Below are 57,671 nucleotides of genomic sequence, written 5' to 3'. Positions count from 1 at the left end.
ATTAGAGCAGGAATGAGTGTCTCTGTAGAAATTGATACACGAACAAAGCCACAAGACAAAAATCTCTTATAAAAAGTAAATGATCTTACTATGACATCTCCCCTATCAGAGGCAAAACATTCTCAAGAGCACATCGAAATCCGTAAAATCGTGATTTTTATTGCTATGGCCTTTGGTATGTTTATGGCTATTTTGGACATTCAAATCGTTTCCTCCTCTTTAGCTGAAATTCAAGCGGGTCTTGCAGCAAGTTCTGAAGAGATTTCATGGGTTCAAACTTCCTACCTCATCGCTGAAGTCATTATGTTGCCTCTTTCTGGTTTCTTAGGAAGATTGCTTTCAACACGCGTCTTCTTTACTATATCGGCTATTGGATTTACGATTACCTCTATTCTTTGTGCAACAGCAACATCTATTGAAGAGATGATTATCTACCGTGCACTCCAAGGTTTTATCGGTGGAGGAATTATCCCAAGCGTTTTTGTTGCCTCTTATATTCTTTTTCCTCCTTCCAAACGTCCAATTGTCACCCCTATTGTTGGACTAGTAGCAACACTAGCTCCGACCATTGGCCCAACTGTGGGAGGCTATCTTTGTCATATCTCATCATGGCATTGGCTTTTTCTCATCAATGTACCCTGTGGCATTATCATCTCAATTCTTGCTTGGAAACTGATTGATTTTGATAAAGCAAACCCTTCTTTAATGGCCAAATTTGACTGGTTAGGCCTTATATCTATGGCTGTTTTTCTCGGAACTTTAGAATATGTTCTAGAAGAAGGAGCACGCCATGATTGGTTTAGCGATAAACTGATTCTCAATATGTTTATTATCATGATCTTGTCTGCAGTTTTTTTCTTCTGGCGCACTTTGACTGCAAAAGAACCGATCGTTGATCTTACGACTTTTGCCAATTTTAATTTTTCAACCGCAGCCATTTTTTCTTTTATGCTTGGCATAGGCCTTTATGGACTCACATATCTTTATCCTGTCTATTTGAGCCAAATTCGCCATTATGATGCCCTCATGATCGGAGAAACATTATTCATCTCAGGATTTGTCATGTTATTAACCGCGCCTATTGCTGGGTTTCTTTCAACACGCATCGATGAACGTTTAATGATGGCAATAGGACTTTTTGGTTTTGCTTTAGGAACCTGGTTGGCAAGCTCCATCACAGATAACTGGGATTTTTGGGAACTGTTTTGGCCTCAAGTTTTCCGTGGTGCTTCTATTATGTTATGCATGGTTCCTGTGAACAATATTGCTCTTGGAACACTCCCGCCAGAACGTATGCAAAATGCCTCTGGACTTTTTAATCTTACACGTAATCTTGGTGGTGCTGTAGGACTTGCTATTATTAGCACTCTTATGACAAAACGCACAGATCTCCACTATGAACGAATAGCCGAAACTCTCCAACAAGGAAATAGACAGGCAATGGAAATGCTTTCAAGCCTCACTGCATACTTCAAAACGGCAACCTTTGATTCTCATACACTTGCGCTCTTCCAACTTTTTAATATGGCGCGTATACAAGCAATGGTTATGGCTTTTAGCGACATTTTTTTGATCATGACTATTATTTTTTTCGTCTTGACATGCATGACTGTTTTTCTCAAAAAAATACCACAACTCATCGATAGCCCCTCAGGTCACTGAGTCCTGCCCTCGAAAGTTATAAAATATTCTTTTATCTTTCATCAATCGCTTCTCGCGCGCCCCTATGACGTTATCTCTTTCAAAAAAATAATATGGGTGACATAGCCTGAAATACTCAATGCCTATGCCTCATCAAAATCCTACTAAGTGCAAAAGTATCTGCAGACTTTTAAAAATTACCTGCTTATAAATAAAAAATTGTACAGTTTGAGATTATAAAACAACAAAGCTCTTACCTTATCTCAAATGCTTGTAAATTCTTCTCCCGTACAGATAAAATAGAAAAAAACATCTTTATGATGGCTTTTTCTCCCTGATTCTATGATAAAAAAATCATTGAAAGAGTATTCACGTCTTTATGAGAGACAACATTGTAATAATATGACTTTGTTTTTAAATACGTAAATTGATTGTTCTACTCAACTCTAAAAAAAGCTTACACTTTCATTATAATTGCACTATCAAGAACCTCTTCCCCACTATTTTATGGCTGTTTCTCTTTAAATACAGTGGTAAAATTGATGAGTTATCATGCAACATTTAACCCCTTTGTCTAACACAATGGCATGCAAAACTATCACATACAACAGTAGTATGTTTGTCATTGTCAATACATTCATCTATACACTTGATTCAAGCTATGAAAAGCGCATATTTGCATGACTGAGTATAGTAGAGAATCTGCCTTAGTAAAAAACCTTTTAAAAGGTAACTTCCCTTATCGAGAAGTCATCATTTTAATTCGCAAAATCTAAACCATATAAACTGAACTAAATATTTTCGTTACAACTGCATCTATAATCTCAAAAGAGATTAATCTGTTTAGATATCGTAAATTATTGAGATATATGACTCTTTCAAAACGAAGTTTTAAGACAATTTCTGCTGTTCTTCCCTCTATTTAAACTTCTAATGGAGAGCTTTTTGAAACAATGGAAAAACTCTACAAAAAGAGCAATAAAAGATAACATCAATATTTTTATCAAAAACTCCTTAAAAACAAGGCAAAATGCAAATGCAAGCAAAAACACGCGAGGTAACAAAGCTATCTTAAAATTCTATATTTCACGGCAAACCTTGCCATACATAAAACGGAGTGTTCTTTAATAACTGTATTGTTAAAAAATAAATAAGCCTTTTAAGCCACTTTATGACGCTGAAAGCGATTCAAAATTTCTCGTTCTCCACTAGGAATCAGAGTACCATGACACGCGGCAAGATATTCTGGTATCAATTCCAACGCTTGAAAACGATGTTTCTCATAAGGACCAGGCATTGCCAAATTTTTTGTGAGACTATTTGAAAAACCAAAACGCTGATAAAATGCACAATCACCCACCAAAAAAATGGCACCATAACCGAGCTCTTTTGCCGTTTTAATTGCATGTTGCATAAGAACGGATCCTATCCCCATACCAGAATATTCTTCTGCAACAGCCAGAGGTCCCAAAAGCAAAGCATGTTGCATTGCATTTTGTCCTTTTTTAAACTGAACATGCCAAAGACGTACACTGCCCACAAGCTCTCCAAGCGTATTTTTAACAACAAAAGACAGCCCACACGCAGCCAACCTGCCACGACGCAAAGCCTCTGATGACTTACGCTTGCGCCCCTTTCCCAGAACTAAATCAAGCAGTTGTTCCCGATACGGCGCGTCAGCCTCTTGCTCATATGCAAGGTTTAAAAGCATACCATCTTTTGTTTGAAAATGTATCATATCCATATTTGTCACACACCTACCCACTATACACTTTGTTATCAATAAAGAAAGACTTAAATTATATAGGATCGCAAAGGTTCAAACCCATTAAAGGCAACAGATGCGTAAGTTGCCGTGTAAGCACCCGTTCCATGAATCAACAACTCATCGCCCACTGTTAAAGATAAAGGGAGCAAATAAGGTGTTTTTTCATAGAGAACATCTGCCGAATCGCACGTTGGCCCCGCTAAAATGCAAGGCTCCATTGCCTTATCATCATGAGGCGTTTCAATAGGATAGCGAATTGCTTCATCCATAGTCTCAGTAAGACCGTTAAACTTTCCCACGTCAAGATAAACCCATCGGACATTATCATTGTCTGCTTTCTTGGAGATAAGAACAACTTCTGTACGAATAACACCGGCATTACCAACCATTCCACGCCCTGGTTCAATGATCGTTTCAGGAATACGATTGCCAAAATATTTCTTTAACGAATCAAAAACAGCCGTACCATAAGCTTGTTCGCTAGGAACATCTTTCAAATAACGTGTTGGAAAACCACCACCCATATTAACCAATTTCAAGGAAATTCCTTCGTTCTCCAAACGCTTAAAAACTGTAGCCGCATCCGATAAAGCACGATCCCACGCACCAAGATCTGTTTGCTGAGACCCGACATGAAAAGAAACACCATACGCCTCTAAGCCTAATTGATGTGCTCGACGTAATACATCAACCGCCATAGCAGGAACACAACCAAACTTACGAGACAAAGGCCACTCTGCACCTTTTCCATCAGTAAGAACACGGCAAAACACGCGAACCCCTGGAGCAACTCGTGCAATTTTCTCGACTTCTTCAATACAATCAACGGCATATAATGAAATACCAAGTGCATATGCACGGGCAATATCACGCTCTTTTTTAATCGTATTTCCAAAAGAAATACGATCACACGTTGCCCCTGCTTTTAAAGCCATTTCAATTTCTGCAACAGAAGCCGCATCAAAAGACGAGCCTAAAGAAGTAAGCAAACTCAAAATCTCAGGAGCTGGATTTGCCTTTATCGCATAGAAAATACGAGACTGCGGAAGAGCTTTTTCAAAATTTAAATAATTTTCACGGACAACATCAAGGTCAACAATTAAACATGGGCCTTCAGAATGATGTGTTGCAAGAAAATCGCGAATACGTTGCGTTACCATCACAAATTCTCCTAAGGGAATAAAATCCCTCCTCTATGCTTGGACAGCATAGAGCCGCCAATAGCCAAAAGACAAAACACATAGCTAATATCAGCACTCTGACTACCTTCATAATCAGAAAGAAACCAATATTGCATACAATGAAAAAACAGCGCAGAAACCGCGTTGTCCTATTTTATCTGCCTTTTTGATTGGAGTTAAGAAAACCATTTCCGCACTGAAGGCAATGAGGTGTGCCTCTATAGTTATCTCAGCATTTGGACAGCTGGAAGACACCAGAAAGGCCCGCACCGTCGTTGCTTCAAGATGTCCTCACTCTTTCGGTTGGCCGTAAGAATGACTGGAGAGGTTAGTTCCAGGTACCGTACCGGTTAATCTCACCATTTGAGAACCAGTGGACACCCACAGGCACGTGCGACTTTGGGCAAGGCTCCATATAAGATGAATTCCTATTCATTTCAATCATTTTTTTTATTTTAAACATTTTTTAATTTTTTAAGAGAATATGATGCAAAAAAATCACAAATTAAGTCACTTCATCTTTTTATAATGGCTTACAAACTTCATACCAAGCCCTTATCTTTGTGATACTTATTTACAATTTTGTTTTTAAAATTGCTTTGCTTAAGTTTTCGTGTCGGAGAATTACCTGTTACTCAATTTACAATGACAATTCCTATGGATCTCTGAACGTTCCATCATAACAATGCTTATAATAATGCGTTCGATAGCATCGCTGTCTTTATATTTATGAAATCATGAGCCAATCATCCTCATCTTCACCCCACACATAGACTGATCCCTTTACATAAATAATGCATTCATTGCATATTTTACCTAAACAAGCATCAACTCACACGCTCCTTTATGCTCTCTCCTTCATAAAAACTATCATTGAATAGTTTTTAGTAATTCAGAGTTAAAACAATTTGTAATCAACCAAATATAAGGAATTAAAGGAAACTGATTATAAAAATAACCAATGAGAATTTAATCCTTATAATCCAATAGCTTAAATTTTCACAGCAAACAAAAACCGAGCAATGCTGAACCTTCTAAAATATTTTTCAAAAATCATTGAAAATTTTTCTCTCTTAATAAAAAAGTGAAAAATTTAAGTTTGACAAAAAAATGCCTTTAAGACTCTTGATGAGAATCAATTGCCCGCAATTTAGCTAATTGAAACTGCCTATGACGTTCGCGAAAACGCTGCCTATCAGCTTCACTACGTGTTTCATAACAAGCATCACATGAAACACCTTCTTCATAATGAGGTGACAATTTACTTTCAGCATTAAGAGGAGAACGGCACGCACGACAAAGTTCACGTCCACATTCTTCAAGACCATGTTGAACAGAAACACGCTCATCAAAAACAAAGCACTCTCCCCACCACAAACTTTCTTCTTTTGGAATTGTTTCCAAATATTTCAGAATTCCGCCTTTTAAATGATACACCTGTTCATAGCCAAGCTCACGTACATAAGCTGTTGATTTTTCGCAGCGAATCCCGCCTGTACAAAACATGGCAATTTTCTTTTTCTTCTTTAAATCAGCTTCATGCTTGCGTACCCATTCAGGAAATTCACGAAATGTTTTAATAAGCGGATCAATTGCTCCTTGAAAACTTCCAATCGCATATTCATAATCATTACGCGTATCAATAAGGATTGTCTCTTCATCTTGAATAAGGGCATTCCAATCTTCAGGGTCAACATAAGTTCCAACAACCTTTAACGGATCAATACCTTCAACCCCCATTGTTACAATCTCTTTCTTCAACCGCACTTTCATGCGATGAAATGGCATTTTTGATGCCCATGAATATTTAATCTCCGGCATTTGAAACGCTGGCTCCGCCGTAATAAAACTCACTAATGTTTCAATTGCAGCACAAGACCCCGCAACAGTTCCATTAATGCCCTCTTTTGCCAAAAGCAGGGTCCCTTTGATATCATTTTCCCGACATAAATCCTGCAAAGGCTTTTGTAATTGACGATAATGCTTCAAATCTGCAAAGCAATAAAGTGCAGCAACTCTAAATTTTTTTTCCATGTTTTTTGCCATAACGCGCGTTTCATTCAATTTCAAGATTTATTCACCCACTCTTTAACATATTGTGATTAATCAAACTATAGTAAACAATATCACCTCTTAAGAGAAAAACATCATGTGCCAGAAAATAGATGCGCTTTTATCACTTATTCAACAACAAACTGTTATACCTATTTTGCAGATTGATAATCTGCAAAGTGCTATTCCCTTAGCACGCGCCCTTATTAAAGGCGGACTCAAAACAATTGAGATCACATTGCGAACTCCCAATGCATGCGATGCAATAAAAGCAATTACACAAGAAGTCCCGCAAGCAATTGTTGGAGCAGGAACGATTCTTAACACAAAGCATTATGAATAAGCCGAACGTGCAGGAGCAAAATTTATTGTAAGCCCTAGTTTCTCAAATCAATTAATCAATTGTGCACATAACAGTGAAATCCCTTTTCTACCTAGCGTGATGACACCAAGTGAATTAATGCAAGCGTGGAATAAAGGCTATTTATATTGCAAATTTTTTCCTGCCAACGCAGCAGGAGGGATCACCTTTATTCAAGCCTTGGCATCTCCCTTCTCTGAAATCCGGTTTTGCCCAACAGGCGGTATTACACAAGAAAATGCAAGGCAATGGCTCCAACTTTCTAACGTCTTTTGCGTTGGCGGTTCTTGGATAGCTCCAAAGCAGCTTATAGCAGCAGGAGATTGGGATGCAATAAGCACATTAGCACATGCAGAAACACAGCTCTCCTCTCACCCTATAAAAGCACGCTCCACAACATAAGACGCTGGCTCATTATAAACTCCTTCAACAAGACAAAAGGATCACACATCTTTTTACAATCCTTCAGCATTGCCATAAAATCACAAATCATCACTAGGTCTCCATCAGGAAAAATTTTATTAACGAATCGTTTCCAATGTTGCTATAGCCCTTGGCAACTAAAATGAGATTTATAACAAGCATTTTTGACCTCTTTATTATAAAAAACCTTCAGGCCATACTGATTCTGCTTGTAATGTGCAAGCGAATGATTTTGATTGATTCAATAGGAGAGGATATGAAATAAGAGAGTCCCACAATATTCAGGGTTCTCATTCAAAATGAACAATCATATATTATACAAAATAATCACTCTCCATATACTCAAGAGATTCATGAGGGACACAGGATAAAACTTTAACTGTTGTACATATACGCCAATCATTGCATCTTGTTGTAAAAAGATGCCAAGATCTTTGGTACAAGCAAATGCATCTCACTGATAAGTTGTTTGAATAAGTACTATTTCTGAAAATTTTTATAAACTTCAAGACCACCAATCAAGACTTGAAAAAGCCCCCACTCCTGTTGAAAGAAGAGAAAGACACCTTTTCTAGAAATAAAAATATCAAAGACTTGTGTCCTGTAGATTTTCACACATAAAAATGTAAAGCACTTACACCATCATCCGACAAAAGCACGCTCCACAACATACGTAGCAGGCGCATTATTAGCACCCTCAACAAGACCAAAGGATTCGCACATTCTTGCACAGTCCTTCAACATTGCCATAGATCCACAAATCATCACGCGATCTTCATCAGGAGAAATTTTTGGTAAACCAGTCGTTTCAAAAAACGCACCGCTCTCCATAACAGTTGTAATGCGCCCCATATGCTCAGAAGATTCGCGAGTAGTCATAGGATAAAACTTCAACTGTTGTGTATATTCTCCAATCAATGGATCTTGCTGCAAAGAGGCAACAAGATCTTTCGCATAAGCAAGCTCATCTCGCTCACGGGTTGTTTGAATAAGCACGACTTCTGAAAATTTCTCATAAGTTTCAGGATCACGAACAAGACTTGCAAAAGGAGCCACCCCCGTCCCTGTGGAGAGCAGATAAAGACGCTTGCCAGGAATAAGAGCGTCAAGAACCAATGTCCCTGTCGGCTTCTTACGCATAAGCACCGTATCGCCAACTTTAATTTTTTGCAGATGTTCGGTTAATGGTCCCCCTGGAACTTTGATTGAGAAAAACTCAAGCTGTTCATCCCAAAAAGGGCTTGCAATCGAATAAGCACGATAAATTGGTTTTTGTGCATTTGGCAAACCAATCATCACAAATTCACCAGAACGAAAACGAAAACTTTCTGGACGGTTCAAGCGAAATTTAAACAAACGATCTGTATAATGATAAACTTCCTGAACAGTAAGCGCGAACACATTTTCAGGAATAGGAAAGCTTGACGCAACGCCGCTAATGTTTGACTGAACATGAGTAGCCGACATATTCATAAAACTGTTCCCTTATTTTCATTCAATCTGGAATCTTTAAAGTGATATAATATCTGTATCACCACCTGCCAATATTTTTCTTAAAATACAAATCATAAGATTAACACTTTTGTATCAAAATTAGTTGCAAAGAAAAAACACACAAAACACTAGATTGCATTATCATGATCAATGACAAACAAAAAAATGTAACGCAGGTATTTTTAACTATTTAAACAAATAACTATCCTTTTTATAACAGTCTGCTTCAACACAATTAAATTCATCAAAAAGCAATAGCCATTTTATAACATTCAACACGAGACAGAATGGCCGTTATTACTCGTATCTTTGCCAAAGCAAACGAGAATATTTCAGAATAAATTTTCACTCATAAAACCGCTTATATGTATACCGCTACATTTATGCTTGTTCTCTTTTGATTTCTATTTCAATAAACGAGGTTATGGATCACAAAAATGCCGAATAACCATCTTGGGAACGAATAACGGAAAAATCCACTGCTTTAGAGCGCTATCAGAAATAGTTTGTGCATTTAAACCATACCCATTAACAAGAACCACTTCAGATGAACAAGATGAAGATAGACTTCTAAGATTATTTACAGTATTGATGCAAACATTACCATTACAGGCAGCTTAATCCCCATAAGGATCATTGCAATTTCATAAGTATAAATGCTCTGCTTTGGCTGTATTATCGCCCATAGGAGATCGAAATATTGCACTTTGCATGCCCATAACAAAACAAAATAATATGTTCATAAAATACAAAAAGAAAATAAAATATTTGCGTGATTATACTAAAAATCAACATGTTACCTTAAAAGATTGCTTTGATGCTACATAATCTAGTATGAACTGCTCATGATTTTGTAATTTTGACAATAACAAATAACACCTAGATCCTTTTTATATATTAGATACCGTAGAAAACTATATGAAATAATCAAAGGGAACATTGTTTCTTACTGATTTTAAGAGAAAATTTAAAAATGAATAAATTTATGAATGATGAGGAAAATACATTCTTTCCTGCTACAGCTGTAGCAACTATTAACGTGAATGCTATTGTTGCAAATTACAAAACTTTAGCCAAACGTGTTGCTCCAACACAATGTTCAGCAGTTGTAAAAGCCAATGCCTATGGGTTGGGTGCACACAAAATTGCCCCTGCGCTTTATCAAGCTGGTTGTCGCAATTTTTTTGTTGCCAAAATCGAAGAAGCACTTCAATTAAAAACCATCTTACCAGAAAATGTTATGATTGCTCTTCTCAATGGGCTTCCACACACAGCAGAAGAATTTGTTGCACAATCGGGCATTATCCCTGTTCTCAATTCTTGGCATACTATCGAAGAATGGCAAAAACTTTGCCAAAAAAAGCATAAAAGATTTCCTGCAATCATTCAAATCGATACCCATATGAACCGATTAGGACTCGACAAACAAGAATTACAAAAACTCATCAAACAACCTACAATTTTCCAACAAGCAGAAATAAAATATATTCTCAGTCATTTAGCAAATGGAGAAAACGCCTCTCATTCATCCAATGAAACACAATTATCCGCTTTTAAAGCCATACTTACGCAGTTACCGGCCTGTAAAGTGTCATTTGCCAATTCTGGAGGAATCTTTCTTGGTTCAAATTTTTATTTTGATCTTGTCCGCCCTGGCATTGCGCTTTATGGTGTTAATCCCCATAGCAAACATCAAACCACTCTTAAACCCGTTATAAAACTTGAAGCCCAAGTTCTGCAAAGCCGCTTTACTGATACAGGAATGCCTGTTGGTTATGACGAAAGCTTTATTACCCGCAGACCAAGCACTCTGACAACCATTTCCACCGGTTATGCAGATGGTTGGCCGCGCATTCTTTCCAATAAAGGCAGCGTTTATTTCAAGGGGCACAAACTCCCTATTGTTGGACGCATTTCTATGGATTCTATTATAGTTGATGCTACTGATCTTGATAAAAAACCCCAAAGAGGTGATTGGGTAGAACTCATTGGCCCCCATCAAACCCTTGAAAAATTAGCAACCGATGCCAATACCATCCCTAATGAAATTCTCACTTCTTTAGGAAATCGCTATAAACGTATTTACATTTAAAGCTTTCTAAAAAAACAAAGTGATAAAATCATCCCTTTCACTAAAAAATTCTTCAGTGCTTTAAAATAGGATGAAACAGTCAAACATACAATTATACATCAATATGCCCTCCCCCAATTTTGTTCATCAATATTTTCATTAAAATACTTAAGCATATGAGGATAATAGAAATTATCAATTTATTTCAAAATGATCACGAGAGTAACGAAAAACAAAATCATTAAATTCGGAAGATATGACAATAAAAGCCCACACATTTTGTGTGGGCTTTTATCAGGATAAACAAATAAATTTAATAGCTGTTTCCCAATGGTGGACAAGAACAAATCAGCATTCTATCTCCAGCAACATTATCAATACGTGAAACAGGCGGCCAATATTTATTTGCTGGATCAAGAGAGCTATTGGGAAAAGCAGCTTCTCGTCGTGAATAAGGTCGTGCCCAAGCATCATCTACCGTATCAATCAATGTATGTGGTGCATGAAATAATGGATTATCGTCTTTTGGCCAAATACCACTACCGACTTTCTTAGCTTCTTCCGCAATAGAAAGCAAAGCATCACAAAAACGATCAATTTCTGCTTTGGGTTCTGATTCCGTTGGCTCAATCATCAAAGTTCCAAGAACAGGAAAAGACATTGTTGGCGCATGAAATCCGTAATCAATGAGACGTTTTGCAATATCATCAACACTGACCCCATATTGTTCTTTCAACACGCGTGTATCGACAATACATTCGTGAGCAACCCGTCCATTTTTGCCTCGATAAAGAATGGGATAAGCCTGAGAAAGACGCGCAGCAATATAATTGGCATTTAAAATTGCTGTTTGTGTTGCATATTTCAAACCATCAGCACCCATCATTCGAATATACATCCAAGTAATAACAAGAATAGATGCACTTCCATAAGGCGCTGCTGAAACAGCACAGGCGCTCCCCTGTTGTTCATGCCCCGGCAAAAATGGCGTAAGATGCTCTGCTACTCCAATCGGTCCCACACCAGGACCACCCCCACCATGAGGAATAGCAAATGTTTTATGAAGGTTCATATGACAAACATCTGCACCAATATCTGCTGGACGCGCAAGCCCAACAAGTGCATTCAGATTAGCACCATCAAAATAAACTTGCCCGCCATTTTCATGGATAACAGAGCAAATGTCCTTAATACTTTCCTCATAAACACCATGGGTGGAAGGATAGGTTATCATAAGAGCTGCCAAACGCTCCTTATGCAATTGTGCATTCATTTTGAGATCATCAATATCAACATCACCATCACTCAAGCATTTTACCACAATAACTTCCATGCCTGCCATATGAGCAGATGCAGGATTAGTACCATGGGCAGAAGCAGGAATAAGACAAATCGTACGTTGATGTTCTCCCCGCGATTGGTGATAGCGGCGAATTGCCAAAAGCCCTGCATATTCCCCTTGAGCACCAGAATTTGGCTGAAAAGAAACTTGTGCAAAGCCTGTAATTTCACACAACCACGCATTAAGTTGATGAATCATTTCCAAATAACCCACAACATCTTCTTGAGGTGCGAAGGGATGTATATTAGCGACCGTAGACCAACTCACAGGCATCAATTCAGCAGCCGCATTAAGCTTCATAGTACAAGAACCAAGTGGAATCATGGCCCGATCCAGCGCCAAATCCTTATCTGACAAACGACGTAAAAAGCGCATCATATCGGTCTCTGAATGAACCGCATGAAAAAAGGGCTGTGAAAGAAAAGCAGTATCACGCCCTTCTCCCATAAGTCTTGGAGAGGCTTCATCAACTAACCCTGCTCCAAAAAACTGTGCTAAAGCATGAGCATCCTCTTCTGTTGACAATTCATCAAAATTGATGGCAACACTATCATCATCGAGAACACGAAGGAGATACCCACTTGCTTTTGCTTGGCGTACAATCTCCCGTGCTTTTCCCTTAACAACAACGCTGACACAATCAAAAAAATATTTTCCTTCACAAGGAATACCTACTGCCTCTAAACTGACAACAAAACGGCATGTTAAATGATGAACGCGCCACGCAATCTCCTGTAAACCCTGTGGCCCATGCCAAACAGCATAAGCCGTTGCCATATTTGCTAACAAAGCCTGTGCTGTACAAATATTCGACGTTGCTTTATCTCGCCGTATATGTTGTTCACGTGTTTGCAATGCTAAACGAAAACAAACACGCCCTTTCGTATCTACGGATTGACCAACAATCCGCCCTGGAAGAAAGCGTGTGAGCGTATCACTAACTGCAAGATAACCAGCATGTGGTCCCCCAAATCCCATCGGAACACCATAACGTTGCATCGAGCCGACAACAATATCAGCACCCCATTTTGCTGGTGCCTCCATAAGGGTCAGCGCCAAAGGGTCAGCAACAACAATGACCAGCGCTCCTTTTGCTTTTGCCTCTTTAATAACTTCACTGTAATCATTAAAAAAGCCTTTTGTATCAGGCCAAGAAAGAACAATTGCAGCCGTATCAGAACAAATTTCGCTATTTTTGCTCATCTGAATACCTTGTGTTTGAGCACGTGTTTGTGCAACACCCAAGGTCTGAGGATGCAAAAGACTCTGAAGAGAAATCTTTGTTTTTTTCTCACGTGCAAAACGCACAGCTATTGCATTTGCTTCTGCTAAAGCAGTTGCTTCATCAAGCAGTGAAGCAGCGGCAACAGGCAAACCAGTAAGTTCACTAATGAGTGTCTGAAAGTAAAACAAAAGCTCTAAACGTCCTTGGCTAATTTCCGCCTGATAGGGTGTATAAGCAGTATACCAAGCTGGATTTTCAAAAAGATTCCGCAAAATAACGGGAGGCACAGATGTTCCATGATACCCCTGTCCAATAAAACTTTTATGTACCTTGTTCTGCCCCATTATTTTGGAGAGTTCTTCCAAGGCTTGACTCTCACTTGCTGCCTTTGGGAGATTAAGTGGTCGTCCCAAATGGATAGAGTGCGGAACAGCTTGAGAAACAAGCGTCTCAACACAATCAAGCTCTAAAACATCAAGCATTTTTTGTGTTTCATCGGGACGAAGCCCAATATGGCGAGAAAAAAAATGACGTCCTGACATAGCACTCATCCAATAAACGCCTTATAAGCAACCTCATCCATCAACCCTTCAAGTTGCGTTTCATCCTGCAATGTCATTTTCCATAACCAACCTTCTTTTTCGGCTTTCTGGTTCACCAATTCAGGATTATCTGCCAATGCCTCATTTATTTCGACCACTTCACCATCAAGGGGAGCATAAACATCCGAAGCTGCTTTCACCGATTCCACAACAGCAGCAGCATCCCCTTTGGAAAGTTGCGTTCCAGTCTGCGGTAAATCAACAAAAACCAAATCCCCTAGCTGTTCTTGCGCATAATGTGTAATGCCAACTCTAACTACTTGTCCTTCAACACACAGCCATTCGTGATCTTCTGTAAAATAAGTTTTAGACATAGAAATTTATCCTTTAAAATAACGTTGTTCAACAAAAGGAAGTGAATGAACAGACAGTACAATCTTTTTGCCACGCAGCTCTGTAAAGACTTCTGTTCCTTCAACTTTCCAACCAACAGGAACGTAACCCATCGCTACAGGACCATCAAAAGAAGGACCAAAACCACCTGATGTTACCACCCCAATCTGGTTACCCTCATCATCGAGCAGCACCGCGCCCGCACGAATAGGTTGACGTGTTTGCGGTTTTAATCCAACACGACAACGAGAAGGACCTCTCTCAAGTGCTTCAAGAAAAGCCTTTGCTCCATAAAACTGTGCTTTTTCTCGAACACTTTTAGGCACAGCCCATGTCAGAGCTGCATCAATGGGTGTGGTATCAGGCGTAATATCATTGCCATGCAAACACAACCCAGCCTCCAACCGAAGACTATCACGCGCCGCAAGTCCAATCCACTCAACACGAGAATCTTGGAGTAATTTTTCAGCCAATGCAGGCGCATACGCTATAGGGAGAGCAATTTCAAAACCATCTTCTCCTGTATAACCAGAACGGGTTATAAACCAATCTTGTTGTGGTTCAAACCCTTGCATAAACAACAACTCATTACCAGGCACTCCCGCATCCGCCATAACAGTCGCTGCTTGAGGACCTTGGAGAGCAAGCAAGACTCTTTCAAGAGCAATCACCTGACAGTCAAAATCAACAGCCCTCTTTTGCAATTCAGCAAAGTCACCTTCTGCGTTCCCAGCATTAGCAACCAACATAAAACGGCATTCCGTCAAACGCGTAATGATCAGATCATCCAAAATGCCAGCCTGCTCATTTAGCAAGTAATTATACCGTGAATGACCAATCTTTAACAATGCAGCATTAAGAGGAAAAGCATAGGATAAAAATTCTACTGCTTGTGGTCCCTCTACAGCGATCAATTTCATATGAGAAATATCAAAAAGCCCCGCATGTGCACGCGTATGAAGGTGCTCTTTCAAAACACCAAGAGGATAAGTCAAAGGCATTTCCCAGCCTGCAAAAGCTCCAAATTTTGCTCCAGCTTTTTCATGCAATTCATATAAAGGAAGTTTTTTTAAAGAAGATGTTTCAAATTCTTGTGATGTACCCATAATATCTCCAAAGTCGCGCTAACGCCATACACTATGGCTGTCTCTGCACCCCTCTGTCATAAACCTGAGAGACTCGCGAAAAGATCTTTCGCTTACACCTTCGGCGCGGACCTTTCCGACTTTCCAGATATGTCTTTCTTCTTTTACGGTCCTTAAGGCCTGAGAGATTATGGGCTGTTTTCCCCTTCGGCGGCATATGCAAAAACTTGCAATCTGCACTCTCCCGCAAAAGAATGAAAGAAACGACAACGCTCTTTCCGACATTTTTAGACCTATAGCCTATCTTTATCACGCTGTCATTAATAAAGTGATGAGAGCACTTTCATTTTAAACTTGCATAGTCTATTGCAAAAGCATTATAATGATTGGCCTTTTGAGCATTCTGAAATATCATAACTGGCCACATTTCAGAACATCAAGGAGAGAAAATCAAAGGCCATAAAAATACAGCTTGAAAAAAGCAGGGAGCTGCCCCCTCAAGCGAATCACCAAGCAATACCCCTCTTGCACAGTACAATCTAAAACAAAAGGTTTTCATATCTTTTAAAAGAGGTAAAGACTTCAGGTATTTTATCAAATAATTTAATATACAACAGGTTTATTTTTCTGCTTTGTAAATTTTTGTCTCTCAATAGTGTCATAAATTGCGTTTATTTACCTACCAAACTTCATCAAATAAAGGTTACAAAATACTCATGAAAGCTGGCAATATCTATTACAATTGCGAAAATGATCTCCCAAAGCAAATTGCTCTTTTCCCGCTAGAAGGAGCACTTTTACTACCGGGTGGTTTTTTATCGCTCAACATTTTTGAACCAGAAGCACTGGAAATGGTTGAAAATGTTATGCTGTCCAATCGTTTAATCGGGATCATTCAACCGCTTTCATCAGATACAGATCGCTTTTCCTCAAAACTTTACAAAATAGGCTGTATAGGGCGCATTACGAACTACAATGAAACAGGAAATGGTCAACTTTTCATTATCTTACAAGGTGTTTGCCGCTTTACCTTAGAACAAGAACTCGTGAATACAAAATCTTATCGAACCGCTCTCATCCGCTCAAACATAGAAGATTTACAAGAGCCTCTTATTGCAGAAAACATTAATCGAGACAATTTACTCAATATTGTTGAAAAATATCTCACAATAAATGAAATGGAATATAATTGGAGCAGTATTATACAAGCCCCCACCCCTCTATTGGTCAATGCTTTTTCAGCCCTTATCCCCTTTACACCAGCAGAAAAACAAGCTCTATTAGAAGCTCCAGATATTGGCAGCCGTGCTCAAACTCTTCTTGCTTTAACGGAACGCTCCCTCATGAAACAAACAGGGGAAGATTATCATTTAAACTGATGAGTATTGCTAATATGAAAAAAATGACCACCGATCCCAAAATGCTTGAATTGCTTGTCTGTCCACTTACAAGAGGCACGCTCTCTTTGAACAAAAAAACGCAAGAATTAATCTCACTCAAAGCAAAGCTCGCCTATCCTATTCGCGACGGCGTTCCCATTATGCTTGCCTCTGAAGCGCGTCCTCTGCACGACAATGAAAAAGCAACATCTGAACAATAACAAATCTTCGCACAGTTTTGCTCTGGAATAATCTATTATATCGAAATATCATCAAAACAGAGAAACATATTGCAAAGATTGCATATAAATTTTGTAAAAAAATAAACAAGCATCTCCCTTCAATTCTAATTGGCGATTTGAGAGAATTATCATTACGAATGAGCTTGTGATATTGGTCGTATACGCATCTATAGGGCCCCAGAAGCCCTAACATCGAACACAGAATAAATCTGCTTAATGGATATCCCAGAATTTCTGGGGGCTCTTGTTATGTCCAAGTGCCTCAAGCACTAAAAGCAAGGGGCTGATGCGATGTCAGCACTTCCAGCCCCCGAAATACCAATGCGAGGGCACTCGCATATAGGGGGAATAAAGTGAGCGCAAAAAATCCACATTTTAACCATATCTGCATAGGCAAAAAAATTCGTCTCAGCAGAAACATCATAGAGCTTTCGCAACAACAATGAGGCAGTCGCTTAGGTATTACTTTTCAACAAATTTAAAAATATGAAAAAGGCATAAATCGCGTTAGCACAGAACGCTTGCAAGAAATTGCCGATATACTGGATGTACCTGTTTCTTTCTTTTATGCTAATATAGCAACAAAAGAAAAGACTACAAATCTCCATGATGATAGAATATCAAGCAAAGCGGAATCTCTGCTTTTAAAAAATTTCAGAATGCTTACCCGCAAAAAACAAAAAGCAATCTTGCACTTAATTTCTTATGATGGAAACAGCAACTTATTTTCATGATTTCACTAAAGCTTTTTTATAAAAACTTTTATAACAGGAGAGCTTATTTAAGGGCTATAAGTAAAAAACAGTAACGATAAAAAACCGTTTGTCTTCCTTCATAGTATCATCAATTAATTTATTATCATTTATTATTTTATATATTGAATGCTCCCCGACCATCGTAAAATACTCTCATTTTAAACCATACCCCATTAAATCAAAAAAACTATTCTCTTGCACATCATGGGCATGGCTGGTGTGCAACTAAAAATTGTATAAAAATTGCTTCTCATAAATACTTTTAAAGGTAAGAGCTTTCACCCCATTAAGAACTGGCAAAGGGGATAATGATACCGACTTGCTCCTTCACAAGCATACAGATGGTGAAACATAATGGCTTTATCTTTATACCATTCATAATTACCCTCATGCAATGCACATAAGTGCTTTAAGAGCTGTCCCTTTCAAACAAGAGCGTCAATATGCAATAGAATAGCATTCTGTTCTTCACGACAAATGTATCCTCATAAGGTCCTAGCTATCCAAGAAACACTTAAAATAAAATGAAATATAAAAAACTTTACCAACGCAATACAAGATGTAATTGTTACAACATTCAACGTCTCAAGAGCAACAATTCATATAAAGATGAAGAATTCACGAGATGAGAATACTGTAAAAAAAGACTGATACAGTTTGATATCAGTATTTCCTTTTGTAACACTTAAAATTTTAGAAGAATGGTAAATTTAAATAAACTGATCTGCTCTCTATAGATTATAATGGGCATGCACAAATTAAAGCTGCGAACAAAAATAAACCTTCTAAAAATAATATTCATTTAAATATTCCTTGACCAACTTGCCTTCTCCTGAGTATAGCCCAAAGGGAGAAGATGAAGAGAGGAACAGGAGTATAGAAAATGGGTTTTAAAGTTGCAGTTGTTGGCGCAACGGGAAATGTTGGTCGTGAAATGCTCACAATTTTAGAAGAGCGTGGTTTTCTTACTCATGAAGTCGTTCCTTTAGCGTCACGACGTTCCTTAGGGCAAGAGGTTTCTTACGGTGATAAAACTTTAAAAGTAAAAGCACTTGATAGTTACGATTTTTCTGACACAGATCTTTGTCTCATGTCTGCGGGGGGAAGTGTTTCTAAAGAATATGCTCCTAAAATCGCTGCTGCAGGCTGTGTCGTCATCGATAATTCATCCGCTTGGCGCTATGATGCAAATGTTCCTTTAATTGTGCCTGAAGTCAATGCACAAGCCATTGATGCATTTTCCAAGCGCAATATTATTGCCAATCCTAATTGTTCAACAATTCAACTTGTTTTAGCGTTAAAGCCTCTCCATGATGCAGCAATCATTAAACGTGTCGTTGTATCCACTTATCAATCGGTTTCTGGAGCAGGTAAAGAAGGAATGGATGAACTCTTTGAACAATCACGAGCTGTTTTTGTTGCCGATCCCATCACAATAAAAAAATTCACCAAACGCATTGCTTTTAATGTCATTCCCCATATCGATGTTTTTATGGAAGATGGTTATACAAAAGAAGAATGGAAAATGACAGCGGAGACAAAGAAAATACTTGATCCTAAAATCAAGTTAACAGCCACAGCTGTCCGCGTTCCTGTCTTTATTGGTCATGCTGAGGCCGTTCATGTTGAATTTGAAAAACCACTAAGCGCTCATGAAGCACAAGCCCTTCTACGCGATGCGCCTGGCTGCCAAGTGATTGATAAACGCGAAGATGGTGGCTATATAACACCCTATGAAAGCACGGGTGAAGATGATACCTTTATTAGCCGTATTCGTGAAGATATCACCGTTGAAAACGGTTTAGCTTTCTGGGTTGTTGCGGACAATTTAAGAAAGGGAGCTGCATTAAATGCTGTTCAAATAGCTGAATTACTCGCATCCCGCAACTTGATAAAGCCTAAATCAGCAAATTAAACAAAAAGGGCAGCAAAAAACATTCTTTTGCTTTATGCTGCCCTGTTTTCTTAACCCTGCCAACAACCCTTACCCACTGTCTTCCTCCCCACACCTTCAAATGGTAAAGATTTCTCCTCATACTAGTTTATAAAAAACAGCTTTTTATCTCGCAAACTCCACCTGATAACCATTTCTATAATTTACTTGCATAAGGCTGCAAAACATTCCTTGAATACGCACAATATACTTTTAAATACTTGAATGTATAAAGTCTATATGCCTTATATCACGAGGCCTCAAACAACGGTGTTTCACAGCATAATTATAAGACACGTGTTGGATTTCTTTTTCTCTTATGGAGCAGGATAAGTCACAACACGATAGCGCGTTTCACTGCGTTCAAAGTTTTTGAAATTAACATCTTCAGGAAAAAAGGGATTGTAAGCGTTCACGTGCTTTACAGAAACACCCTGTGCCTTTGCTGATGGATTTAAAATCGTTCGTTCATCCCTTTTTTTAACACCTGTAGAATCAATAATCATTTTAGTTTTGTAGAATTTTGACGCCTTTTTCTGTGTTTTTTCAGGAACAGCAAGATTTTTTAAACCAGAAACAATCTGCTTTACCTTTTGCTTTTGTGTTTTTATGGTAGAATTTGACTTCACAGGCATATCTGTAAAAGAGATTGTAGGAACATTATTGACATTTAAATAACGTGCAAACACCCACCCAACCTTTCCATTATAACCAAGCGAACACCAACTTTTATTGGAGAGACAGCCATTAATTCGCACTTTTTCTCCCGTTGGAATAGTTGCAATAACTTTATAAGCTGTCGCTGGACCTGATCGTAAAACCGCCTGACCTAATGCTACACGAGCAACAGTTTCATGCGCTGCATGAGCAGTCGTCACTCCAAGCGCGACAACACCAAAAGCTGATAAAATCAGAGTTGTTGATAAAAAAATTCTTTTAAACATGATGTTTTTTCCTCTCCAAAATACAAAGGGCAAAATATTTACCTTAGCAAAAATTTGCCGTGTTTAAATCAAATGGTGATCAATGTCTGTTCAAAGAAATTCACCATATTTTAAGAAAAGTTCATCCCTTAACTAATCTATACACACGGTCTATTGTCTTGATTGCGCACTATTTTCCACATGGATTTACCAGCAAAACGTCATCTGACCACTTTGCTCTATAAGCAATCGTCACTTAAAGAAGTTCTGAAATTACCTTTGGTTCCCCCAAAAAAGCATTAAAAGAAAAGAAATTATTGCTAAAATTGAAGAGCAATACCGCCCATACAGGATGTTATTTGGCAAAGAATGCTGATGAGTATAGAAAAATAATAGTCTTTTTTGCATAAAAGTGATTGAATATTTTATGAAGCTTTTATAGTCTCAAATCTCTTTAAATAAAGGCAGAGTATATTGATATTCTCTCAAGAAATCTCTTGAAAAAGCAAAGGAAAGGCAAAAGCACATGACCGTAAAGAAATTATTCCGCAGTGCAACTATCGAACTCCTCCTTTCTCTTTTTGCAGTTTTTTTGTCCATTTCCTTTTCCATGGCAGCAGATAAATCAAAAATAAAACTCGGTGTTATGGAAGGGCATGAAGCAACTATTTGGCAAGTCGCAGCACAACAAGCTAAAAAAGCTGGTTTAGAGATTACACTTGTTTATTTTTCTGATTACACGCTACCCAATGATGCTGTAAATGCTGGAGAAATTGATGCAAATGCTTTTCAACACACACCCTATCTAAATAATCAAATGGAACAGCGTGGTTATAAACTTTCAACCGTAGGATATACGTTTCTTGCCCCAATTGGTGTCTATTCATACAAGATCAAAGACTTAAAAGAGCTTTCTGATGGAGCACATGTTGGCATACCTAATGATCCAACAAATGGTGGAAGAGCCTTACTCCTTCTCAATTCATTAGGTCTTATTAAACTCAAAGATCCTCATGATATCCTTACCTCGCCACTTGATATTATTGAAAACCCTAAAAACTTGCAAATACGTGAATTAGATGCCGGTATGTTAGGGCGAGCAGTTGATGACTTTGATATTGCCGTTATAAACACAAACTGGGCTTTGGTTTCTGGATTAGATTTACAACAAGATGCAATCGCATGGGAAAAGGCAGAAAATAATGCCTATAATAATATCATTGTTGTACGTAGTAGCGAAAAAGATGAACATTGGGTCAAAAAATTAGTCACTGCTTATAATAGTGAACCTGTTCGTGCAAAAATCAAAGAAATTTTTGGGCCAGCAGCTAAAACATCTTGGTAATTGTGCCAAACATCTTGGTAATTTTGAATGGAAAAACCCGCTCTTATCTCCTTAAAAAATATCAGCCGTTGTTTTAACAAAACGGCTGGTATTCCAGCAGTGAATAATCTCTCCCTCAATATCCATGCGGGTGAAATTCTTGGCATTATTGGACGCAGTGGAGCAGGAAAATCCACACTTATTCGCTGTTTAAATGGATTAGAAAAAATTGATTCAGGGTCTGTTTTTTTTGAAGGTGTGGATGTTTCAAATCTTTCAGAGCCAGAATGGGCACCTTATCGTCAACGTATTGGCATGATTTTTCAACATTTCAATCTGTTATCATCACAAAATATTCTCGATAACATTGCACTACCACTAAAATTAAGTGGTATAAATAAAAAACAACGCCACAAACGTGCCCTTGAACTCATTGAATTGGTAGGATTATCTGGTAAAGAATATTGTTATCCAGCAGAGCTATCAGGGGGGCAGAAACAACGTGTTGGTATTGCCCGCTCTCTAACTGCTAATCCTAAAATATTGCTCTCAGATGAAGCAACCTCTGCTCTTGATCCTGAAACAACGCAATCTATTTTAGAACTTCTTGCCGATATTAATAACCGCCTTAATCTCACCATTGTGCTTATCACCCACGAAATGGAAGTTGTACGCACCATTGCACACCGTGTTGTTGTTCTCAACCAAGGGCGCATCGTAGAAGAAGGACGTGTAAAAGATATTTTCACCTCACCACAAGATGATACAACCATCGCCATGCTCAAGCTTGTTACCCCTCAACTTCCTGAAAAATTTGCCAAAAATCTTAAATCAAAAGGCAATGAAGCTGTCATTGAAATCAATATTGCCGGAGAGATTGCCCAACAACCTTTTCTCAATCTTCTCGAAGATGAAACTGGTTTTAGAGCACGTATTTTACATGGTGGTATTGATACAGTCCAAGGTGAAACTATCGGGCGATTATTTTTAGGTTTTCCTGCAAAAGATAAAGAAGCTTTAGAAAAAGCTGTTCAGTGGTTAACTCAAAAAGGGCGATATTGCGAGGTTTTAGGCTATGTTTAATGTTCTCTCTCATGAACTTCCCAATGCCGTTTTTGATACAATATTGATGACGATAAGTGCTTCTTTGATGGCACTTATGATAGGACTTCCACTTGGTCTTCTTCTTTATACAACTGCACGCGGAGGTATTTTTGCCTCATGGCTTATCAATCGCCCTTTGAGCATCATCATTGATAGTATTCGCGCCATTCCCTTTATTATTCTTGCATTTTATCTTCTCCCGATTACACGTATGGTGGTAGGAAGAGGAGTAGGAATGCCTTCAGTAATCTTTGTCCTCACCATTTCAGCTATTCCTTTTTATGCACGAATGGCCGAACTCTCTTTTAAAACCGTTGAAAACGGCCTTATTGAGGCTGTCCGTTCTATGGGGGCAAGTCGTCTACAAATTATCAAGCATGTTCTCATCCCTGAAGCGCTCCCGAGCCTTATCACTGGTTTTACAGTCATGATGATTTCCCTTATAGGAGCCACTTCACTTGCTGGTTATCTTGGTGGAGGCGGTTTAGGCGACATGGCCATTCGCTATGGCTACCAGCGTTATAACACCTCCATCATGACAAGTGTCATCATTCTTTTGATCATTCTCAACGTCATTACCCAATGGACTTCTGATAAAATTGTACAAAAGCTGGATAAAACAAAGCACTAAAATAAGCTAGGAATTTGCATAATTTTGCCCAACCATAGCAACAATAAGCCACTGAGCTGTAAGAGCTGGTTTTTTAAACTGTTCAATTTCCACAGTGACATCATAATGAAAAACAACTCGACCAGAAGGACGCACTTCAGCATCATTTAAAACAAAACGAGCACGCACCCGTACACCTGTTTTCACAGGGCTCATAAAACGTACTTTATCAAAACCGTAATTAATCCCCATTGTTGCCCCTTCCAACTCTGGAAGTGTCTCATAAGCGAATGTAGATAAAAGTGACAAGGTTAAAAAACCATGAGCGATAGTGCCACCAAAAGGCGTTTTTTTAGCTCTTTCCTCATCTACATGTATCCATTGATAATCATCTGTTGCGCATGCAAATTGATTAATCATATCTTGTGTAACAAGACGCCATTGCGATAATCCCACCTCTTTGCCAATAAAATTGGCTACATCTTGTACTGCTATTTTTTGCTGCATAACGCTATTCCTGTTTTATGTGCTAAAAATACCCCATCCCTCTTGCTTTTATAAAACCCATTGATTAGAGCATCAAGGAGAAAAGATAAACTATCTTAAAGGTAAATGCGCCTTATAAATTTAAGAAAATACTCTTTATAGCAAGGTAATGTGCAAATAGGAAAAAATAATGGCAAGCAATGTAAGCCTAACAGGTTTAGCACATGATTTGAGGCAACGTGCAGAAAACCACCCCCCCATCCGTATTGGGCTGATTGGCTGCGGTGAAATGGGAACAGATTTGCTCTCAAGCGTTGCACATATGGATGGTATAACAGTGGCAGCCGTTGCCACAAGAACACCTTCACGTGTTTTTGATGCCGCCACATTAGCCTATGGTGAAGATGGATATGTCCGTGAGGTTGAAAATACTCATGCTCTAACAAAAACCATTGAAAAAGGTTTAATTGCCGCAACAGACGATATCAACCTTGTGCTACGCCATGAACAAATTGATATTATCGTTGATGCAACAGGCTATCCTGAAGCTGGAGCTGAAATTGGTATCAAAGCACTTGAGAATAATAAACATCTTGTCATGATGAATGTTGAAGCAGATGTTACAATTGGTACTTATCTGAAACATGAAGCAGAAAAACGAGGTCTCGTTTATACACTTGGTGCTGGTGATGAACCAACTTCTTGTATGGAACTCATCGAATTTGTTTCAGCCCTTGGGCATAAGATTGTTGCAGCTGGGAAAGGAAAAAATAATCCCCTCCTCTTTGAGGCTACACCGGATGCTTACGAAGAAGAAGCATTACGACGTAACATGAATGTTCGTATGCTTGTTGAATTTATTGATGGTTCAAAAACAATGGTTGAAATGGCAGCAATTGCCAACGCCACTGGGCTTCTACCTGATTGCCCAGGCATGCATGGACCACAAACAGCATTGCAAGATTTAAATAAAGTGCTTATTCCACAACAAGATGGTGGCCTTTTAAAACACTACGGTGTTGTGGATTATTCAACAGGTCCAGGTGTTTCTCCAGGTGTTTTTGTCATTGCAGAAATAGCACACCCGCGTCTGCGCGAACGTATGGAAGATTTAAAAATTGGTCAAGGACCTTACTTTACCTTTCATCGCCCCTATCATTTAACGGCAATGGAAGTCCCCCTTACCTGTGCACGGGTTATGCTTTATGGCAAAAAGGACATGGCACCACTTAACCACCCTGTCGCAGAAGTCTGTGCTGTTGCGAAAAAAGATTTATATCCTGGCGATCAGTTAGATTTTATTGGTCTTTATAGTTATCGCGCTTGGATCATGAACTATACAGAAGCCCGTGCACAGCAAGCCATTCCTTGTGGTCTTTTAGAAAAAGCAACAGTAACTGCTGAAATTAAAAAAAATGAACTCATTACGGTGCATAACACTGCTATTCGTGAAGATCAATGGATTGCACGCCTTCGCACCAAACAAAACCTTTTGCTCCATTCCCCACTTTCTTCTCACTAATACATCAAAAATCTATTATTATCTTTATAAAACAATATGTTAATTCACAAAGATAATTTTATTATCCTATCACTTGGATAAAAGTCTCAATACGGTACAATACACTTCTTCTTACCCCTCTTAGGATGAATAAATTTAAAAACATTCATTTAACCTTACAAATAAACTAGGCATATAGATAAAATTTTTATGGAAGAAAAATATCTTTTCTCAATTCATTTTAATACAAGGACAATCATGGCATTGGAATCTAGCTAACAAAGTGAATGATAGAATTCGCTTGTACCTTGCATAAATAACATAATCACACCCGATAGATTTTGCTTTATTCTTTTCATAGCGAATATTCTGAATGAAAATTGTAAACACATTGTCAAAACAACGCATGAATTGATAATGTATCATTTATCATTTTTATTGCCTTAGAATTTCAAACATAGAAATATTTTTTGCTTTATTCCAATTTAAAGGCATAAAAAATATTCAAATGTGCTTCCCATAAAAGACGAGAATCCGCGAATATACTCATTAAAACTAGTAAAAGAAAAATTAGGAAACACTTCTTTCTATCCTTTTGTAATAATCACACAATCGCCTTGAATGAAGAGCGCAAGAAATCTCTATTCAAATCAAAATCTGTAACACTCTTAAATCTCTGCAACAATAGAAATGATTTGGTTATTTTCCCCCCATGACAAAAGAAGAATATTCGCTACCTTAGCGAACTTTGAGTTTTTAGTATATAGATGAAAAAATTATTGAATAATATGATGTGGAGTATTTGCTTTTCCTCAATACTTAATTGTCAAAAACAACAGCAGACATCAGGAAACTCTATAAAAGATATATCTTCTTTAAATAGGTGAACCTCATATTATAACAAAAATTGCGGTGTTTCTTCTCAATGAGATCTTCATTATTTCTCATAAATCTCTCACCTGCATTACACACATATTTGAAATAAAAATGGCTTCTATTTGCGTTTCTCTCATAGATAGATTACGGTATAAGGAACGACTCTACCATTTTGATCACTTTGTCTCTATTGACTTTTCTTTTAGGCAATAAGTTTATGGTATCCAACACGCCTTTTCTCGTTCTTTTGCCCTTGGGCGCCCATGAATATCATGGAAGTCATCTCCCCTTTGAAACCGATTGGATCATTGCTGAAGCCTTTGCAAAAGCACTCATACGACAAACAAAAGAGCAATTTTCTATTGCACTTTTACCAGTTGAAAAAATTGGTTATTCTATAGAACATATGGATATTACAGGCACAAAAACTCTCACCTTTTCTGAAGCTATTGAGCGCTGGATCAGTATCGGTGAGAGTTGCTATCGTAAAGGTATTAAACGTTTTCTTCTTCTCAATGCTCATGGGGGTAATTCACCTTTAATAAGCATTGTTACAACCGAATTACGAAGACGTTTTTCAATGCTTGCGGTTGCAACAAGCTGGAGTCGTTTTGGTCTACCACAAGGTTTAATGGAACCGTCTCAACAGCATCTTGATATCCATGGAGGATTTATCGAAACCTCCTTAATGCTTTATTTAGCACCCCAAAAAGTGCATATGGAAAAAGCACAAAATTTTCATAACAAGCAAGCTGATATGATTGCCAATTATCGGTATTTACGGGCTTATGGTCCTCATGCCTTTGGATGGATGATGCGTGATCTCAATCCCCAAGGAGCAGCAGGTAATGCAAGCCAAGCAACCTCAAAAGCAGGTGAAGCAATTTTTTCTCATGTTCTTTGTGGGCTGCGTGATTTACTTGATGATATCAATCGATTTAACATAAACGCATAAGGATAAAAGGCCCTTTATGGAAAAGATACAAAATACGCCAAAGAAACTTCCCGTTACAGTTCTCACTGGCTATCTTGGCTCAGGAAAAACCACTCTACTCAATCGCATTCTCAGCGAAAATCATGGCAAACGTTACGCAGTCATCGTTAATGAATTTGGTGAAATTGGCATCGATAATGATCTTATCGTTGAATCGGATGAAGAAATTTATGAAATGAATAATGGCTGTGTTTGCTGTACTGTACGCGGTGATCTTATTCGCGTTCTGGAAAGCTTAATGCAACGTTCTCATCGATTTGATGCTATCATTATAGAAACAACAGGACTTGCTGATCCTATTCCCGTAGCACAAACCTTTTTCATGGATGATACTGTCCATGAAAAAACAGCTCTTGATAGTGTCATCGCAGTCGTTGATGCAAAACATTTTCCTTCTCAACTTAAAGAAAGCCGTGAAGCTGAAGACCAAATTGCCTTTGCTGATATCATTCTTTTAAATAAAATTGATCTTGTCAATGAAGGAGAGCGTTCCCACGTTGAATCCCTTATTCTGACAATTAATCCGCGAGCAGTACTTTACACAACAGAACGTGCCAATATCTCTCTTGATAAGCTTCTCAATCTTGGTTCTTTCGATCTTCAGCGCACTCTCGAGAATGAACCCCATTTTCTTGATCATTACCATTCAGATCATATCTGTGGTCCAAATTGTGATCATGATCATCAACACCAGCACATATCTACTATTCATGATGTTACGGTCACTTCTGTAAGTTTAAAAACAGGAGCTCTTAAACCAGAAAAATTTTTTCCATGGATACAACAGATTACACAACAACAAGGTCCTGATATTTTGCGTTTAAAAGGGATTATCGCCTTTCAAGGAGATGATGATCGTTATGTCATCCAAGGCATACATATGATTCTTGAAGGACAACATCAACGCCCATGGCATGAGGATGAAAAACGTGAAAGTCGACTTGTTTTTATCGGCCGCACTCTTGATGCTGAAAAACTAAGAACTGGTTTTGAAAATTGCGCGTAAGTGAGTAACAATGCCAAGTATAAGCAAGTATGATCTTAAAGGCTACTGCCTCTCCTGTGGTTTTATAGGCAATAAACCAGCCTTCGTTTCTGTGGAAGGTTTTATTGTTTTTTTAACCCCAACGCCACAAGTTATTGAAATTCATCAAGGAATAATTTCCTGTGATTTTTCCCCTGATAATACAGCAATCATCACGGGTGGAGAGGATGGCAAAGTTTGTCAAACAACAGCAGATGGTCACACAAAACTATTGGGAGAACAAAAAGGCAAATGGATAAACAAAGTAGCTTTTGGATCACAGTCAACTTTTGCTTTTGCCACCTCACGTTTAACATGGGCAGATGTCGGAAAAGGAAAACAAGAACTTATTCATGAACGCAGTGTAGAAGGTCTTGCTTTCGCCCCAAAGGGTTTACGACTTGCCGTTGCCCATTACAATGGTATTACTCTTCATTGGCTCTCAACGCAAACCTCTCCTACCACACTGGTATGGAAAGGAGCGCATTTTGATGTCACCTTCTCACCAGACAATCGCTATGTCATTTCTACTATGCAAGAAAATGCCCTCCATGGCTGGCGTCTTGCCGATAATCAACATTTACGCATGAGTGGCTACCCAAACAAAGTCAAAAGCTGGTCTTGGAGTGCAAAAGGAAAATGGCTCGCAACATCAGGAGCATCAGCAGCAATTGTTTGGCCCTTTCATACAAAAGACGGTCCTATGGGTAAAAGACCATTAGAACTCGGAACAAGAGCAAACGCACTTGTCACTACCGTCTCATGCCATCCAAGCGAAGGAATTGTCGCAATTGGCTTTAATGATGGAATGATTTTATGTGCTCATTTTCGCGATGGAAAAGAAGCACTGCTCAAAGATTGTGGGGAAAGTGCCATCTCAGCACTAAACTGGGATCAGACGGGACATAACCTATCCTTTGGCAGTGAAAGTGGTGAGTGTGGCATTATCAACATCACTGTTTAAGAAAATCAATAACAATGATTACAAATGAAACACCTCTCACCCCTTTAGATATAATTGAGCACAAAATTCTACTCTCTCTAAAGAAAAACCACACACACCCAATGGAAGAATATTTTAAAAATATCTGAGCGTTTTACCTTTGAAGATTGCTGATTTATCTTTTTCTATAAAGTGAAAAACATCGCCCTTAAACAAATCATAAGAGAAAAGTCTCCTCAGATAAAACCCTGTTCCATACCGCAAATTTCCACGCAAAATATCTTGAAAACTTCTATGAAAGAATGACCTGCCATCATCACCTAAAAATACCAACAAACCTACTCCCAATATCAAAAGAGAGGAAACTTCAAGCTATTTTGTCTAAACCGTCTGAGAAAAATTAAAAAATCCATCATATTTGAAATATATTACCCTAAAAATACGCAAAAAAACTTTTGAAAATATCACACGTTCTTCCAATCACAATGTTAACATTTACTTTTTCAAAGTCTCTGCTTATAAATTCTCTTTTCTCACACGATCATTTGTAATACCAATGATTGCGACATATATCATCTTAATATCTTTTACGTTTCTGTAGAAAAGAGAATAAATTCAATCTCCCTTTTGCAAATTTTGCATAGATGCCCATATTGCAAAAAAGAAAAAATCATAACTGTAAAAATACAATAAAGCACATTTGAAATATCCTCTCCCTTTATTTTACCTTCTTTCTTACTCAAAATAAAAAACACCTGAGCCAAAACTAAAAAAAGAAGAAAATAAAACAAAGATATAGATGCTATCTATAACAGTTCATAGACTGTAGATTTTACAGAAAAATGTACGCCACACTTTCTCAAAAAAGATGACGCAAACCAGCAGAAAAACTTGCTCCTGAAAACCCTGCTTTGGTAAGTCGATGCTGATAGATTATATCTCCATGAAGTACAAATTTCGGAGAAAGCCGAGCATTAAAGCCAAGCCCTACCTCTAAAGGAAAACCAAAATCACTTAATTGGAAATCTTTTTTAAAAGAAACAAACTGTCTATCTCCAAAACTATGTGAAAAATAAAGCATACTATAAAAGGAAGCAACACGCCCTATCTTAGATGTGGTAAGAGTTTTGCTTAAACGCGCACCAATCCGCCCCGTCCATTGAGAAAATTTTCCCAGATCAACATCAATATGATCAACATCACGTACACGATCAAATTGAAGATGTTGATAAACAAGCTGAACCTGTGGATCAAAAACAACCATCTTATGTCCCATTGTAAACGCTTTACCACTAGTCAAAGAAGCACTAAACTGTTTACCTTTTAATGTTGCAGCCTTGCCCCGTGCAAGAGTGAACACATCTCCGCGAAATAGACCATAAGAGAATACCCCATCCATATACACCCCTGTATCATGCTGCAGATTTCCATAACCAGCAATGGACCATTTATTAAATAGACTCTTTTTACCGTGTTGAACAGCTTGAGGATACAGAGAAAGGCTTCCATAAGTTCCCATAAGGCCAAAGGATGTGCGACTATATAAACTTTCAATTCCCTTCAAAAAAGCACCTGCCTCTATAGCGTTATAATCAAAATCTCCTCCATAGCCATATTCAAAAGCAGACAAATTTGGAGCATAATGGTGACTTCCACCATAACCGCGAACAAAAAATGCGGATTTTTCATCACCCTTCAAAGAACTATCAGAAGTATTTCTCATTTCCTCCAATTTTTTATTTTGAGAAGTAAAATCTATTAAGCCAGTATAAAATAAGGCATTTGGCAACAAGAGATAAGTTGGCAATTGCGGAACAACCGCCCTAATTCTTGGAGTGAATGAAACATCAGGCTTAACAGGAATAGGAAAAGCAGATATAGAGTCTACGGAAATAGAGGGAGAAGATGCAGATGATATAAACGTAGAATCCCTAGATGAAGGCTCTATTGAATCAGAGGATACAGACAAAGAATTTTCAGGAAGAGTCTCAACAGATTTAGATGGAACAGATGTAGAATCTACGGAAGAGGATGTAGATGAAATAGATATAGACGCAGAATTCGCAGAAGAAGAATTTACTGGATCAGATAACTCAGATGAAAAAGCCGTTGATGCGTCAGATTCAGTGAGAGTAGAATGAGAATCTGTCGATGAAGAACTTATAGAATCAGATCGCGCAGAAGAAGATTCTGTAGATGCAGACGGCGTGGATATAGAAGCTGTAGAAGAAGTTTCAACTGAAACAGACGATGCAAATGTAGAACTTTCAAGAGGAGACTCAATATCCTTAGACAGCACAGACGTAGAATTTACAGAAAAGGATGTAGGCGAAACAGAAGTAGATGTAGAATTCGCAGGTGAAGGATTTACTGGAATAGATGATGCAGACGGCATAGATATAGAAGCCGTAGAAGAAGTTTCAACTGAAACAGACGATGCAAATGTAGAACTTTCAAGAGGAGACTCAATATCCTTAGACAGCACAGACGTAGAATTTACAGAAAAGGATGTAGGCGAAACAGAAGTAGATGTAGAATTCGCAGGCGAAGGATTTACTGGAATAGATGATGCAGACGGCGTGGATATAGAAGCTGTAGAAGAAGTTTCAACTGAAACAGACAACGCAGAAGAAGATTCTATAAGTGCAGACGAATCTTCCATTGAAAGAATTCCAACCGAAACAGACGAAGCCGCAGATGTTGAACTTTCAGGAAGAGATTCAACAGTCTTAGGCAGTATAGGCGTAGTATCTACAGAAGAGGATGTAGGTAAAACAGAAGCAGACGTAGAATTCACAGATAGAGAATTTATTGGTTCAGATGACTGAGACGGAGAAGATCGTGATGAATCAGATCTAGAGAGAGTAGAATTAGAGCTTGTAATCGAAATTTTTGTAGGAATAAGCCGCCTAGAAGGAAATTTAGCTGGAACATCAGAAGTAGATGATACAGATTCCCTAGGCAAAGAGGATCTGGATAATTCCGATGCAATAAGCTCAGATGAAGACGTAAAATTCGTAGGCAGAGAATTTACTTGATCAGATGCCTCCGTTGGTGATTCAACTGAAATAGATGAGCCCACAGATGTAGAACTTTCAGGAAGAGATTCAACAGTCTCAGGCAGCATAGGCGTAGTATCTACAGAAGAGGATGTAGGTAAAACAGAAGCAGACGTAGAATTCACAGATAGAGAATTTATTGGTTCAGATGACTGAGACGGAGAAGATCGTGATGAATCAGATCTAGAGAGAGTAGAATTAGAGCTTGTAATCGAAATTTTTGTAGAAACAAGTCGCACAGAAGAAGAATCAGTGGGATCAGTAGAAGTAGATGATACAGATGTCTCAGATAAAGAGGATACGGATAATTCCGATGTAACAGGCCTAGATGAAGACGTAGAATTCTCAGATAGAGAATTTACTTGATCGGATGTCTCAGACGGAGAAGATGTTTCTGTGTTAAGTTGAAAGAGAGTAGAATTAGTATCTGTAGATAAAGGATCTACAGACTCAGATAATTCGGACAGAGAAGATAATAAAGGCAAAGTAGGTTCTAATGGAGTTTCTGCAATCTTAGGTGTTGATGTAGGCGCAACAGAAGGAAGTTGTGTTCCAGACGCTTCAGGCAAAGCAGATGCAGATTCCATAAAAGGAGATTCCTCTGGAACAGAGGAAGATATTGGTAAAACATGCATAGTTTCCACTGTAGAATTCTCATAAATAGATTCTCCAGTTTGCTCAATAGAAGGAGCTGGCACAGACTCTTTGGGGGAAAGATCAACAGACTTAGATGACACAAACGAAGTAGATACTAACGTATCAGATTCAGAGAGAGAAGACAATAAAGACGAAGCAGGCTCTAGCAAAGACTCTGTAGGAACAGATTCTGCTAAAGACGTAGGATCTATGGTAGGAAGGGGTAGAGAAACAGATTCAGAAGAATCTGATTTAGGATCAACATAAACACTTTCGAGACGAAAATCCCAAAAGTTTCCACTCCCAGAAACTAACCTATTTTGGGTATCTGCTTTTCCATGAGAAGAAGGACCATAAACACGAAGATGATACTGATAAGGCAAACCATTCATTACAATATAATCACTAACAAATTTAAATGAATCCTCCTGTGCCGTCCCAAAAACTTGAACAAGTGAAATACTTTCTTTACTACTTAAATTTCCTTGACCACTTGCTGATTTTTCTGAAACTTTAGAAAAGCCTTCCAACTGAAGCAGTGTAGTTCCAGAAACACTCCCATAGATCAAAATGCGATCCGTTTTTTGAGGATCCAACGAACCATCATCATTCACAAATGCACTGAGTTTAATCTGAACATTTCCCGTTGCACTATATACTAAATCCTCCGAGGTTGTCTGGCTTATATCACTTTTGGAACCAATGCGCAGCGTTTGATAACTAGGAGATGAATAGTGATCAAAAACAATTGTACTATTAGAAAGATTTACAGACGAAATATATGAATCTGTATAATCATCCCCTCGCGGTTCCATATGTTTACTTTTTGTTAAATTCCATGTCGAATCACGCGTTAATTCTAATTTAACAGTAGAGATATCCTCAACACGAATACCCCCTGTAAGTATAGAATTGTCCACTTTAACCAATAAAGAAGAGTTATTTTCAGCTTTTACTAACAAATCACCAGAGATGTTTGTTCGGCTTGATAATTCAATTGTCGCTTCAGCTCCATAAGCATCAGTTTCATGTCCAGTACTATAAATAGCGATACCATCCGGCACCCGAACAGTCGTCCCTGATAAAGAAACAGATGCCACTCCACTGATTATTTGTTCTGTTTTTGAAAGCTCTTCATCACTTAGATCCAACATATCAGCCCATACATTTGGATCTAACCCTACAAAATAAAAACCATATGTCCCCTCCCCTTGCACAGAAATATTTGACTGTTTAATCTGGAGAATTGTATTCTTAAACGTATTTGATGAATAAAATTCTTGAATTAATTCACCATTCTCATAAGCATAACCTGAAAAATTCGTAATCAAGAAACCATGCATATCAGTAAGTTGAATAGTATCATCCCTCAAATAAACATGACTACCTTGAGAAATATCAAAAGCTACTGGCAATTTATTAACTTCTTCATCATTAACTACAACCGTATATTCCTTCCCTTTTCCCTGAATATTTGTGGTATCAATAAGATACCGCCCCCGATGATCAGCTAAAAATCCACCAATCTCATTAAAAGTAACGGTACTGTCCGACATTCTAACAAATGCGCCAAAACCACTAACAAAACCCCTCCCTTTTATATTCGAATTATCTGATGCAGGTTGAACATTTACAGTCACGAAAGCAATATCCGCTTTTTCTCCCAATACATAAATAGCATCAGATACTCCAGTAATCGCTCCCCCTTCCATACGAACAACTGCATTCTTAACATTAAAATTGAATATATTCTTAAAACTTGAATTGGTTAGAACAAGCTTTCCACCATCTCCCACATATACTCCATATCCACCAATCAAATTTGGATGATCAACCGTAACATCTACCTTAGAAGCATTAACAACAGTCCCAGCGTTCTCTACAGATATAACTGTAAAGAAAGCAGGAACAGAAATATCCTCTTGAAAGCCGCTTAAATTATAAGTTTTATTTTTGATTATGTGTTTTCTACCATCACTGCATATATAAAAGCTTGCATCCACATTACAGCTATCTCCCAAATTATTAGAATTCGCACCAACGCGTACAACTGGTACAAAAGAAGAAACAATAGCTGTAACAGTAAATAAAAAACTATAACCCCTCAATATATTAATCATAGCTTTACAAATTATCCCCTTCTCCCCCCCTTTATTAAAACCAAATAGTATCTTCATAACAATAAGTTAAACACTAGTAGAGCAAGAAATATAAAGCTTCGAAAGCCATTTTTACTATTTCATAATAAACCCTATTCTCATGTAAAACTTATAATGTATCTTTCATCTATCTAAAAATGGTAACGAAGTCCTCCAGAAAAACGCGTACCTGAGAAACCAGCTTCGCTAAGCTTATGTTGATAGGTTACATCTCCATGCAAAGCAAATGTTGAAGATAATCGCGCATTAAAACCAACTCCTGTTTCTAGCAAAGAACCAAAAGCACCCAACTGAAACTTATCTCCGAAATGCACAAATTGTTTCTCTCCAAAACTACGAGCGAAATGCAGCTTTCCATTAAACGACACAATGCCCCCCGTTCGAGAGGCAGCAAGTACTTTACTTAAACGCCCACCAACGCGCATCACCCACTGGTTAGGTTTTCCCATCTCAATATCAAAACCATCAATATCAGATGCCTTATCAAATTGTAAATTTTGGTAAACAACCTGAACCTCTGGATCAAAAACAAAACCTTCATATCCTATCATAAGGGACGTACCGCCACTCAATGAAACACTCAGAGCATTTCCTTTCAATGCTGCTGTTTTTCCCCTTGCAAGGGTTAAGACATCACCTTTAAATAAACCATACGAAAATAGCCCATTTAGATAAAATCCTGTATCATGCTGCATGCTGCCATACGCTGTAACAGACCATTTATCAAATGCACTTTTTTTGCTCTCTACGACATCCTGAGGCTGTAAGGAAATCTTCCCATAAGTTCCCATAATTCCAAAGCTTGTGCTATAATCGGCACCCTTCATTGCTTTTAGTGAAACACCAGCCTCTACAGCATGATAACCAAGATCGCCTCCATAGCCATATTCAAGATCAGACAAATCTGAAACATAACGACCATTACCACCATAACTCCGCACAAAAAAAGCAGGATTTTCACTATTTTCTAAAAAGCCCCCAACAACAGTTCGAGATATTTCCGACTGCTTGTTTTGATTGCTAATATCCATTAAACCTGCATGAAACAAAACATTGGGCAAAAGAAGATATGTCGGAACTTGTGGCACAACAGCACTAACACCTATCTCATCAAGAATGTGCAAATCATTATTGGACACAATATCACTATAACTAAACCCAGCATCAGACGAACGCTGACGACGGGTATGAGAGACAACTTTCTTTGATTTAGAAGTAATTTTCTTAGAAGAAGACTTTATATATTCACGTTCAAGACGAAAATCCCAAAACTCGTTACTTGATTTATTACCTACAGCTAATCTTTTTACCGTATCAGCATTATTTAAAACCGACGCATAGGCTTTAAGACGATAGCGATAAGGAGCTCCCTTCAAAGCAACATAACCAACCGGCAGTTTAAAGGAATCTTGCTGCGCCTTTCCATAAACCTGAACAACTGAAATACTATTGTTATTTTTACGAACTGTACGAGGATTTACTTTCATCCTAGGATCTGATGGAACACTCCTCACATACAGCTTAGTTGATCCATAAACGTCACCATAAATCACAAGCTGATCAGCCTTCAGCTCTTTTGCCCCATTATATGCAGTAAGATATGCATTTACATACAAACGCGCATCCCCTCCTGCAACATAAGCATACCGTCCGTAATTATCCTCCAAATCTCCAATATACAATCTCTGATAATAACCATTTTGGGGTTTATTAAAGAAAATAGAACTATTAATAAGTCTTACAGACGAAACAGATGAATCTATAAAATATGAATCTTTCTGCTTACTGTTTCTCAGTGCCTTTTTATTTACCGTGACAGTCCACTGCGATTTATCAAATAATTCAACACCAGCATAAGAGTCTTTCTCAACATATGCTCCCCCTACAAGAAAAGAAGCATACGAATCAATGCTTACATACGAATTATTCTTAACTTCAAACAGCATATCAGCAAAGATACGTGTTCCTTCTGATGCAGTAATATAAGGATATCTCCTAGCATCATCACTATAAACAGCTGTTCCATCTGGAACTTTTAGAGTAGTATTCTTAAACTGGAATTCCCCTAAAGTAAAAAGAAGCTCTCCTGTTTCGTATTCATATTGCGAAAGCCCACCCCGAAAATACAAACCATTTGCTCCATGCCCTTTAAGAAGGATATCTGAGTTTTCAAAAACAACTCTAGATAAAGAAGCATCTTGTAACTCAGACACCCCTTCTTTGAAAGAAGGTTGCAAACTTTCAACCGCAAAACCATGAACATTAGCAACATTAATCTTGCTATCCCTAATAAAAAGAAAACCACCTTTCTCCACACCAAACACAGATTGCGATATAGTCTTGCCTTTTGTTTTTTTGCCATCACCACTGACAGAACCGTTATTAAAAAGAGTCTTCACATTTTCTCGCGCAATTACTGGTGATGTAACTTGCTCAGACCTATTAAATTTAAAAGTCCCCCCAACTTCTAAAATAGGCTCCTTTTTGTCCGCTAAATTAATAACTATGTTATTCAATTGGATCATAGGAAGAGCTTTTGTAGAGCTTGTATTTATTCCATTTATATAGGAAATATCACTATTTTTGATAGGACTATTAACAACATCACACGAATATTTCTTAAAAAGAGGAGCACAAGAAAGTCCATCTTGTGCATGAACAGCCATATCGTACACAAAGGAAAAAATAGACGTTGTAAGAGCACACAAACATACATGGCATTTTAAGACTTTAATCATAATTTATCATCAACTTTCTTCTCTCCTTCTCATTCAAAACAAAGGAACACATCTACCAATTGCTTCATTACGGAGCAATCCATTTAATTCGTTTTGAATAAATTGTAAAGCTAAAAACAAAAAAATAACATGATAAAGTCACTATTTATAAATTCACCATACATTTATGATTTTTAGATGAATATGTCACATGATGCATTTTATCTACTTTTATAGAAACCTTTTCCCATCATTTTATGCATAAAATTTGCCCCTAGATTACAAAACCCAGAGGCATCAATATGAACAATATGCAAAGAATAAAAGAATAGATAAGCAAAAATAAAGAACTCTACAAAAAACTACGATCTATACTTATGTGTAATATCTACTACATTTCATGTATGGTTAAAAACGATAACGCACCCCTCCAGAAAAACTTATTCCAGAAAAACCACCTTTCGTGAACTTATATTGATAAATCAGATCAGCATTAAAGACAAATTTTTGCGACAACTGAGCATTAAAACCAAATCCAGCTTCTAAGGAAGAGCCAAAAGCACCTAACTGGAAGGCATCTTTAAACTGTACAGATTTCTTTTTTTCAAAACCATGCACAAAATGGAATTTCCCATACAAAGAAACATCAAGCTCTTTTTCAGATACAGAAAACGTCTTTGTTAAGCGCCCACCAACACGTGCTACCCACTGATCAAGCTTGCCCATTTCAATGTCGAAATTATCAATATCACGAGCTTTCTCGAACTGAAGATGTTGATAAACAACCTGAACTTGCGGATCAACGGCAAGACCTTCATATCTGGTTGCAATTGTTTTACCACCTGTTAGGGAAACACTTAAAGGATTACCTTTCAATGTTGCCGTCCTACCCCGTGCAAGAGTGAGAACATCCCCTTTGACCAGACCATAAGATAAAAGACCGTCTACATAGAAACCCGCATCATGCTGCATGCTACCATATGCTGTAGCTGTCCATTTATCAAATGTACTTTCTTGGCTTTGTTCAACATCCACAGGTTGTAGGGAAAGTTTTCCATAGGATCCCATAATCCCAAAGGATATCTCACTGTCAGTATTTTCAATTGTTTGCAATAAAATGCCTGCCTCTATAGCGTGATAACCGAGATCACCTTTATAACCATATTCAAATGCAGATAAATCTGAAGTGTAACGATAGCTCCCACCATAGCCACGTAAAAATGAAACAGAATTTGTACTAACGTCTAACATTCCACTGGACATACTCCTCTGTATCTCTAACTGCTTGTTTTGATTATTAATATCAACCAAACTGGCATGGAACACACTATTTGGCAAGAGCAGATAGGTTGGAACTTGCGGAACAACAGCCCTTCCCATCAACTCAGGATGATATTCCCAATCTGAACCAGCACTGGGTCCAAATCCAGGATGAAAACCGGGCACAAACCTAGAACCAGGAGCCAAGTTAGATCCAGAATGGAAATCAACATACCCATTTTCAAGGCGGAAATCCCAAAAGTCTCCACTCCCTTCAACTAGCCTTTGAGAAGAATTTGCTATCCCTAACTTAGACCCTGGACCATAAGCACGAAGCCTATATTGATAAGGTGAACCCTCTAACGCAACATACTCACCGTCCAATTTAAAAGAATTTTGACTTGCGCTTCCAGACACCTGAATAATTGAAATACCTTTGTTATTTCCATACTCTCCAGTACCTGCTCCTAGACTTCCAGCAACACTTTGTACATGTACTATCATGCTTCCTTCAACATCACCATGGATTAAAAGACGATCTGTTTTTTGATTTTGAAGAATTCCCCCCCTATTGAGATAAGTGTTCAGATAAAGATGTGCATTGCCTTGCGCCTTATAAACCTGACCGGCCCCTTTCCCAACACAAAGCGTTTGATACTCAGCAGCTATACTACTCTTTGGTTGTTCAAAAACAATAGAACTATCAATAACATGTATCAATGAAATCGATGAAACACCCATAGCGCGAGAATCTTGCAAACTTACATTTTTCGGTCGCGATAAAATCCATTTTGAGTTATCTCTCAAACGAAATTCAGCTGAAGAACCACCATTAAGATGGACACCCCCTCTAAGCGTAGAAGCATCAGCGGAAACCTTTATGAAAGAACCATTTTCAGCCTTTAACAATAAATCCCCAGAAATTTCAGATTTTTCTAAAAGTTTGATAAGACCACCAGATTTGCTACTATAAAGCGCTACACTTTTTGGCACATTAAAAGTAGTATTGTATAAATGAACAGTTCCTCGCTTTGGCAAATCCGTTTCTGGCAAAGCGCCAAATAACTTTCCCTCCCCAAAAAAGCTATAAAGTTTCTCTTTGTCATAAGGTCTGGTACTTTTCTTCTGACTTTCAGAAACTCCCTCAGAAAAACGGAAGCCATAGGACGCCCCCCCATCCACAGTAACCGTAGAATTCATCATATCAATGTACCCAATATCTCCTTGAAATGAAACCCCATGAGCACTTGTAACTGTAGCTGCACCATCTTCAAAACGAATATAGCCACCATTTTGAGACATCTGAAAAGCTGAATTCTTACTATGATAACCTCCACTGCCCGCTTGGCTACCCTTTTTGGTAATGGTTACATCCTTTAAAGTGATTTGTCCTTCTTCTTTTGTTTGAACTCCAACACCCTTTGTAAGATCAATCGCTCCTTTTTCTATAATAACTTCCCCTGAATCATCTGCTATGATACCATACTGCCAAAAGTCCTCTTCACCAGCAGTTACAGCATCTTTAATAGTGATATCCGTCCCTTTAATTATTGTATGTTTTCCGGATGTATGTTTTCCAGACGCTCTTATAGCTGCTTCTTTAGTGGTCTCCTTGGTTTTCTGATAAGTTTTATGAGAAAGAGAACCATGCCTCCCTCCATTACACCAAAAAAAATTAGCACTTGAATCACATGAAAATTCATTATTACCGTTTTGTCCTACAATAGTAGTGGAAGCATTCGCTTGCACTGAAGAAACGGCAGCGGTTCGAACCTCGGCATCAACCTTATGTACAAAAAAAAGGCACGCCGTTGTAAAAGCACATAAAGAGAGATGATTTTTAAATATCTTGACCATAATTCCACCATATTCCCCCCATTCGATTAGAAGACCTATATTTTGCTAAATTACATCAAAACAATATTTGATACATTTTGTAAAAATATTTTTAATTTATTAGTTTATTTTGTATTTTATGTAAATGAAAAGTAGAATATTAAAAAATTATGATATAAATTTGTCATTTTTATAAAAACTTATAAAAATACAGCTGAAAACAACATGAAATGGCTAAAAAATGATTTTGGCTAGTTTGAATTCATAAAATGCATGATTGAGATGCCGCCTTTAGACCAATATTAAAAATCCAGCCAATCAGATTTTGAAACAAATGCGAAATAGGTTAGTTCTCTGTAAGAAGCACCAGCTTTTGTATAGCAAATGAGAAAAATATAGCCTATATCCATTTTGTTTATCTCTTGATAAGATAAATATAATCTTAGCTCGTTACGAATATAGAAGACGTAAAGAAAAAAACAATTTCCGTCTTTATTGCCTCTTTTTAATTTGCTTTTCAGCCTTCAAAAGCATCTACAGCAATATCTTTTAAAGAATGAGGATATTATTTCACGCTTTTGTTTATTGCTCTCTTTAATGAAACCACATCCCACACAAAAATGGCATGTTTACGCGTTTTATTCACGCCCTTTCTTAAAAAAACATCTTTCATTGCCGAAATCACATCTCACAACATTGCCTATAAAGACCTATAGATCTATAGGCTACTACCAATTTTATATGGAGGGAAATAAAAGGATCATCATATTGATTTATAAAGATAGTTTAGCGGTTTTATACTGAATGATCGCTCAAATACCGTAAAATTTTATCATTTCAAATCTGTACATACTGAAATCAATGAAAATCATTCACTCACGCATCAAAGACGAAGCCGCCGTATCAGTAAACTTATCTAAGAAAGAACTAAAAACACCCTTTATGAACTGTCTTAAGTGTTAAAAACTGTAGCAACATTGAAAATGAGAAATAGTATAATAGTGCCAACTTGCTCTTTCATAAGCATAAAAATGGTGGTGCTCAATAGCTTTACCGTTATAGCATTTACGGATACCATAGTAAAATGTGCTTGGTTAGCTTGAGAAATGTATCTTTAAAATAAGCGCGTGAATATGCAATCCAATAGCGTTTTATTCTTCATGAAAGATGTGCCACCATTAAATAATGTGAGAAACAAAAACATGAGATAATAAGCAATTTCCATTATTTAAAGATATTGCGGTAGATGCTTTTTAAAAGCATAAAGTTGCATTGAAGGGTGATGGTAAGGCTAGAAACCTGCTTTTGTCTTTATAACTTTATGTTTTCCCCAAATCAGATTGTATATCCATTTCAAAAATTACACAAACAGAGATATGTCATATTCTTGCTCCCATTTTGCATATAAAATCTGCAACAATTGCAACAGCTGAAAAAACACTAAATCTTCTTAATCTTTGTCTTAAATATGCGGCTGTATTAGGTTTAGATATTGATTTACAAGTGACACACCATTTTATTTGCAAAATTAAATATCTTTTATTGAAGAATGCTAAAAAAGCTTCTTAATCGTTTCTAAAATGGTATTTATTCATAGGCCAATCACCTTGTAACATGTCAGCAAATGATTTTATAAACTCATCAAAACAAGCAATTAAAATAACAGCATACTCCGTATTCAGTATTATTTATTCAAATGGCAAAACAATGAATTAACGAATATAGGGAATGGCTATGAAACATAAAACTTGGCAATTTTGAGCACAAAAACCCATCAAATTTCGCACACATAAAACAAACATATCATGACTGTTTCAGTTCTATTAAAATGGTAGGATCTTTTGAGAGTACAGAAGATTATAACAAAGAAAAAGGCAGCATAATATGCTGCCTTTACATAAGGCTAGGTACTCTACCTTGACCTTAGAAATTATAGCGCAATCCACCAGTAAAACTGGTTCCAGAAAAGCCTGCTTTAGTCAGCTTATGCTGATAAGCCAGATCTCCATGAAGTGTAAACTTGGGAGACAATTGCGCGTTAAAACCCAATCCCGTCTCTAATGAAGAGCCAAACGCGCCTAACTGGAAAGTATCTTTAAACTGCACGAATTGTTTCTTACTAAAACCGTGCGCAACATGAAGCTTACCGTAAACAGAAACAACATGAGCCTCATCGCTAACAGGAAGAACCTTGGTTAAACGCCCACCAATACGTGCAACCCATTGATCAAGGGTGCCCATTTCAATATCAAAATTATCTATATCATGCGCCTTATTAAATTGAAGACGCTGATAAACAACCTGAACTTGTGGATCAAAAATAAAATCATCATCCCCTATTACAAATGCTTTACCAGAAGTTAATGAAGCATTTAGAGATGTTCCCTTTAATGTTGCCGTCTTACCCCGTGCAAGGGTGTGAACATCTCCTTTAAACAGACCATAGGACAAAAGGCCATCTGCATAAAATCCTGTATCCCCCTGCAGACCACCATATGCCGTAACTGCCCATCTATCAAATGAACTTTTTCGGCTCTGTTCAACATCAAGAGGCTGCAGAGAAAGTCTTTGGTAAGATCCTATAACTCCAAAAGAAGAAGTACCATATGTATTTTCAAATGTTTGGAGCAAAACACCTGCATCAACAGCATTATAATCAAGCTCTCCTCCATAACCATATTCAAACCGAGAAAGATTTGACCTATAACGGTGATTACCACCATAACCACGCACAAAGAACGCAGGATTTTCACGCCTTTCTAACATTCCACCAGAAACAATGCGCAAAGACTCTAACCACTTGTTTGTATGCGTAATATTCATCAAACCTGTATGGAACAGAGCATTTGGCAAAAGCAGATAAGTTGGAACTTGTGGTACAACAGCCTTAGGATGAGGCTTTGGCTCTGGTTCTGGTTTAGGAGGGACTGGAGAAGGTCCTGGAGGTGTAGGAGGAACTGGCCCTGGTTCTGGAGGCGCAGGAGGCATTGGCTCTGGTTCAGGCTTCATATATCCAGTTTCAAGACGAAAATCCCAAAACTCTCCTGAGCCTTTCACTAATCTTTGATCAGGATTCGCTTTTCCCAAATCAGATGTCGGACCATAACCATAAAGCTTATACTGATAAGGTAAACCGCTCAGCGTAACATAACCACCATCTAACTTAAAGGAGTTTTGAGTTGCTTCTCCAGACACCTGAATGATTGAGATCCCTTGATCATTTCCCCCACTTCCTGTATTCCCCCCTAGACTTCCTGAAACAGCGCTTACATGAACTGTCGTTATACCAGAAACATCACCATAAATTAAAAGGCGGTCCGTCTGTTGCTTGTTAATATCACCTCCTGCATCCAAGAAAGTATTAAAATAAATATGCCCACCATCCTGTACCTTATAAACGTCATCAATGCCATTTCCAATGCGAAGTGTATGATAAGTATAATGGCTATCAGACTTTGAGTTTGTAAACTTAATAGTACTATCATTCATAAGGCTTACACGTGAAACAGATGAAGCACGTATAATCTCAGATTCCTGCTGATTTGCCTGTTTCTTTTGTTGTAAAGCCCATGTAGATTGATTGCTTAAATAAAGTTCAGCATTAGAGCTCTCATCAACTTCACTACGGCCTTCAAGAGTAGAGGCGTCTGCTAAAACTATTATAGAAGCACCATTCTCAGCCTTTAACAATGAACCCTCTGAATGAAGACTACTCTGTAATAAACTGACAGCACCATTTGTTTCATCAGTCCCATAAAGAGCTGTACCACCTAAAACTGAAAACATTGTCCTACTTAAAGTAACAACTTCCATTCTAGAAATGAGTTCTTCCTTCAATAAACTTTCTTGATCATCGATGTTTTCCCACGGCTTACCTCCCTTAAAATATAGACCATGAGCTCCATCACCTTCTACTGTAATAGAAGAAGATTCAACATTAACCTCAGACACAGTAAAATTAGACTCAGAATCTTTAGGTAAAGGAATTGAATTAGGAGTCTTGACAGTATTTTCTAACAATATGCCATGGATATTTGTAACACTAATAGTAGCATCTTTTAAATTGATGGGACCACCTACATCCGTATGCACAGCCGCATGATTATTTGAATTTCTTTCTTTCCCTTTCCCAATAATCTTAACACCATTGAGACTTACTACTGCCTCTGATGTGGCAGAAACCCCATGGCTATTCATGAACTCAAGCGATCCACCATTCACATTAACTTCTGAACCACCGTAACTAGACACACTTGCTTTTTTATCTTCACCATTCGTGCTAATTTTTACGTCATTTAATGTAATATTTGTGGGCATCCCTATAGCTTGAACAGCGGTTGTACTCTCACCAATAGTTCCACCTTCTATATCAATCCTCCCATTACTAGCATGAAGAGCTACCTCTGCATTCTTAAGAGTAAAATTCTTCAAAGTAATTTCTCCCCCTTCTGACACAGTCACACCACGTGCAAAAGATTTTTCGGCAACTTCACTATCAACAGTTATCTTTTCCCCTTCTACTTTCGCAGGTGCTTTCTTTACTGTTATAGCAACACGATTAGATGCAACACCATCAACATTTTTACCCGTAAACTTATAAGATTTATCCTTAATTGTATCCGTTCCGCAATTATCGCATATATAATATGCACCATTATATAGCGTCATCTTTCCCTTAACACGGTCATATTTGTAAGTATAACTACCATACTCATCTCCGCCTATCCCGCTAAGAGGCTTAGAGCTATTACTTCCACTAAGTGAAATAGAACCAACACGAGTGGATTCGCGGTCACCTTCTTCTCCAAAGAGAGGAGTTCCATTTCTCCCGCTAAGATTGCCATTAGCTCGCGCTATTGTAGTCAAAGTGCTATTAAGCTCAACATCACCAGATTCACTCGAAATCTCTCTTGTAAGAGAATCGGTGGATGTACTAGGTAAATGAGAAGAACGTGTATTAGGGGAAACAGAAATAACACCGCTCTCAGGAGCAGAAGAAAGAGGAATAATCTTAATCTCAGGAATAGGCTGTGTAGGAGTAACCCAGATATTATATATTTCTTCTGCATTTGCACCAACCACTACTCCATTTTGTAGCAAAGAAAGAATAGCCGTTGTAACAGTATATAAACACATACGATTTCTAAATATTTTAATCATAGTTCCCTCGAAACCTTTTTTCCCCTCTTATTGAAAACAAAAGCATTCGTAAAAACATCCCTCTGCACCCCTTAAAATACGAAAAGGTGTAACCAAAAGAACGCATCGACCGCTCATTTGAACCGTGTAATGAATGATCAAAACAAACTTGGCGGAAGCTCTATAGGCAATGCAAAACTACCGGTACGAGAATTGCCATTCAGTACAATTTATACGTGTATAATGCATTCTGTATTTCGTGTAAAGAAAAATAAAATCAATGCGTGCAAATTAATGAGAATTACAATCAAAAGATGTTTATTTAAAAATGATTAAAGATATATGCGTAAAAAATATTGATCCAATTCGTAAAAAACGAATTCTAAAAAACAAGCTTTAGCAAATATCAAACATGATAGTGGCTAAACAGATCAGCATAAAACGAAATTAAGATATCATATTATAAACACTAAGCCTCCCATAGCCATTGTTATGCTAGTAATGGAAGCATTCACCATTAAAGAAGTACCTAAAGAATAAGTAGCAGGATTATGCTTATCAAAAAAATTTATAAAAATTCATGTGAGCATAATAAAAATGCTTTCATGCAAAAAACAAAATATATTGTGCATTCATATTCCCAAAAGAAATTTTTTGATCGCAAAATATTGTTACAAAGAAAAAAGGCAGCACAGAGTGCTGCCTTTTCTAAAAAGTACGTACCGTACCTTATGTTAAAATTGATAACGTACTCCTCCGGAAAAACTTGTTCCAGAAAAACCAGCTTTATTGAGCTTATGTTGATAAGAAACGTCACCATGAAGAGAAAACGCTGAAGACAATTTAGCATTAAAGCCTAATCCAGCTTCTAAGGAAGAGCCCAAAGCACCTAATTGGAAAGCATCTTTAAACTGCACAGATTTCTTTCCTTCAAAACCATGTACAAGATAAAGCTTACTGTAGAAAGAAATATTATTAGCTCCTTCAGGTCCTCTAGGTGTTTTTATCAAACGTCCACCAACACGTGCTATCCACTGATCAAGCTTGCCCATTTCAATGTCAAAATTATCAATATCACGAGCCTTCTCAAACTGAAGATGTTGATAAACAACCTGAACTTGCGGATCAACGACAAAACCTTCATATCCCGTTGCAATTGTCTGACCACCTGCCAAGGAAACACTTAAAGGATGCCCCTTCAATGTTGCTGTCTTACCCCGTGCAAGAGTGAAAACATCACCTTTGAGCAGACCATAGGATAAAAGACCATCTACATAGAAACCGGATTCATGCTGCATGCTACCATATGCTGTAGCAGTCCATTTATCAAACGCACTTTCTTGGCTTTGTTCAACATCCACAGGTTGTAGGGAAAGTTTTCCATAAGATCCCAGAACTCCAAAGGATAGAGCATTGTCAGTACTTTCAATTGTTTGTAACAAAATACCCGCTTCTACACCATTATAGTTAAGATCTCCTTTGTAACCATATTCAAGTGCAGATAAATTTGAAGTGTAATGGTAACTTCCACCATATCCACGCAAATATAAAGCAGGATTTTCACGAACCTCTCCCATTCCATTAGCTGTAGCCCGTAATATCTCCAACTGCTTGCTTTGACTGTTGATATCTATCAAGCCGGCGTGGAATACACTATTTGGCAAGAGAAGATAAGTCGGAACTTGTGGCACAACAGACCTAACAAATTGTTCAGGAAGAGCAGATCCAACCATAGAAACAGTAGGCTTAACATACTGATTTTCTAAACGGAAATTCCAAAACTTCCCATCATCCTTGATAAATTTCTGCTGAACATGATCCTGTCTTGCAGTCTCTTCTGGACTGTAAGAACGAAGAGTGTATTTGTAAGGTGAATTCTGCAGTGCAACATACTTACCATCTAATTGGAAAGAATCTTTTGCTGCTGTTCCATAAACCTGAATAATTGAAACACTATGAGGATTCTTAGCATGTTCCTTATCCGCTATATCTTCCGAAACACCTTTCACATGTACTATTGTTTTCCCAAAAACATCACCATGAATGACAAGCCGATCGGTTACTTGCTCATCTCTTGGATCATTAGGACTTAAATGTGCATTGAGATGAATCGAAGCATCACCTTCTGCTCTGTAGACAATACCGCTACCTTCTCCAATGCGAAGTGTCTGATATTTCTCTTCAGATTTCGGAGTTACAAACCTCAAACTACTATTTGCAAGACTTACAGAGGAAACACATGAATCCACACATCCTGAATCCAATTCAGCAATATTACGCGCACTTCTTTTAAGAATCCACGATGATTTATTGGTCAAATCTAATCTTGCATAAGAATCTTTCTCAACGCGCGCACCGCCTACAACAACAGAGTTATCAAGCGAAGCAAGTATATTGGAATTATTCTCAACGCTCAGCAGCAAATCACCCGCAAGAACCGTTTCTTTTTCTAATGAAATCTGACCATTAGAACTATTACCATAAATAGCTATACCATTTACAACTTCAAACTTAGTTTTCTTCAATGAAATTGTTCCTGTCAAGTGTAGAGGTATTCTCTCCTGTTGGGATGCAGCATCGCGTTTAACAACATTTGCTTTCTCAGAAACCTTATTTTGATTCTGCTTCTGACCTCCTTTTTGTTTTGTCCCATCAAAATATATACCATAGCTACCATCGCCTTCCACTTTAACAATAGAAGCTTCGATATTAGCACGATTTGAAGAAGGACGAACATCAGAAGATCTCTTTCTCCTAGAAGCCCCAGCTTCAACAACATCACCATTTCCTTTAATCCACAAACCGGTGGAATCAGTAGTAACATTTCCATTCGTAAATTCAACAGAGGCATTATTAGTCACTAGGAAAACCGAACGTCCAAACGTCTCACCTGATTTGTTCTGTCCTTTTTTTGCAGTAATATCAACATTGTCTAATTTAATACGCCCTCCCGATTCAGATCTCACAGCCACTCCATTTGTCATCGCAATAGACCCTGAGCTCATGATTATCTCACCAGCCTGACTAGCTAAACCAGCAACAGCCGAATCCCCCGTCACATGAATTTTCGTATTACTTAAATTAACAGATGATCCAGAACCTGCCAAAGCACCTACATAACTGGCATTGACTATTCCACCACTCATCTTAACCTTTCCACCTTTTTGCGCTTCAAGCCCAATCGAAGAATTTTTAACTGTTGATTTTTTATCTAAAACAACCTCTGCACCATTTTCTGCAAGCACAGTACTCACAAGTGGTGTTTTAGTAATATCAACATTAGCCGCCGAACCAATAATAGTGGCAGCTTCTAATGTAACAATCGTATTCTGACTTTTTGCATGCATAGGATGCTGAGTTTGCGCACTTGCCGTTAGTGTAACTCTTTCCATCTTATGCGATTTACCATCACTGCATAAATAAGCAATTTGCTGTTTTCCCGTTCCATTACCTTGCCCACTATCACACTGAGAAGAAACATTTCCTTGCCCAACTTTATTGACAAATGCTCCCGTCGATACAACGTTAGGTGTTTGTGATTTTGTAGATACTGGATTAGAAGAAATAGTAGACTCACTAACCTCAAATGTTTGAGCTTTGCCAGAAGAAGCAAGAATACGGCCTACAGATTTCTCCTCCTTTACAACTATCCCTTTCTCAAGTGCATTAGGAACATCTGGCACAGTAATAGTATTTGCATTAGCTGCAGCAGAAACCGTCGACGCTGTAACAGTATTTGCATTAGCTAAAGATGCATTAGAAACAGCTGACGTAGTAACAGTATTTACATTAGCTAAAGTAACTGAATTTTGAAGTGTAGAAGTTTTAGGCAATGTAGAGATATCAAGCTCTACTGCCGCAGAAATAGTATTATCATCATTTGAAGCAGCTGAATTTAGAGGTGCCGGATCTCTAGATATTGAACTACTAAATGGAAAAGTATGCACTATACCCCCAGATATTTCAGATTTTCTAAGTTCAGTAACCGAAGAACTACTAGACAGCACAGGAGGTACAGTAGGTGCAAATGTCGGATCTTCAGAGGATCCAGATCTCACGACGGTATCACTCCGAACAGGAACTTCCGATGTAGCCCCCTCAGAAGACGTAGGAACAGGAAGCGTCACGGATTCACTCCCCTCACGTTCACCTATCTGCTCTTCACCAACTTCAGCACTAGTTTCAGCATTAACAGCAGATGCAGAAGATTGAACAGGTAATATAGACGTCCCAAGTTCACTTAAATCATCAGAAGATATGCCTGAAGACTCTTCAACAGATTCAGATCTCAAAAGTGAACCGTCTCGAGAAGGCGTTACAGGCGCAGAAGCTTTAGGAAGCGTCACAATTCCAGAACTATCAAGTGGAACAGCAGGAGTAGAAGAATCTACTATATCGTAACCTACATCATCAGACTCATTCCCATTGCCCGACAAAACAATAGAAGTCTCCGAAGATCCAGAACCTTTAGGTCCAACAGAAGAAGAGCTAGAATCCATTCTAGGCGCACTAGGTGAATTTACAACTGCTCCCTCTCTTTTTTCTTCCAAACGAAACTCCCAAAAACCCTTTTTCGCATCCGTCAACAAATTCTCATCAAAAAGCTGCTTTCCTATAGCCTTTTTTAGACTAACATCTTCGATAGTATCCTTAAAGTGGTATTTATAAGGAGACAAGACATACTTATAAGGAGAACCTCCTAGGGTGATATAACTGCCTTCTAAAGCAAAAGATTCATGCGTTGCCTCTCCCAAAATTTGAATAAGTGTAAAACTGGCAGGTTTTGTCTTAGATCCATTATTAGCGATCTGTACCGTACCTTGGCTTTGCACGTGTACTATAGTCTTTCCTGCCACATGACCATTAATTAAAAGTCTATCAGATTTTTGAACATTCCCAGCATTTTTTGCTGCGAGATTTACATTGAAGTAAATATTGGAATTACCATAAGCATTGTAAACCGTACCTTTTGGAGTTTCCCTATTTCGTTCATTTCCAATGAGAAGGGTCCGATACTTAGTACCATTATCGCTATTTGAAGTAACAAATCTAATACTACTATTTACAAGGTTCATAGAAGAGATACATGAATCCACACAACTCCCACCTAAACTTTTCAGACCTTTATATAAATTCTCTGTCACATACCACTCGGACGTCCTAGATAAAACAAAATTAGCGTGAGATTTTTTATCAATGCGAGCAGGCCCCATGATTACAGAGTCATCAACAAAAACAGACAAATCGGAACCAGCTTCAGCATTTAATAGCAAACCACCTGAAAGAGTTGAATCATCTCTTACAATAACGGAACCTCTCAAACCCTCACCATAAATGGCCACACCTTGCGGCACCCTGAGAGCCGAATTATCTAAAAGAACTAAATGCAAAGGCTTTTCTGTCCTCCTTAAAGATTCTGGACTTGTTACAGATCGTCTAACTCTAGTTGCATCATCTTGTAACTGATCTATTGTCTTTTGAAAATATATGCCATAAGCCCCCATACCATCTACTTTGATTTTTGACGATTTGATATGAGCACCCGCTTTAATATTTGCAGATCTAGTACCAGTACCCGAGCGTAAAGAATTATTATCAAGAACAGCTCCAGAATATCCACTAGCTCTAGGATGTTCATTAACCCACAAAGCAACTGCATTGGAAACATCAAAATTTGTGTTATCAACGGAAACAAAACCATTTCTTACTAAGAAGATAGTACTACTAGGTTCTAACTCCTGCGTTAATCTTCCATCTTTTTGAGTTTCAGCATTTCTTTTATTGATTCTCTTTTCATTTTTTCTTTTTTCAGCAATCTTAATCTTAACATTTTCTAAACGTACAGCTCCATTATCTTCTACCCAAACTCCTATCCCCCCCTTTTCAAAGGTAACAGATCCACCTCTCATCATTATTCCGGATGAACCAAAACTCTGCAATCCAACTGGATTCAGAGGAAGTTTATTACCTTCCACATAGATATTTGTGTTTAATAAATAAATAGACGAGTTTAAATCAGCTAGAGCACCCACATTAGTTCCTCTAATAGAGCCTCTTACCATTTTAATATGCGCCCCACCTGTCGCTTCCAACCCAACAATAAAATCTCGAATATTTGAATCTCTCAAAATAACATTCGCACCCATCGTTGCCAATACACCACTCCCAAAACCCTGTTCGTTTGTAGTAACCGCCCAACCTACCCCACCTATAGCACCCGAAACACTCAACACCTCCATTTGTGTCACATCAGGAGGCATCTCTATAACACTTGCATCCACTGTAGTCACCATCGGCCCCACTCCGCTTGGAACACTCCCGCTTGGAACACTCCCGCTTGGAACACTCCCGTTTGGAACACTCCCGTTTGGAACATTCTCACCTGAAATACCCAACATTTTCACTTTAGATATATCAGCAGGTATCTTACCACGGAGAGATACGTCAGTTAATTCCAACGTTGTCCCTTTATCTGCTGGTTCATTTACTGTATCGTCAGAAACAAGTAATTTATTATGACTCGAATTTAATTTTGCATTTCCTCTCGCAAACACAGCATTATCACCAAATTCTTTTACTTCGATAATAGCCATTTTCATAGTATGTATTTTATTATCACTACAATAAACAGAATCTTGGCTAGTATAATTCTTAGGATCACACTTATACTCCTGCTTCAATACATGTGAAGTTCCAGCAGGAACTTTCCCCGTTCGAGATTCTACGTTACCTCTTTCTCCTTCCCCAGATACAGACTTACTAGGTAAACCTTCAGAAGGAGCATCTCCTCTCTGAGCCTCTACTCTAGGCATTCCCACTCCAGATCCATTTTCCTGAGATGTAGAAGCATCAGACGATAATCCAAGGTATGATGTTAATACCTGCGTGAAGCTACCCCACCCAGCATTAGAAACACCTGCACCTTGTAGAAAGAAGAGAGCACTCGTTGTCAGTGCGTACAAACGCGTACGATTTTTAAATACATTGATCATATGTCAAACTTTCTAAATATAACTTGCAAAAGCACTAGAATTAAGTGAAAATAAGGTAAGTGCACGTTCTGTAACATACATTAGTCTACTTTACAACATAGTGCATCTTATTAGAGTGCCAATTTGTGCATAATTTTATACATAAAAATGCCCAAGTTAAGTTTTTAAGTGCGTAAACCCTTGTAATTATAAAATAAAGGATAAAATGACGATGATAAAATATCTGAAATGGGTAATTTCTATTTTGATCGTTGCAATGAGTTTTGCAACATTTGCATGGGCAGGTATAAGTGCTAATGCAAACATAACGATTGATCATGTTTCAGGCTCAACTTCTGTTCCCAGCTCTCCCAAAAAGGTTATTGTATTTGATATTGCCTCGCTGGATAATATGAATCGCCTAGGTATCAAAGCTATTATAGGTATTCCTGAAGGAAAAAAACCTTCATATTTGCAGCAATTTAATGATGAAAAATATGAAAAAATTGGCACCCTTTTTGAACCTGATTATGAAAAAATTGCTACTCTTCAACCTGATTTGATTATTATTTCTTCGAGAACCCAAGCCAAATATAAAGATTTATCCAAAATCGCTCCAACCATTGATCTAACCATAGGAAATGAAAATTCTCTTGGTGATATTGAACGTAATGTGTCTATCCTTGGGAAAATTTTTGGCAAAGAAAAAGAAGCGGCAGAAGAAATTACCAAGCTTAATGAGAATTTAGCAGAAGTCCGTAAGAATACAAAAGGAAAAGGTACGGCTCTTGTCCTTATGACCTCTGGTGGTAAGATCAGTGCTTTGGGTCCAAAGTCACGTTTTGATATTCTCCATTCCGCATTTGGAATTGCTCCTGCGACCGATAAACTCACTGTGCAAAAACATGGACAACTCATTTCCCCTGAGTTTATTCTTGAAACCAATCCTGACTGGTTATTGGTTATTGATCGGGATGCAGCAATTGGACGGGAAGGACAATCTGCAGCACAATTGCTTGACAATGAACTTGTTCATCGTACAACCGCTGGCAAACAAAAACAGATTATTTATTTAGACTCTTGGAGCTGGTATCGTGCAGCTGGTGGTCTAACTGGGCTCAATGAGGCAGCAAAGCAAATCAATGAAGCTTTTACAAAAAGCAAATGAGCGTAAAATAACTTGCGCACTATCGCAATAAAATTTAAGAGCAAAGGCTGTTATACACAGCCTTTGTTTTTGGGAAAATGATTTAATGTGAAAAATTATTGGATAATCATAATAATTCTTATTCTGCTGTCTATTCTCAGCATTTTTGTTGGTTATTCTGATGTAACACCTTCTCACCTCTTGTCAAGCGATCCGCATGCATGGCTTATTTTCTGGCAAACGCGTCTTCCTCGTACAATTGCAGTACTTTTAACAGGTGCAGCGCTTGCACTCTCGGGCATGATTATGCAACTTCTTGCACGGAATCGCTTTGTTGAACCATCCACTGCTGGAACTGTTGAATCGGCTTCCCTTGGCATTCTTTGTGTCATGATTTATTGGCCCGATATCCCTGTTTTAGGAAAAATGATGGTCGCGACAATTTTTGCCATGACCGGTACACTGTTTTTTATGTTTTTATTGCGACAAATTCCTTTCAAATCTGCTCTCATGGTACCACTGATAGGAATTATGCTAGGCTATGTCATCGGCTCCCTCACCAACACCATTGCCGATTACGAAATGTTGCTTCCCTCTCTTCAAGGTTATTTATTTGGTAGTTTTGCAATGATTCTTGAGGGAAAATATGAACTTTTATGGTTCTCTCTTCCCCTCTGTACCCTTGCCTATTTCACGGCCGACCGCTTTACCGTTGCTGGTCTTGGAGAGGACTTAACTAATAATCTTGGACTGAATTATCGTGCTGTTATGTTTTTTGGTCTCTTTATTGTTGCATCAATTACTGCTGTTATTGTCTGCACAGTGGGGCGAATTCCTTTCGTTGGATTGATTATTCCAAATCTTGTTTCAAATTTCATGGGCGATAATATGCGCCATACCGCTCCTTGGGTAGCAATCAGCGGTGCAGGATTGGTTTTAATCTGTGACCTTTTAGGGCGTATAATTCATCCCTCCTTAGAGATTCCCATCAGTACTATGATGGGCGTTATCGGTAGTTTTATTTTTATTATACTGCTGCTACGCTGGAGAAAGCGTCTTGGATAAAAAGAAAAAAACAACCCTCATACTCTCAACGCTTATTCTGATGGCGTGCACCGTAACGTGTCTTTATATGACGTGGAATATAAACATCTATACATGGTCGTTCCGACTTACAAAACTGATCTCTCTCCTTCTCATTGCCTATACAATTACCGTTTCTACTATTTTATTTCAAACAATTGTTAATAACCGTCTACTGACTCCTTCAATTATGGGATTTGATCAGCTTTATATTCTAATAAAAACCACCACGATTTATTTTTTAGGTTCTCTTTCTTTGCCCTTTTTAAACGAAGAAGGACAGTTGATTTTTGAAACTTTCATTCTCATTCTCTTTTCCATAAGCCTTTTCCGTTGGTTATTTTCAGGGAATCTAAAAGGGCTTCATCTAACACTCTTAATTGGTGTTATTCTAGGTGGCTTTTTTTTCAGTTTGCGCATGTTCATGCAATTGCAACTTAATCCGGACCAAATGATGAATTTAACGGATATTATGTTTGCAAATTTTAATAAATTTAATACCTCATTAATCAGCTTTGCTACCGTTATTGTCCTTGTGGTAAGTCTGATTGGTTGGCGTTCACGCCACCTGCTTGATGTACTTGCCTTGGGACGCGAAAATGCACTCAATCTTGGCGTGGATTATCGCAAAAACGTTACAGCTATTCTCATTTTTGTTTCTATTCTCGTATCCATTTCCACAACGCTGGTAGGACCCGTCACTTTTTTGGGTCTGTTAGTTGCTAATCTTGCTTATGAACTCTCCCCTCAGGTAAAACACAATGTCGTTACCCCGATTGCGATATTATTGGCGATTATTTGTCTGGTTGGTGGACAGTTTATTTTAGAACAAATTTTTCATATGGCAGGGCGTTTAAGTTTTATTATTGAATTTTGTGGCGGTGTTGTCTTCTTAACCTTACTGATGAAGGGAAAACTAAAATGATTGAAATCAATCATCTTTCCAAATCTTATGACGCAAGGTTGATTATCGACGATTTGTGCCTTCATCTCCCCAAAGGAGGAATTATTTCTCTCATCGGTCCAAATGGTTCTGGAAAGTCAACGCTTTTGACGCTGATAAGGCGCCTTTTACCACGCAATAACGGTACAATTCATATCGACGGCTGTGATATCGATAAAATGCCCCACGATATTTTAGCTCAAAAACTCTCAATCCTGCGTCAAGATAATCCTTTATCCTTTCGTCTTACCGTATATGATTTAGTCAGTTTTGGACGCTACCCATACTCAAAAGGCTGGTATAATAAGAAAGATAAACAGTTTATTGAGAGTGCACTTCGCTATCTTGGTTTACAAGACCTAAAAGACTGTTTTTTAGATGAGCTTTCTGGAGGACAGCGTCAACGTGCTTTTATTGCGATGGTCATCTGTCAAGACACTGATTATCTCCTGTTAGATGAACCCTTGAACAATCTGGATATGAAGCATGCTGTTTCTATGATGAAGCAGTTACGCCGTACAGCTGATGAACTCCAAAAAACCATTCTCATTGTCATGCATGACATTAATTTTGCATCATCTTATTCAGATATGATTGTTGCTCTTAAAAATGGAAAAGCAGCCTATTGTGGAACACCACAAGAAATTATGAAATCAGAAATTCTTAAAGAGATTTATGACATAGATATTCAGATTGAAACAATAAATAACATTCCTATTGCTTTTTATTATCGATAAATCTCTCTTACTTATTCAGGGTTATTAAAGATTCTTTTTTGTCCTTGCCTGCACACTAAAATCTGCTAAAAGTGGCGACACTCACTATTGGGGAATAGTTTAATGGTAGAACAACGGACTCTGACTCCGTCAATCTTGGTTCGAATCCAAGTTCCCCAGCCAAATTTGGTTGTTGTAGTTGTAGCTGTAGCTTGCCAGCAGGTTTTGTATATTTTGACACTAGGTTTTGTACCAATTTATTTTGTTTCACATGATTTTTAAGTGGTTCTCAAAGGGTCTTCAAAGACCTTTCAAAGGGTGTTTTAAGATTTG

31 protein-coding genes, 1 tRNA gene, 3 pseudogenes and 1 riboswitch (1 of these 36 running past the window's edge) are annotated in these 57,671 nt (G+C 38.0%); of the genes and pseudogenes, 20 read left to right on the top strand and 15 right to left on the bottom strand.

From position 1 onward, the window contains the following. Positions 1-72: the end of an HlyD family secretion protein gene (locus tag ABD917_RS06575; protein WP_345119304.1), read on the top strand. It extends 1,020 nt beyond the left edge of the window; 72 of the gene's 1,092 nt are visible here — the last part of the coding sequence; its start codon lies off the left edge, out of view; the stop codon is at positions 70-72. Positions 73-90: 18 nt separating this feature from the next. Continuing rightward, positions 91-1,662 (top strand): DHA2 family efflux MFS transporter permease subunit, encoded by a 1,572-nt coding sequence (locus tag ABD917_RS06570; protein ID WP_345119303.1) that lies wholly within the window; start codon positions 91-93, stop codon positions 1,660-1,662. A gap of 1,138 nt (positions 1,663-2,800) precedes the next feature. Here the strand turns inward: ABD917_RS06570 and ABD917_RS06565 are convergent. The 3 genes from ABD917_RS06565 to trhO form a co-directional block, all read right to left on the bottom strand. After that, on the bottom strand, positions 2,801-3,385 hold the full coding sequence (locus ABD917_RS06565; RefSeq protein WP_345119302.1) for a GNAT family N-acetyltransferase: 585 nt from the start codon (positions 3,383-3,385) through the stop codon (positions 2,801-2,803). 50 nt (positions 3,386-3,435) lie between these two features. Beyond that, complete coding sequence (locus tag ABD917_RS06560; protein ID WP_345119301.1) at positions 3,436-4,569, bottom strand: type III PLP-dependent enzyme; 1,134 nt, start codon at positions 4,567-4,569, stop codon at positions 3,436-3,438. Between the two features lie 1,137 nt (positions 4,570-5,706). Then, positions 5,707-6,624: an oxygen-dependent tRNA uridine(34) hydroxylase TrhO gene (gene trhO / locus ABD917_RS06555; protein WP_345119300.1), complete on the bottom strand. Its 918-nt coding sequence runs from the start codon at positions 6,622-6,624 to the stop codon at positions 5,707-5,709. A gap of 115 nt (positions 6,625-6,739) precedes the next feature. Here trhO and eda point away from each other — a divergent pair. Beyond that, positions 6,740-7,405 (top strand): annotated as a pseudogene (gene eda, locus ABD917_RS06550) (bifunctional 4-hydroxy-2-oxoglutarate aldolase/2-dehydro-3-deoxy-phosphogluconate aldolase). Here the strand turns inward: eda and ABD917_RS06545 are convergent. Both ABD917_RS06545 and ABD917_RS06540 read right to left on the bottom strand, forming a co-directional pair. Next, positions 7,375-7,523: pseudogene (locus tag ABD917_RS06545) on the bottom strand (ferredoxin--NADP reductase); the annotation flags it as partial. The pseudogenes eda and ABD917_RS06545 sit on opposite strands and share 31 nt — an antisense overlap. Before the next feature lie 545 nt (positions 7,524-8,068). Continuing rightward, the gene (locus ABD917_RS06540; RefSeq protein WP_345119299.1) at positions 8,069-8,899 is read right to left on the bottom strand and encodes a ferredoxin--NADP reductase; all 831 of its coding nucleotides are present in this window, start codon (positions 8,897-8,899) and stop codon (positions 8,069-8,071) included. A 994-nt stretch (positions 8,900-9,893) separates the two neighbouring features. On the opposite strand from ABD917_RS06540, the gene alr reads away from it, so the two are divergent. Next, positions 9,894-11,012, top strand: a complete 1,119-nt coding sequence (gene alr, locus ABD917_RS06535) for an alanine racemase (RefSeq protein ID WP_345119298.1) — start codon at positions 9,894-9,896, stop codon at positions 11,010-11,012. 292 nt (positions 11,013-11,304) lie between these two features. Here alr and gcvP read toward each other — a convergent pair whose 3' ends face one another. The 3 genes from gcvP to gcvT are packed head-to-tail and all read right to left on the bottom strand — an operon-like array spanning position 11,305 to position 15,599. Next, positions 11,305-14,100, bottom strand: a complete 2,796-nt coding sequence (gcvP, locus tag ABD917_RS06530; protein WP_345119306.1) for an aminomethyl-transferring glycine dehydrogenase — start codon at positions 14,098-14,100, stop codon at positions 11,305-11,307. Between the two features lie 5 nt (positions 14,101-14,105). Further along, on the bottom strand, positions 14,106-14,474 hold the full coding sequence (gene gcvH, locus ABD917_RS06525; protein ID WP_345119297.1) for a glycine cleavage system protein GcvH: 369 nt from the start codon (positions 14,472-14,474) through the stop codon (positions 14,106-14,108). A 6-nt stretch (positions 14,475-14,480) separates the two neighbouring features. After that, on the bottom strand, positions 14,481-15,599 hold the full coding sequence (gene gcvT / locus ABD917_RS06520) for a glycine cleavage system aminomethyltransferase GcvT (protein ID WP_345119296.1): 1,119 nt from the start codon (positions 15,597-15,599) through the stop codon (positions 14,481-14,483). Between the two features lie 136 nt (positions 15,600-15,735). After that, positions 15,736-15,835, bottom strand: a riboswitch (glycine riboswitch). Between the two features lie 459 nt (positions 15,836-16,294). Between gcvT and ABD917_RS06515 the strand changes: the two genes are divergently transcribed. From ABD917_RS06515 to ABD917_RS06500, 4 genes and pseudogenes are all read left to right on the top strand, one after another. Next, positions 16,295-16,957 (top strand): LON peptidase substrate-binding domain-containing protein, encoded by a 663-nt coding sequence (locus ABD917_RS06515; RefSeq protein WP_345119295.1) that lies wholly within the window; start codon positions 16,295-16,297, stop codon positions 16,955-16,957. A gap of 14 nt (positions 16,958-16,971) precedes the next feature. Further along, the gene (locus ABD917_RS06510) at positions 16,972-17,178 is read left to right on the top strand and encodes a Trm112 family protein (protein WP_345119294.1); all 207 of its coding nucleotides are present in this window, start codon (positions 16,972-16,974) and stop codon (positions 17,176-17,178) included. 374 nt (positions 17,179-17,552) lie between these two features. Then, positions 17,553-17,933: pseudogene (locus tag ABD917_RS06505) on the top strand (helix-turn-helix domain-containing protein). Positions 17,934-18,837: 904 nt separating this feature from the next. After that, on the top strand, positions 18,838-19,869 hold the full coding sequence (locus ABD917_RS06500) for an aspartate-semialdehyde dehydrogenase (protein WP_345119293.1): 1,032 nt from the start codon (positions 18,838-18,840) through the stop codon (positions 19,867-19,869). Between the two features lie 335 nt (positions 19,870-20,204). Here ABD917_RS06500 and ABD917_RS06495 read toward each other — a convergent pair whose 3' ends face one another. After that, positions 20,205-20,831, bottom strand: a complete 627-nt coding sequence (locus tag ABD917_RS06495; protein WP_345119292.1) for an SH3 domain-containing protein — start codon at positions 20,829-20,831, stop codon at positions 20,205-20,207. Between the two features lie 505 nt (positions 20,832-21,336). Here ABD917_RS06495 and ABD917_RS06490 point away from each other — a divergent pair. Genes ABD917_RS06490 through ABD917_RS06480 form a run of 3 tightly spaced genes read left to right on the top strand, consistent with a single transcriptional unit; the run spans position 21,337 to position 23,869 of the window. Then, positions 21,337-22,155 (top strand): MetQ/NlpA family ABC transporter substrate-binding protein, encoded by an 819-nt coding sequence (locus ABD917_RS06490; protein ID WP_345119291.1) that lies wholly within the window; start codon positions 21,337-21,339, stop codon positions 22,153-22,155. 27 nt (positions 22,156-22,182) lie between these two features. After that, positions 22,183-23,217 carry a methionine ABC transporter ATP-binding protein gene (locus tag ABD917_RS06485; protein ID WP_345119290.1) on the top strand — a complete coding sequence of 345 codons (1,035 nt, stop codon included), beginning with the start codon at positions 22,183-22,185 and terminating at the stop codon, positions 23,215-23,217. Next, on the top strand, positions 23,210-23,869 hold the full coding sequence (locus ABD917_RS06480; protein WP_345119289.1) for a methionine ABC transporter permease: 660 nt from the start codon (positions 23,210-23,212) through the stop codon (positions 23,867-23,869). Before ABD917_RS06485 ends, ABD917_RS06480 begins: the two co-directional genes overlap by 8 nt. A 6-nt stretch (positions 23,870-23,875) precedes the next feature. On the opposite strand, the gene ABD917_RS06475 is transcribed toward ABD917_RS06480, so the two are convergent. Next, complete coding sequence (locus ABD917_RS06475; protein WP_345119288.1) at positions 23,876-24,355, bottom strand: MaoC family dehydratase; 480 nt, start codon at positions 24,353-24,355, stop codon at positions 23,876-23,878. Positions 24,356-24,524: 169 nt separating this feature from the next. On the opposite strand from ABD917_RS06475, the gene ABD917_RS06470 reads away from it, so the two are divergent. The 4 genes from ABD917_RS06470 (at position 24,525) to ABD917_RS06455 (ending at position 29,693) form a co-directional block, all read left to right on the top strand. Then, positions 24,525-25,856 (top strand): NAD(P)H-dependent oxidoreductase, encoded by a 1,332-nt coding sequence (locus ABD917_RS06470; RefSeq protein WP_345119287.1) that lies wholly within the window; start codon positions 24,525-24,527, stop codon positions 25,854-25,856. 1,072 nt (positions 25,857-26,928) lie between these two features. Beyond that, on the top strand, positions 26,929-27,666 hold the full coding sequence (locus ABD917_RS06465; protein WP_345119286.1) for a creatininase family protein: 738 nt from the start codon (positions 26,929-26,931) through the stop codon (positions 27,664-27,666). Between the two features lie 16 nt (positions 27,667-27,682). Next, positions 27,683-28,711 carry a CobW family GTP-binding protein gene (locus ABD917_RS06460; RefSeq protein WP_345119285.1) on the top strand — a complete coding sequence of 343 codons (1,029 nt, stop codon included), beginning with the start codon at positions 27,683-27,685 and terminating at the stop codon, positions 28,709-28,711. A gap of 10 nt (positions 28,712-28,721) precedes the next feature. Continuing rightward, positions 28,722-29,693, top strand: a complete 972-nt coding sequence (locus ABD917_RS06455; protein ID WP_345119284.1) for a WD40 repeat domain-containing protein — start codon at positions 28,722-28,724, stop codon at positions 29,691-29,693. Between the two features lie 838 nt (positions 29,694-30,531). Here ABD917_RS06455 and ABD917_RS06450 read toward each other — a convergent pair. The 5 genes from ABD917_RS06450 to ABD917_RS06430 form a co-directional block, all read right to left on the bottom strand. Further along, entirely contained in the window at positions 30,532-35,487 is a 4,956-nt protein-coding gene (locus ABD917_RS06450; RefSeq protein ID WP_345119283.1) for an autotransporter outer membrane beta-barrel domain-containing protein, read from the bottom strand. 170 nt (positions 35,488-35,657) lie between these two features. Next, the gene (locus tag ABD917_RS06445; protein WP_345119282.1) at positions 35,658-38,264 is read right to left on the bottom strand and encodes an autotransporter outer membrane beta-barrel domain-containing protein; all 2,607 of its coding nucleotides are present in this window, start codon (positions 38,262-38,264) and stop codon (positions 35,658-35,660) included. A gap of 387 nt (positions 38,265-38,651) precedes the next feature. Next, positions 38,652-41,360, bottom strand: a complete 2,709-nt coding sequence (locus tag ABD917_RS06440; RefSeq protein ID WP_345119281.1) for an autotransporter outer membrane beta-barrel domain-containing protein — start codon at positions 41,358-41,360, stop codon at positions 38,652-38,654. A gap of 1,902 nt (positions 41,361-43,262) precedes the next feature. Beyond that, a complete protein-coding gene (locus ABD917_RS06435) occupies positions 43,263-46,499 on the bottom strand; it encodes an autotransporter outer membrane beta-barrel domain-containing protein (protein ID WP_345119280.1) in 3,237 nt (1,078 codons plus the stop codon). A 713-nt stretch (positions 46,500-47,212) separates the two neighbouring features. Next, entirely contained in the window at positions 47,213-53,470 is a 6,258-nt protein-coding gene (locus tag ABD917_RS06430) for an autotransporter outer membrane beta-barrel domain-containing protein (RefSeq protein WP_345119279.1), read from the bottom strand. 211 nt (positions 53,471-53,681) lie between these two features. Between ABD917_RS06430 and ABD917_RS06425 the strand changes: the two genes are divergently transcribed. From ABD917_RS06425 to ABD917_RS06405, 5 genes are all read left to right on the top strand, one after another. After that, the gene (locus ABD917_RS06425; RefSeq protein ID WP_345119278.1) at positions 53,682-54,617 is read left to right on the top strand and encodes a siderophore ABC transporter substrate-binding protein; all 936 of its coding nucleotides are present in this window, start codon (positions 53,682-53,684) and stop codon (positions 54,615-54,617) included. A gap of 87 nt (positions 54,618-54,704) precedes the next feature. After that, complete coding sequence (locus tag ABD917_RS06420) at positions 54,705-55,661, top strand: ABC transporter permease (RefSeq protein ID WP_345119277.1); 957 nt, start codon at positions 54,705-54,707, stop codon at positions 55,659-55,661. Then, positions 55,654-56,604, top strand: a complete 951-nt coding sequence (locus tag ABD917_RS06415; RefSeq protein WP_345119276.1) for an iron chelate uptake ABC transporter family permease subunit — start codon at positions 55,654-55,656, stop codon at positions 56,602-56,604. The genes ABD917_RS06420 and ABD917_RS06415 overlap by 8 nt, the downstream gene beginning before the upstream one ends. Then, positions 56,601-57,359 carry an iron ABC transporter ATP-binding protein gene (locus tag ABD917_RS06410; RefSeq protein ID WP_345119275.1) on the top strand — a complete coding sequence of 253 codons (759 nt, stop codon included), beginning with the start codon at positions 56,601-56,603 and terminating at the stop codon, positions 57,357-57,359. The genes ABD917_RS06415 and ABD917_RS06410 overlap by 4 nt, the downstream gene beginning before the upstream one ends. A gap of 88 nt (positions 57,360-57,447) precedes the next feature. Continuing rightward, positions 57,448-57,521, top strand: a tRNA-Gln gene (locus tag ABD917_RS06405). The last annotated feature ends 150 nt before the right edge of the window (positions 57,522-57,671 follow it).

It is taken from the genome of Bartonella pachyuromydis, assembly GCF_039543065.1.
Taxonomy (GTDB): Bacteria; Pseudomonadota; Alphaproteobacteria; order Rhizobiales; family Rhizobiaceae; genus Bartonella; species Bartonella pachyuromydis.
The sequence above is the reverse complement of the archived record's forward strand: the minus strand, read 5'-3'. Positions and strand labels throughout refer to the sequence as shown.

Bases quoted from the DNA above. Each gene is read 5' to 3' on its own strand.
- ABD917_RS06440 (WP_345119281.1), bottom strand. From the start codon at position 41,360: ATGGTCAAGATATTTAAAAATCATCTCTCTTTATGTGCTTTTACAACG.
- ABD917_RS06510 (WP_345119294.1), top strand. From the start codon at position 16,972: ATGAAAAAAATGACCACCGATCCCAAAATGCTTGAATTGCTTGTCTGT.
- ABD917_RS06465 (WP_345119286.1), top strand. From the start codon at position 26,929: ATGGTATCCAACACGCCTTTTCTCGTTCTTTTGCCCTTGGGCGCCCAT.
- ABD917_RS06410 (WP_345119275.1), top strand. From the start codon at position 56,601: ATGATTGAAATCAATCATCTTTCCAAATCTTATGACGCAAGGTTGATT.
- ABD917_RS06475 (WP_345119288.1), bottom strand. From the start codon at position 24,355: ATGCAGCAAAAAATAGCAGTACAAGATGTAGCCAATTTTATTGGCAAA.
- gcvH (WP_345119297.1), bottom strand. From the start codon at position 14,474: ATGTCTAAAACTTATTTTACAGAAGATCACGAATGGCTGTGTGTTGAA.
- ABD917_RS06445 (WP_345119282.1), bottom strand. From the start codon at position 38,264: ATGATTAAAGTCTTAAAATGCCATGTATGTTTGTGTGCTCTTACAACG.
- ABD917_RS06565 (WP_345119302.1), bottom strand. From the start codon at position 3,385: ATGGATATGATACATTTTCAAACAAAAGATGGTATGCTTTTAAACCTT.
- ABD917_RS06570 (WP_345119303.1), top strand. From the start codon at position 91: ATGACATCTCCCCTATCAGAGGCAAAACATTCTCAAGAGCACATCGAA.
- ABD917_RS06495 (WP_345119292.1), bottom strand. From the start codon at position 20,831: ATGTTTAAAAGAATTTTTTTATCAACAACTCTGATTTTATCAGCTTTT.
- ABD917_RS06425 (WP_345119278.1), top strand. From the start codon at position 53,682: ATGATAAAATATCTGAAATGGGTAATTTCTATTTTGATCGTTGCAATG.
- ABD917_RS06515 (WP_345119295.1), top strand. From the start codon at position 16,295: ATGAAAGCTGGCAATATCTATTACAATTGCGAAAATGATCTCCCAAAG.
- ABD917_RS06430 (WP_345119279.1), bottom strand. From the start codon at position 53,470: ATGATCAATGTATTTAAAAATCGTACGCGTTTGTACGCACTGACAACG.
- ABD917_RS06540 (WP_345119299.1), bottom strand. From the start codon at position 8,899: ATGAATATGTCGGCTACTCATGTTCAGTCAAACATTAGCGGCGTTGCG.
- ABD917_RS06460 (WP_345119285.1), top strand. From the start codon at position 27,683: ATGGAAAAGATACAAAATACGCCAAAGAAACTTCCCGTTACAGTTCTC.
- ABD917_RS06560 (WP_345119301.1), bottom strand. From the start codon at position 4,569: ATGGTAACGCAACGTATTCGCGATTTTCTTGCAACACATCATTCTGAA.
- trhO (WP_345119300.1), bottom strand. From the start codon at position 6,624: ATGGAAAAAAAATTTAGAGTTGCTGCACTTTATTGCTTTGCAGATTTG.
- gcvP (WP_345119306.1), bottom strand. From the start codon at position 14,100: ATGTCAGGACGTCATTTTTTTTCTCGCCATATTGGGCTTCGTCCCGAT.
- ABD917_RS06480 (WP_345119289.1), top strand. From the start codon at position 23,210: ATGTTTAATGTTCTCTCTCATGAACTTCCCAATGCCGTTTTTGATACA.
- ABD917_RS06500 (WP_345119293.1), top strand. From the start codon at position 18,838: ATGGGTTTTAAAGTTGCAGTTGTTGGCGCAACGGGAAATGTTGGTCGT.
- gcvT (WP_345119296.1), bottom strand. From the start codon at position 15,599: ATGGGTACATCACAAGAATTTGAAACATCTTCTTTAAAAAAACTTCCT.
- ABD917_RS06470 (WP_345119287.1), top strand. From the start codon at position 24,525: ATGGCAAGCAATGTAAGCCTAACAGGTTTAGCACATGATTTGAGGCAA.
- ABD917_RS06435 (WP_345119280.1), bottom strand. From the start codon at position 46,499: ATGATTAAAATATTTAGAAATCGTATGTGTTTATATACTGTTACAACG.
- ABD917_RS06450 (WP_345119283.1), bottom strand. From the start codon at position 35,487: ATGATTAATATATTGAGGGGTTATAGTTTTTTATTTACTGTTACAGCT.
- ABD917_RS06485 (WP_345119290.1), top strand. From the start codon at position 22,183: ATGGAAAAACCCGCTCTTATCTCCTTAAAAAATATCAGCCGTTGTTTT.
- ABD917_RS06455 (WP_345119284.1), top strand. From the start codon at position 28,722: ATGCCAAGTATAAGCAAGTATGATCTTAAAGGCTACTGCCTCTCCTGT.
- ABD917_RS06490 (WP_345119291.1), top strand. From the start codon at position 21,337: ATGACCGTAAAGAAATTATTCCGCAGTGCAACTATCGAACTCCTCCTT.
- alr (WP_345119298.1), top strand. From the start codon at position 9,894: ATGAATAAATTTATGAATGATGAGGAAAATACATTCTTTCCTGCTACA.